49 protein-coding genes and 2 pseudogenes (2 of these 51 running past the window's edge) are annotated in these 57,671 nt (G+C 61.8%); 30 read left to right on the forward strand and 21 right to left on the reverse strand.

All coding sequences use genetic code 11. The features are described from left to right. Positions 1-666: the 5' end (the start) of an enterotoxin gene (locus tag HRF45_04065; protein MEP0765702.1), read on the reverse strand. Its footprint begins 1,224 nt before the window's first position; only the first 666 of its 1,890 coding nucleotides appear in the window; its start codon is at positions 664-666; its stop codon lies off the left edge, out of view. Between the two features lie 316 nt (positions 667-982). Between HRF45_04065 and HRF45_04070 the strand changes: the two genes are divergently transcribed. Together HRF45_04070 and HRF45_04075 are read left to right on the forward strand one after the other, a co-directional pair. After that, positions 983-2,986 carry a hypothetical protein gene (locus HRF45_04070; GenBank protein ID MEP0765703.1) on the forward strand — a complete coding sequence of 668 codons (2,004 nt, stop codon included), beginning with the start codon at positions 983-985 and terminating at the stop codon, positions 2,984-2,986. A gap of 127 nt (positions 2,987-3,113) precedes the next feature. After that, positions 3,114-3,551, forward strand: a complete 438-nt coding sequence (locus HRF45_04075) for a thioredoxin family protein (protein ID MEP0765704.1) — start codon at positions 3,114-3,116, stop codon at positions 3,549-3,551. A 1-nt stretch (position 3,552) separates the two neighbouring features. On the opposite strand, the gene HRF45_04080 is transcribed toward HRF45_04075, so the two are convergent. Beyond that, positions 3,553-4,692 (reverse strand): CBS domain-containing protein, encoded by a 1,140-nt coding sequence (locus tag HRF45_04080; GenBank protein ID MEP0765705.1) that lies wholly within the window; start codon positions 4,690-4,692, stop codon positions 3,553-3,555. Positions 4,693-4,830: 138 nt separating this feature from the next. On the opposite strand from HRF45_04080, the pseudogene HRF45_04085 reads away from it, so the two are divergent. Together HRF45_04085 and HRF45_04090 are read left to right on the forward strand one after the other, a co-directional pair. Beyond that, positions 4,831-4,980, forward strand: a pseudogene (locus tag HRF45_04085) (prepilin-type N-terminal cleavage/methylation domain-containing protein). 728 nt (positions 4,981-5,708) lie between these two features. Next, positions 5,709-6,884, forward strand: coding sequence for a PLP-dependent transferase (locus HRF45_04090; protein MEP0765706.1), 1,176 nt, complete (start codon positions 5,709-5,711; stop codon positions 6,882-6,884). Here the strand turns inward: HRF45_04090 and HRF45_04095 are convergent. The 4 genes from HRF45_04095 to HRF45_04110 form a co-directional block, all read right to left on the reverse strand. Next, positions 6,881-7,570, reverse strand: a complete 690-nt coding sequence (locus HRF45_04095) for a creatininase family protein (GenBank protein MEP0765707.1) — start codon at positions 7,568-7,570, stop codon at positions 6,881-6,883. The two genes, HRF45_04090 and HRF45_04095, sit on opposite strands and share 4 nt — an antisense overlap. Before the next feature lie 14 nt (positions 7,571-7,584). Next, entirely contained in the window at positions 7,585-8,091 is a 507-nt protein-coding gene (gene tpx / locus HRF45_04100) for a thiol peroxidase (GenBank protein ID MEP0765708.1), read from the reverse strand. A gap of 167 nt (positions 8,092-8,258) precedes the next feature. Then, a complete protein-coding gene (locus tag HRF45_04105) occupies positions 8,259-10,526 on the reverse strand; it encodes a hypothetical protein (GenBank protein MEP0765709.1) in 2,268 nt (755 codons plus the stop codon). A 1-nt stretch (position 10,527) separates the two neighbouring features. Continuing rightward, complete coding sequence (locus HRF45_04110) at positions 10,528-10,878, reverse strand: tetratricopeptide repeat protein (GenBank protein ID MEP0765710.1); 351 nt, start codon at positions 10,876-10,878, stop codon at positions 10,528-10,530. Between the two features lie 117 nt (positions 10,879-10,995). Between HRF45_04110 and HRF45_04115 the strand changes: the two genes are divergently transcribed. Genes HRF45_04115 through HRF45_04125 form a run of 3 tightly spaced genes read left to right on the forward strand, consistent with a single transcriptional unit; the run spans position 10,996 to position 14,310 of the window. Beyond that, positions 10,996-12,594: a PAS domain S-box protein gene (locus HRF45_04115; protein MEP0765711.1), complete on the forward strand. Its 1,599-nt coding sequence runs from the start codon at positions 10,996-10,998 to the stop codon at positions 12,592-12,594. 11 nt (positions 12,595-12,605) lie between these two features. Next, positions 12,606-13,790 (forward strand): sigma-54-dependent Fis family transcriptional regulator, encoded by a 1,185-nt coding sequence (locus HRF45_04120; GenBank protein ID MEP0765712.1) that lies wholly within the window; start codon positions 12,606-12,608, stop codon positions 13,788-13,790. 28 nt (positions 13,791-13,818) lie between these two features. Further along, complete coding sequence (locus HRF45_04125) at positions 13,819-14,310, forward strand: PaaI family thioesterase (protein ID MEP0765713.1); 492 nt, start codon at positions 13,819-13,821, stop codon at positions 14,308-14,310. Positions 14,311-14,420: 110 nt separating this feature from the next. Here the strand turns inward: HRF45_04125 and HRF45_04130 are convergent, their stop codons facing one another. Continuing rightward, positions 14,421-16,268, reverse strand: a complete 1,848-nt coding sequence (locus tag HRF45_04130) for a tetratricopeptide repeat protein (protein ID MEP0765714.1) — start codon at positions 16,266-16,268, stop codon at positions 14,421-14,423. Beyond that, positions 16,265-16,978, reverse strand: coding sequence for a gamma-glutamyl-gamma-aminobutyrate hydrolase family protein (locus HRF45_04135; GenBank protein MEP0765715.1), 714 nt, complete (start codon positions 16,976-16,978; stop codon positions 16,265-16,267). The genes HRF45_04130 and HRF45_04135 overlap by 4 nt, the downstream gene beginning before the upstream one ends. A 70-nt stretch (positions 16,979-17,048) precedes the next feature. Between HRF45_04135 and HRF45_04140 the strand changes: the two genes are divergently transcribed. Then, on the forward strand, positions 17,049-17,846 hold the full coding sequence (locus tag HRF45_04140) for a TIM barrel protein (protein ID MEP0765716.1): 798 nt from the start codon (positions 17,049-17,051) through the stop codon (positions 17,844-17,846). On the opposite strand, the gene HRF45_04145 is transcribed toward HRF45_04140, so the two are convergent. Beyond that, on the reverse strand, positions 17,843-18,871 hold the full coding sequence (locus HRF45_04145; GenBank protein MEP0765717.1) for an alpha/beta hydrolase: 1,029 nt from the start codon (positions 18,869-18,871) through the stop codon (positions 17,843-17,845). The genes HRF45_04140 and HRF45_04145 overlap by 4 nt on opposite strands. Before the next feature lie 105 nt (positions 18,872-18,976). Between HRF45_04145 and dusB the strand changes: the two genes are divergently transcribed. Then, positions 18,977-19,954, forward strand: coding sequence for a tRNA dihydrouridine synthase DusB (gene dusB, locus HRF45_04150; protein MEP0765718.1), 978 nt, complete (start codon positions 18,977-18,979; stop codon positions 19,952-19,954). 182 nt (positions 19,955-20,136) lie between these two features. Here the strand turns inward: dusB and HRF45_04155 are convergent, their stop codons facing one another. Both HRF45_04155 and HRF45_04160 read right to left on the reverse strand, forming a co-directional pair. Next, positions 20,137-21,039 carry a cation transporter gene (locus tag HRF45_04155; GenBank protein MEP0765719.1) on the reverse strand — a complete coding sequence of 301 codons (903 nt, stop codon included), beginning with the start codon at positions 21,037-21,039 and terminating at the stop codon, positions 20,137-20,139. 608 nt (positions 21,040-21,647) lie between these two features. Then, positions 21,648-23,438 (reverse strand): M3 family oligoendopeptidase, encoded by a 1,791-nt coding sequence (locus HRF45_04160; protein MEP0765720.1) that lies wholly within the window; start codon positions 23,436-23,438, stop codon positions 21,648-21,650. 142 nt (positions 23,439-23,580) lie between these two features. Between HRF45_04160 and HRF45_04165 the strand changes: the two are divergent. Next, a pseudogene (locus HRF45_04165) lies at positions 23,581-23,769 on the forward strand (prepilin-type N-terminal cleavage/methylation domain-containing protein). An 821-nt stretch (positions 23,770-24,590) separates the two neighbouring features. Further along, positions 24,591-27,896 (forward strand): hypothetical protein, encoded by a 3,306-nt coding sequence (locus HRF45_04170; protein MEP0765721.1) that lies wholly within the window; start codon positions 24,591-24,593, stop codon positions 27,894-27,896. 58 nt (positions 27,897-27,954) lie between these two features. On the opposite strand, the gene HRF45_04175 is transcribed toward HRF45_04170, so the two are convergent. From HRF45_04175 to HRF45_04195, 5 genes are all read right to left on the reverse strand, one after another. Then, complete coding sequence (locus HRF45_04175; GenBank protein ID MEP0765722.1) at positions 27,955-28,728, reverse strand: 6-phosphogluconolactonase; 774 nt, start codon at positions 28,726-28,728, stop codon at positions 27,955-27,957. A 4-nt stretch (positions 28,729-28,732) separates the two neighbouring features. Then, the gene (gene tkt, locus HRF45_04180; GenBank protein MEP0765723.1) at positions 28,733-30,760 is read right to left on the reverse strand and encodes a transketolase; all 2,028 of its coding nucleotides are present in this window, start codon (positions 30,758-30,760) and stop codon (positions 28,733-28,735) included. Between the two features lie 95 nt (positions 30,761-30,855). Next, positions 30,856-31,890, reverse strand: coding sequence for a hypothetical protein (locus HRF45_04185; protein MEP0765724.1), 1,035 nt, complete (start codon positions 31,888-31,890; stop codon positions 30,856-30,858). Further along, a complete protein-coding gene (locus HRF45_04190; GenBank protein MEP0765725.1) occupies positions 31,887-32,600 on the reverse strand; it encodes a hypothetical protein in 714 nt (237 codons plus the stop codon). The genes HRF45_04185 and HRF45_04190 overlap by 4 nt, the downstream gene beginning before the upstream one ends. Further along, positions 32,590-32,955 (reverse strand): hypothetical protein, encoded by a 366-nt coding sequence (locus tag HRF45_04195; protein MEP0765726.1) that lies wholly within the window; start codon positions 32,953-32,955, stop codon positions 32,590-32,592. The genes HRF45_04190 and HRF45_04195 overlap by 11 nt, the downstream gene beginning before the upstream one ends. A gap of 108 nt (positions 32,956-33,063) precedes the next feature. On the opposite strand from HRF45_04195, the gene HRF45_04200 reads away from it, so the two are divergent. The 10 genes from HRF45_04200 (at position 33,064) to HRF45_04245 (ending at position 43,231) form a co-directional block, all read left to right on the forward strand. Further along, positions 33,064-34,734 carry an HD domain-containing protein gene (locus HRF45_04200; GenBank protein MEP0765727.1) on the forward strand — a complete coding sequence of 557 codons (1,671 nt, stop codon included), beginning with the start codon at positions 33,064-33,066 and terminating at the stop codon, positions 34,732-34,734. A 50-nt stretch (positions 34,735-34,784) separates the two neighbouring features. After that, positions 34,785-35,918, forward strand: coding sequence for a pilus assembly protein PilM (gene pilM / locus HRF45_04205; protein MEP0765728.1), 1,134 nt, complete (start codon positions 34,785-34,787; stop codon positions 35,916-35,918). Further along, positions 35,881-36,489 carry a hypothetical protein gene (locus HRF45_04210; GenBank protein MEP0765729.1) on the forward strand — a complete coding sequence of 203 codons (609 nt, stop codon included), beginning with the start codon at positions 35,881-35,883 and terminating at the stop codon, positions 36,487-36,489. Before pilM ends, HRF45_04210 begins: the two co-directional genes overlap by 38 nt. Continuing rightward, entirely contained in the window at positions 36,486-37,094 is a 609-nt protein-coding gene (locus HRF45_04215) for a hypothetical protein (protein MEP0765730.1), read from the forward strand. The genes HRF45_04210 and HRF45_04215 overlap by 4 nt, the downstream gene beginning before the upstream one ends. Then, positions 37,091-37,780, forward strand: a complete 690-nt coding sequence (locus HRF45_04220) for a hypothetical protein (protein ID MEP0765731.1) — start codon at positions 37,091-37,093, stop codon at positions 37,778-37,780. The genes HRF45_04215 and HRF45_04220 overlap by 4 nt, the downstream gene beginning before the upstream one ends. Positions 37,781-37,970: 190 nt before the next feature. Further along, complete coding sequence (locus tag HRF45_04225; GenBank protein ID MEP0765732.1) at positions 37,971-39,332, forward strand: hypothetical protein; 1,362 nt, start codon at positions 37,971-37,973, stop codon at positions 39,330-39,332. Further along, positions 39,329-41,032 (forward strand): type II/IV secretion system protein, encoded by a 1,704-nt coding sequence (locus HRF45_04230; protein ID MEP0765733.1) that lies wholly within the window; start codon positions 39,329-39,331, stop codon positions 41,030-41,032. The genes HRF45_04225 and HRF45_04230 overlap by 4 nt, the downstream gene beginning before the upstream one ends. Positions 41,033-41,035: 3 nt before the next feature. Further along, on the forward strand, positions 41,036-42,274 hold the full coding sequence (locus HRF45_04235; protein MEP0765734.1) for a type II secretion system F family protein: 1,239 nt from the start codon (positions 41,036-41,038) through the stop codon (positions 42,272-42,274). Then, entirely contained in the window at positions 42,271-42,684 is a 414-nt protein-coding gene (locus HRF45_04240) for a prepilin-type N-terminal cleavage/methylation domain-containing protein (protein MEP0765735.1), read from the forward strand. Before HRF45_04235 ends, HRF45_04240 begins: the two co-directional genes overlap by 4 nt. A gap of 112 nt (positions 42,685-42,796) precedes the next feature. Next, complete coding sequence (locus HRF45_04245; protein ID MEP0765736.1) at positions 42,797-43,231, forward strand: prepilin-type N-terminal cleavage/methylation domain-containing protein; 435 nt, start codon at positions 42,797-42,799, stop codon at positions 43,229-43,231. 73 nt (positions 43,232-43,304) lie between these two features. Here the strand turns inward: HRF45_04245 and aroF are convergent, their stop codons facing one another. Next, complete coding sequence (gene aroF, locus HRF45_04250; GenBank protein MEP0765737.1) at positions 43,305-44,345, reverse strand: 3-deoxy-7-phosphoheptulonate synthase; 1,041 nt, start codon at positions 44,343-44,345, stop codon at positions 43,305-43,307. 209 nt (positions 44,346-44,554) lie between these two features. Then, positions 44,555-45,838 (reverse strand): phosphopyruvate hydratase, encoded by a 1,284-nt coding sequence (gene eno / locus HRF45_04255; GenBank protein MEP0765738.1) that lies wholly within the window; start codon positions 45,836-45,838, stop codon positions 44,555-44,557. Positions 45,839-45,938: 100 nt separating this feature from the next. Between eno and ruvA the strand changes: the two genes are divergently transcribed. The 4 genes from ruvA to HRF45_04275 are packed head-to-tail and all read left to right on the forward strand — an operon-like array spanning position 45,939 to position 50,327. Then, the gene (gene ruvA / locus HRF45_04260) at positions 45,939-46,529 is read left to right on the forward strand and encodes a Holliday junction branch migration protein RuvA (GenBank protein MEP0765739.1); all 591 of its coding nucleotides are present in this window, start codon (positions 45,939-45,941) and stop codon (positions 46,527-46,529) included. A 28-nt stretch (positions 46,530-46,557) separates the two neighbouring features. Then, positions 46,558-47,589 (forward strand): Holliday junction branch migration DNA helicase RuvB, encoded by a 1,032-nt coding sequence (gene ruvB / locus HRF45_04265; protein ID MEP0765740.1) that lies wholly within the window; start codon positions 46,558-46,560, stop codon positions 47,587-47,589. After that, positions 47,586-48,776 (forward strand): tetratricopeptide repeat protein, encoded by a 1,191-nt coding sequence (locus HRF45_04270; protein ID MEP0765741.1) that lies wholly within the window; start codon positions 47,586-47,588, stop codon positions 48,774-48,776. Before ruvB ends, HRF45_04270 begins: the two co-directional genes overlap by 4 nt. A 3-nt stretch (positions 48,777-48,779) precedes the next feature. Further along, entirely contained in the window at positions 48,780-50,327 is a 1,548-nt protein-coding gene (locus tag HRF45_04275) for a tetratricopeptide repeat protein (protein ID MEP0765742.1), read from the forward strand. A 99-nt stretch (positions 50,328-50,426) separates the two neighbouring features. Here HRF45_04275 and HRF45_04280 read toward each other — a convergent pair whose 3' ends face one another. Both HRF45_04280 and HRF45_04285 read right to left on the reverse strand, forming a co-directional pair. Beyond that, positions 50,427-51,344: a hypothetical protein gene (locus HRF45_04280; protein ID MEP0765743.1), complete on the reverse strand. Its 918-nt coding sequence runs from the start codon at positions 51,342-51,344 to the stop codon at positions 50,427-50,429. After that, positions 51,341-52,420: a glycosyltransferase gene (locus HRF45_04285; protein ID MEP0765744.1), complete on the reverse strand. Its 1,080-nt coding sequence runs from the start codon at positions 52,418-52,420 to the stop codon at positions 51,341-51,343. The genes HRF45_04280 and HRF45_04285 overlap by 4 nt, the downstream gene beginning before the upstream one ends. A 261-nt stretch (positions 52,421-52,681) precedes the next feature. Here HRF45_04285 and HRF45_04290 point away from each other — a divergent pair, with 261 nt between their 5' ends. The 5 genes from HRF45_04290 to truB all read left to right on the forward strand — a co-directional run bounded on the left by HRF45_04290 (position 52,682) and on the right by truB (position 57,518). Further along, on the forward strand, positions 52,682-54,682 hold the full coding sequence (locus tag HRF45_04290; GenBank protein ID MEP0765745.1) for a type IIA DNA topoisomerase subunit B: 2,001 nt from the start codon (positions 52,682-52,684) through the stop codon (positions 54,680-54,682). Between the two features lie 378 nt (positions 54,683-55,060). After that, positions 55,061-55,348, forward strand: coding sequence for a DUF503 domain-containing protein (locus tag HRF45_04295; GenBank protein ID MEP0765746.1), 288 nt, complete (start codon positions 55,061-55,063; stop codon positions 55,346-55,348). A 9-nt stretch (positions 55,349-55,357) separates the two neighbouring features. After that, positions 55,358-55,708, forward strand: coding sequence for a 30S ribosome-binding factor RbfA (gene rbfA / locus HRF45_04300; GenBank protein ID MEP0765747.1), 351 nt, complete (start codon positions 55,358-55,360; stop codon positions 55,706-55,708). Next, on the forward strand, positions 55,705-56,673 hold the full coding sequence (locus HRF45_04305; protein ID MEP0765748.1) for a bifunctional oligoribonuclease/PAP phosphatase NrnA: 969 nt from the start codon (positions 55,705-55,707) through the stop codon (positions 56,671-56,673). The genes rbfA and HRF45_04305 overlap by 4 nt, the downstream gene beginning before the upstream one ends. Continuing rightward, complete coding sequence (gene truB / locus HRF45_04310; GenBank protein MEP0765749.1) at positions 56,652-57,518, forward strand: tRNA pseudouridine(55) synthase TruB; 867 nt, start codon at positions 56,652-56,654, stop codon at positions 57,516-57,518. The genes HRF45_04305 and truB overlap by 22 nt, the downstream gene beginning before the upstream one ends. Before the next feature lie 2 nt (positions 57,519-57,520). On the opposite strand, the gene HRF45_04315 is transcribed toward truB, so the two are convergent. Beyond that, positions 57,521-57,671, reverse strand: the final stretch of a protein-coding gene (locus HRF45_04315) for an O-antigen ligase family protein (protein MEP0765750.1). 2,015 nt of this gene lie beyond the right edge of the window; 151 of the gene's 2,166 nt are visible here — the last part of the coding sequence; its start codon lies beyond the right edge, outside the window; it ends in the stop codon at positions 57,521-57,523.

Below are 57,671 nucleotides of genomic sequence, written 5' to 3' on the forward strand. Positions count from 1 at the left end.
CAGAGGCTTGTAGGGACGCGGCCGCTCGCGTTCGACGTACTCGGCAAAGTCGCGGCGGATCTGTCCCGGGCGCGCGAAGCCAGTCACAGCGGTGAGGGTAAGCGGAGCACCCGGCTGCAAGGACAAGCGGAGCGGGAACGAACTGGTCGCCCGTGCATCGAAACGGCTCTCCGCCATTGGGTGCTCCAGTGCTGCGTAGGTATGACCGATCACGAGCGGAGACCCGGGCACTGCCCCGGTTATCGCTGCATCTACCGGAAGGCCGATCAGGGTCACGCGAGTGACATCTACGGGACGGGCTATGGCCGAAAGTGTCACGGACTGTCTGAGGTAGCGGGCGTTCCGACCCAACGACGCGTGCCACTCTATTTCGAGCTCGAGGCCGCAGCGCTCGAGCGAAAAGCATGCGGTGAGCACATCCGTGTCCTCTCGGTCAGCGATGCGTCCCGCGCTGGGATCGCCTCGGCGCGCTGTCACCCCGGACGATTGGGTGAGGACCATGTCGGTTGATGTGATTGCCTCACCGCCGATGTCTAACTCGAAAGGCGCCGTAGCCGGTGGTAACGATGCCCCTGTCTCGCGACTCGTGACGGGCCCGGGAACCAGCCTACCATCGGCCATCCCCCATTCCGCGCGCAGTTTTCCATTATCGAGCACGAACTCCATCGGCTCATCTCCCTTGCAGTGGGCCACCCTGCCCGCGCCGCTTGCGGCGGAGGCATCGCTGCAGCTCTTCGTAGCTGGCCGGGTGTGTCCTGCTAAGGGTCGGAGTGAGTGTTTAGCATGGCTAAGTTTCTGCACAAAAGTTCGGTTTCTTCCTCGGATTCGCGCGCCTCAATGTGACATTTGGAGCAAATCATGATATAATGCTAAACGAAATACGGGGAGGCTCACTCCTGCCCCGAGAGCGCCCGGGGGCGGCGCTGGGAGTGAGTAGCCTCTAACCGAGGCACGCGTGCACTCGATCTCGGGGAGGCTCACAATGAGAAAGGCATCTTGCAACAGAAAGGGCAGCCTAGTCCTGATGACTGGGGCTGCTCTCGCGTTACTTGGCGTAGCTTATGCGGCACTCGTGGTGCCGACGGACATTCAGCAGCCGGGCACACAGCCCGGCCAGGTCAATAACCTGGAGTCGCCGGACAAGTGCGACAACTGCCATGGGGGATACGACAGCGCCGTCGAGCCGGAGTTCAACTGGCGCGGCGGAATGATGGCAATGGCGGGCAGGGACCCCATCTTCTGGGCCACGATGGCCATTGCCGAGCAGGACTTCGACGGTGCAGGAGATCTCTGCCTGCGCTGTCACTCGGCTGACGGGTGGATCGCAGGTCGCTCGACCCCGACCGACGGATCAGGGTTGCAGTCGTCCAAGGATGCCGATGGTGTTTCCTGCGACACCTGCCACAAGTTCACGAACCCCGACAACAGCGAACACGTCGGCGTGCAGACAGCGCCCTTTATCGCGAACGATGGTCAGTCGCCCGCCACGGCCTTCTTAGGCAGCGGAATGTACGTGCTGTGGGGCGGGGCGCACAAGCTAGGACCCTATTCCGATGCGAACGCACGCCACCAGTGGTTGCAGTCTCGGTTCCACCGATCCTCGGACCTCTGTGGAACCTGCCATGACGTTTCTAATCCGGCTGTAGGCGACCTCGCCCACAACAACGGCGCCCAGCAGCCGCTCGAGCCAGGCAAGTTCAGTGGAGTGCCGGGTTCTCCAGTGCAGGGCAAGGCTGCGTTCAACAACTTCCCGTTCATGTACGGCATCGTCGAGCGCACCTTTAGCGAGCACAAGTCGAGTGCCCTCTCCAACACGCGTATGAACCAGTATGCCTCGCTGCCTGCCGAGCTGAAAGCCGGGGCGATCAAGCGGGCCTACGACAGCGCCGTCGTTGCACGCCCGAATGGGGACTATGTTGACGGAACGCCTCGCTACTTCACATGCCAATCCTGCCACATGAGGCCGGTGCAAGGGATGGGCTGTAACAAGTCGGCGCCGTTCCGCAACGACCTTCCGCTCCACGATCAGACCGGCGGTAACTACTGGATGCCGGATGCCATCGAGTACCTGGATAGCCTCGGCAAGCTGCGCATCGGTGGCGGCTTGACCGCAAGACAGAAGAGCGCGCTGGACGCAGGCAAGCTGAGGGCTTTGGACCAGCTCGGCCTGGCGGCGAGTCTCAAGGTTCAGGGCAACACGCTCCGAGTGGTGAACCTCACCGGCCACAAGCTTATCAGTGGCTACCCCGAGGGGCGCCGTATGTGGCTGAACATCGAGTGGTACTCGGCCAACGGCACGCTGCTGAGGGAGGATGGGGCTTACGGACCCATCGCGGTGACGCTGAATGGCGTGCCGATGGTGGTAGAGAGTCTCATCGACCCCTATGACCCGAACACGAAGGTGTACGAGGCGCACTATGCCATGACCAAGGAGTGGGCCGCGCAATTGCTGTCGCTCGGCTACCCTGCGTCGTTGCCTCTCAGCTTCGATAGGTACAGCGGTCTGCCCGACATGACCCTCGGGCAACTCGCCGCGGGCCACGCAGGCTCCTACCACGAGACGTTCCACTTCGTCCTCAACAACTTTGTTGCAAAGGACAACCGCATCCCGCCGTACGGCTTCAGCTACGACGAGGCGAAGAGGCGCAACGCGCTGCCAGTGCCGGCGGACCAATACGGCAACCCCGGTGTCGGTGGCACCTACCGCTATTGGGACGAGGTAACGTTGAAGCCGCCGACCGGAGCAGTTCGGGGGGTCATCCGCCTGATGTACCAGCCGACGTCGTGGGAGTACATCCAGTTCCTGTACCTTGCCAATACTCGACAGATCCCGTTCCTCGCGAACGTGGGCACAGACATGCTGAACGCTTGGCTGAACACGGGGATGGCGGCACCCGTTACGATGGCAACGACGGAATGGACCAACGCCGCGACTGCGATACCCGCCAACAAGAACCTGTCTACTCGAGAGGCGATACGCCGCTAGGGGCGTCTCTGCCTGGTTTACGCTACGGCCGCTGCCGCGCCTCAGTGCTCTGGGGCGCGGCAGCCTGTTGAGACTCCCTTGTCTTCCCCGACGTATGAATAGAAAGTATGCCATCGGAGGTGTCCCTTTGCGCGTTCTCGTAGTTCTTGCGCTCAGCCTCGCTTTGCTCGGTGTGACCGTTTCACAGAGCACGAATCCTGCCGCTCAACCGACCGGAGTCAAGTGGATTAACAATCTGGACGAAGGCCTGAAACTGGCCAAGTCTCAGAAAAAGCCAGTGCTGGTGGACTTCGCCGCGGAGTGGTGCGGCCCGTGCCAGCGAATGCTCAACGGCACCTACAAGGACCCGTCCATCGTCAAGAAGTCGGCATCGTTCATCATGGTACTGATCGACATCGACCAGCAGCAGAGCCTCGCGAGAAAGCACAACGTGGAAGCTGTGCCGACGATGCTCTTCCTTCGTCCTGACGGCACACAGATCAGCCGGGCGGTCGGTTACAAGGACGCGAAGCAGCTCGCGGAAATGATGGACTCGGCGCTTCGCGCGGCAGCGAAAAGCAAGTAGGTCAAGGTCGGCTTTGCTCCGGATTCCTGGGCGAGTGCCTCTTCACAGCGAGGTACTCGCCCACATTCTCAGGCGTGATGATCCCCACCACGTGCTCCCCGTCTAACACCGGCAACACGTCCGCACCGTGGTCCTCGAACAGGTCGATCAGATCGCTCAGGTCCATGGAAGGTGTGGTGTGCGGGAACTCGCGCCTCATCGCCCCAGCAACATAGCCCAATCTGCCCTCACGGCCCAGCCCACGTAACAGGTCGTCCCTCGAAAGCATCCCGAGCAGGCGTCCTTCGTGCATGACCGGGAAGTCTTGTTGTGAGCCGCGAACGAGCATCTCGCAAGCGTGGCCCAGCGTGTCGGCTGGCGACAGAGTGGTGAAGTTAGTGATCATCGCCTCCTCGACAGCCGCCCCCTCTACCAACTCCCTGTGGTGAGTGAGGCTCAACTCGGCGCCGGCACCGAGGATCATGAACACGGTGAAAAAGAGAAGGTACGGATGGCCGAGGGCGGCGTACAGTCCCGCCATCATACCTGCCCCGTGGCCGAGCGCGGCAGCTATCATCGCCGACCTTCCCTGCCCTAGCCGAGACGATAGTACCGCCCGAAGCAGTCGCCCCCCGTCGGCGGGATACCCGGGATACAGATTCAACAGGGCCAGCGTGAAGTTGAAGAATATCAGCTTCTCTAGCCAGTGGCCGGGCGTCTCGATCAGCCTATCGAAGGGAAGAACCGGTCCGGTCAGCTCGCAAATCCAGAACAGCAGTGCGGCGACCACCGCGTTCGCCAGTGGCCCCATCAAGAACACGAGCGCATCGTCGCCTGGCGGCACTTTGCGATCAAAGCTGGGCAATCCACCCAGCGGATAGACCACGACATCCCGGACCGCATAGCCACGCCCGAGGGCCATGGCCGCATGGGCTAGATCATGGACGAGGAATGAGGCGAGTACCCCGAGGAGAAACAGCGCGCCGTGCGCGTGATCGGGCCCCTGAAGCGAGTGGTAGCCGAGCCATGCGAAGAGCAGAAGCAAAGTGAAGTGAAGCCGGATGGTGACTCTTCTGCCGTCCCACACTGTCACCGACCAAGCAGCGTCTTCCCTCTGCCTCTTGGTGGGCTCGACTAAGCTGCCGGGCAACCGGTAGCGCATGTGGCCATTATGACCCCGATTGATTGCATGCCGACATCAAGGAGGCTCCGCCCTACGCATGCAGTCCGAAGGCGAAAGTCCTACACATGACGAAAGTCATATGGGCTAGGATGGAACTAAGGTACCGTGTGACCCAGCATGAATACTAGATGTGGACGAGGATTCACGTTAATCGAGCTTCTCGTGGTAATCGCTATAATCGCAATTCTCGCTGCAGTTCTGTTTCCGGTCTTCGCGCGAGCGCGAGTGTCGGCGCGGGTAGCGGCGAATCTTAGCAATCTGCGGCAGATCTCAATGGGAGTGTCCATGTACCACGCCGACTGGGCGGGCTACCCGATGCACTCCAGCCAACCCTGGGTTCAGCCGCGCACCCGATGGCCAGACTACATTTACCCGTATTGCCGAGATACCGCTCTATTCGTCGGTCCCCTTGCCCCTCGTGAGATGTTCAGGAATCGGTGGGCTCACCGCCAAGATGTTTTCTATGGTGGTTACGGTTACAACTACCAGTACCTTGGCAACTCGCGTACAGGCCCGGAGGGCAGCGGTCTTCCGTTCACGGCTAAGTCCTCTACCATTCCCAACATGGCGCAGACGTTGGCCGTTGCCGATGCGCGCGGCGTCAGGAATGATCTCGGTGAGGTGACTGCGGGAGTGTATGTCGTAGATCCGCCTTTGCCGAGTGCGCGGGGAAGCGGCAGGGAAACGGGTTTCTACGCGCAGCCCTCGGAGTGTGGTTCGGGGGTCCCCGATACTCCGGGCCAGTGGGGTTGTCGAGCCACTCCTGCCGAGTGGAACGTGGGCCGAGTCACCATTGCCTGGTGTGACGGACATTCCAGCTCCATGCCGTTAGCCCACCTCGATGACTTGGATCGCGATGGAAACCTCGACAACGGATTCTTCAACGGCTGGGGCGATCCGGTGAGACGGTAGGCTTGGCGAGCGTGCGACTACCGGTGTCAAAAGGGCGAATCTGCCAGTAGACAGCGCGCCACGCCGGCAGCCACAATGCGCCGATGGACTCCACTGACATTGAGCCGCCGATCGCCCTGCGCGAACCCGGCTTCGATACTCTGCTTGCTCACGCTTGCGAGGAACCGGCACGGTTCCTAGGGGCGGTAAGCCCTCCGCTCTTTCAGGCCTCGCTTTTCGCCTTCGAGTCGCTTGAAGACTGGGGAGACAAGCCGGGGGCGTACCGATACACCCGAGTCGGCAATCCCACAACGGAGATCCTAGAGCGCAAGCTGGCCTTGCTGGAGCGTGGGGAGAGCGCGCGGATGTTCGGCAGCGGGATGGGTGCCATCACCGCCGCGATTATGTCATGCACGCGCGCGGGCGATCACATTGTGGCAGTGGAAGGCTGCTATGGCAGGGGCTTGCTGGACGGCATACTTGCACGGTTCGGCGTGGAGACCACCTACGTAAATGGCGCTGATCCATCCGCATTCGATACCGCGACGCGACCCAACACCACACTGTACTACATCGAGTCGCCTTTGACCATCGTCTTCGATCTGCAGGATATAGCTGCCGTGTGCTCAATCGCACGAAGCCACGGCGTTACCACCCTGATAGACAACAGCCACTGCACGCCTTACTTGCAAAACCCCATTGAGATGGGCGTGGACATCGTAGTGCACTCGGCTTCGAAGTATCTGGGAGGTCATAGCGATCTGATAGGCGGCGCACTGATCACCTCGGAGTCGAGGCTCCGCGAGGCCCTAAGCCATGAGTCCAGTCTGCTTGGCGCGGTGATGGACCCCTTCGTGTCCTGGCTGATCCTTCGCGGTATGAGAACGCTATCTGTTCGCTTGGACCGCCACCAACGCAACGCGATGGCAGTCGCATCCTGGCTCGAGGAGCATCCAGTCGTGGCAAGGGTACTCTACACGGGCCTTCCCTCGCACCCTCAATACGCCCTGGCGCAGAAACAACAGCGTGGCTCCACTGGCCTTCTCACCTTCATCCCGAAGGAGACCAACGACGACAGGGTCCGCGCATTTGCGAACCGGCTGAAGCTGTTTCGCCTCGCCGTGAGCTGGGGCGGGTACGAGAGTCTGGCCGCTCCGATCCCGTCGCCCCTCGATGGCAAGACCGGCCACAGCACGTGGCGAATCCGCCTGCACGTCGGCCTCGAAGATCCCGAAGACCTGATCGCCGATCTGGACCAGGCGCTGAAAGTTCTCGGCTAGGACGGCCAGCCTTCGCGGATCAACCGAGCTACCTCGGCGACGATGTCGTCGAGCATCGCGTCCATCGTTGCGTCCGGCTGCTGGTAGTGGCCTCCGAAGGACCCGTCGCTCAGCACGCCGCGCAGCCACCCTCCTGGCACGAACCGTGGAAGCGCCGCTGGCGGTTTTTCGCCCTGCGGCTGGTCTATGCGCGTGAATGAAAAGCACTCCGCCCAATTGGCGTGCAGAGCCTCCGAGCCGACGCGTTCGGCGTATTCGGCGACCACCGGCAGCCGCCACCATTCCACTAGTTGAAGCTGCAGGTCGTGGTGTGCCTCCGCGCTTTCTTGCAGGATCGATGCGAGTGGTGTGTTCGCACCGTGCCCGTTGAGCACCATGATCCGCTTGAAGCCCTGCTCGTACAGGCTGAGTAGGATCTCGCGGGCGGCTGCACAGAAGGCCTCGGGACCCAGGCTGATCGTGCCGGGATAGGCTCGGAATGCCGCCGACAGGCCGAAGTTGAGTGGCGGCGCGACGAGTACCCGTTCCCGCTCGGCCACTCGACCGGCAATCTCCAAGGGGATGCGGATGTCCGTGAGCAGGCTCAGGCCGCAGTGCTGCTCGCACGCGCCGAAGATCGCGATTACACGATCATCCGTTTCGAGATATGCCTCGACCTGTCGCCAGGTCATATCGCCGAAATGCATCAAGAACCTCTCGTCTACGAGATGAGGGACCGAACTACGGAGAGCGCGGCGTCGTAGTTCGGCTCGTTGGTCAACTCCGGCACATACTCGGCGTAGCGGATGATCCCGGAGGCATCCACCACGAAGAGCGCCCTGCACTCGATACGTAGCGCGGGGATCAGCGTCCCATACGCCTTGCCGAAGCTGACATCACGGTGGTCGGACGCGGTAGGGATAGCGATGCCGTTGGCTCCACAGAACCGCGCTTGGGCAAAAGGCAAATCGCAGCTAACCGTTAGGATGCACACGCTATCTGGAAGCTTGGACGCTTCCTCGTTGAATCGCTTTGTCTGCATCGCGCAAACGCCCGTGTCCAGCGACGGTACCACGCTGAGTAGCAACACCTTGCCCTCGAAATCCTTGAGAGTGACGTCGCTCAAGTCCTTCGCGTGCAGTCGGAAGTCGGGCGTGCGGTCCCCTGCTCGCAGCTCCGGGCCCTCCAGTTCCAGAGGGTTCCCTTTCATCGTTACCATTCTAGCCATCGCAATCCTCTTTGATGCATTTGTCCAACGCGTAACGGCACGCGCCAGCGGGAGCAAGAGTACCACGATGAACGCACCCCTATCTCTGCTTATAGGCCCGCCGCAAGTTCAGCGGCTCGCGTGCCCTGGCGACGTCATGTGGCAGGAGATTCTCGTTTCGATCAACTTTATGGTCTATTCTTGATCATCACTCGGCCCTTGCCAGTTGCGATGCCACTGACCATCGCCACACCAAGCAGAGTAAGAAACAGCCCGACGCGATAGGTGCTGGGCTCGTACCGCCAGTGCGATACGGTCAAAGCCTCCGGCAGATCCACTGCAAGCCAGGAAGGCTCTGCCCTGCCGACCGGGACTCGCTGCATGCCATTGTGGACCACCCATCCCGGAGCAGCAGCAACACGCACCATGGCGGGGCCGGCTACGCCGGAGCGGATGAGGAATCCATTCGGGCTTGTCCACTGGAGATCTGCCGCAACGCCAGAGACCTCAGCCATAGGAGCAGGCTGCAGTTCCACGAGCAGCGGCTCGCCATCCGCTGTGCCTGCGTCGAGAGAGCACACGAGCGCGTAGCGAACGCCAGTGTCCGCTAGGTCATCTGTCCGCTCCATAACTCCCGGCTTGACGAATAGCATATTGCCGTTGGCCATCACAGCACTGTCCTCGCCGTTGAGCGCGTCCAGCAGACGCTCTTTGGTGCTCTTGAGGATCAGCGAGTCGTAGCCCCCCACCTCGTCGAAGCCCAGTGCCATTGCGGAGTTTGGGGGTAGCAGCGCCGGGGGTTGGATGTACCGATTCCATCGGTCACCATTCACAATGGCGACTCGATAGGGCGCAGCCTCCTGTAATCTCTCTAGTCCAGCGAACGAGGGGTAGATGTCGGGTGACTTGGATGTCGAGTTGTAGTCCGCGGCGAAGGGGGCGAGCAATGCGATCTGCACGACGATGCCGGCAGCGATTGCTCCCTTTCCTCCCCAGGGTCTCTGCGCCCAAGCTAGCACAAGGAGTACCATCGCAAGCAGGGGTAGCATTAGCCCCCGTGACACAGATGCCGTCTCGATAGAGGGCGAAGCCAAGGGTCGTGCGGTCGTCACCCACCACAGCAGGCCACCCGATAACAACCCCGTAGCAACGACCAACGACACTCCCAGGGCCCGTCTGCGATCCGCCGGCAGTTCCCTACCATCTCGCACCATCTGCTCCAGGCCCAAGCCTGCTAACACAGCTCCGGCAAGCGCAGCCAGGCACAGTACTCGCGCGGGGCTGCCCGTCGCCGCCCAGCCAGGGATGCCGAAGTACAGCAGTCGGTTCAAGTCGGTCCCCAGAGCGAGCAACCACGCCCCGATGCCTATGGTGAGCAAAGCCCACCCGCACGATCCCAGGGTGCAGATGCGCAGCACCGAGTAACCGGCAAGTACCAGTGCAGTCAGCCCGACGTACGCCGAGTACTCCGGGAGAGGTTCTGGGCCCCAATATGCGCCCCCGATCTCGGGATTCGGCATCGCAGTACCCATCCGCGGGTTACCGGCCGTGTATGGGTCCACCGCCAATCCTACCAACGCTGTAGGCATGGCAAGTCGAACATAGGCCTGATATCCCTCGCTGCTCGGCGACGTGGAACGGTGTGACAGCCTGCCCATTTCCAGAACTGGAAGCAACTGCACGGCAGCCAGGGCGACCCCTAGCGCCATACCCCCCGACCAGGCGCCAACCACTCGACGCCGAGGTTGCTGGCAGGTCCCAGAGGACACGAGGAACAGCGCGAAGACGAGCGCTGCACCGATGCCGTAAGACGCTATCTGTAAGTGGCCTGCAAGCAACAGCATTGCCGAGCAGCATGCGAGCCTCACGGCCGCTGTAGCGTTCGGCAGGGACCACACCCGATGCACCGCCGCTAGCAGCCACGGAATCCAAGCTACTGTCGTCGGGACGCTGGCTAGTTGCAACCACGCGATCACCCATTGCGACAGCTCGAAGGTCACCCCAGCCAAAGTTGCGGGACCCCACCCACACCCCAAGCGCCTGCACAGCACGTAACAGCCGAGCCCAGCCCACATCAGGTGCAGAAACGCTGCTACCGTGATCCCCCACCCGGCACCCAGAGGGGCCAGGACCCAGTGCAACGGATAGAACACGCCGCTCTGCGAGTTCGCAAGGAAGGGCGTGCCGAGTAACTCGTTTCGGTTCCACAGCGGCACGTGGCCCGAAGCCAGGTGGAAAAACAAAAACTTTCGCCAAGGGTAGAACTGCGCTACCGAGTCCCAACGCAGGATGTCCCACGCCTCGCCCGTCTCCTCTTTCCAAGGCTCGAAGCCCAGACTCATCGCGCCTGGCACGAACACCTCGCCATAGAGGACGCATCGCCACATCGGGACGACTGCGACGATGGCGAACAGCAGCGCAGCGAGCGTCCACTGCTTGGCGGCGTCGGGGGTCACCTTAGGTGAAGTAGACGAGTTGGCGCGTTGCGACCTCGTTGCCGGGGTCGTCGGCCAAGACCGTCAAGAAGATGCTCTTTGCCTCCTCGTAGTTGCCCAACATCATATGGGTCATCGCGAGGTCGTTTCTCGCACGGATGTGGCCCGAATCCAGATCCACAGCCTTCTGCAACTCGGCCAGCGAACCGTCGAAGTCGCCCATAAAGCACAACACGAGGCCCATCTGCCAATGGGCATCCGGGTTCGTAGGGTCTTCTACTAGGAGAGCCTCCAATTCGGTGACGGCTTCCGAGTATCGCCCCTCTTCCTTGGCGCGCACGGCCCGATCGTAACTCTCGGATGTGATACTCACACCGTCAATCTCCGAACATTCAAGTGGGGCATTCGACTGAAGCCACGTCTCGTAGATGAGGACAACTCAAGAGTATATCACGGCCACTTGCTAGCGTCAAGGGAGGAGTTCCTGGAGATGGCCACCACCGCACCGGTCCTAGACCGCGAACGCGCTCCGGACGGGCTGCTGCCCGCTTCAGGAGCCGGCGTCCTTGCCCACGCGCTCTGCAGGCTCGTGGATGCCACAGAGCGTGGTGTCGAGGCGCTGCAGGCGGCCTTACTCACCGAGGTGGAGACGGTCACCGGTGCGTCCCGATCGGTCAATCTCGTACTCACCGATGGGCCAGCGGGCACGTCGTTGATGCCCGTCGCCCTTCGTGGCTACCCCAGCAGGGTCTTCCCGAAACGTGGCTTCCGACCAGATAGCGCGCCATGGGCAAACTTGTTGAGGTTGGAGGCCGCCATGTGGCTAGCCGACGGAAGCGAGTACGCCGGGCTGCGCCGAATGCTGGGTTGCCCCGGCCTCATCGCGGCAGTGATTCCAGGGCCCCAGCAGGGCTTGTTGCTCGCTGACTTCGGCCGGAGGTCGCTGATACCCGACAGCACCACGACGGCAGCGGTTGCAGAATTGGTGGCCGCCACGGGTAGGTTGCTGCGACTGCTGTCCTCGCAACGATCCGAGGCCGACAATTTAGCATCTCACGCCGTTCGTGCCCTTTCGAGCGGGCTCGCTGCAACAAGCCAAACAGGCACCGTGGTCCTGTGGAACCCGCGTATGGAGACCATTCTCGGTATCGCGTCGGAGGACGCCTGCGGACGTCCGCTCGAGCGCGTGGTGCTGCTCGCGCTCGAGACTGCCTCGGCGGAGCCAGTGCTGGATGCGATCGAGGCCGCGCGGGACAGCGGGGTGCCGATGCACCTTTGGCAACAGGGACTCACGCGAACCGATGGCTGCGCGATGACGGCGAACCTGGTTGCGGCGCCCATGAGTTCGAGTGGGATGCTGCTTAGTATCGAGGACGTTACGGATCGGGCCGCGCTGGAAGGCGACATGGAGCGCATGCGGCACCTGGCGCACCTCGGCCAGATGACCGCCCAGATTGCCCACGAGCTACGCAATCCACTGACGAGCATCCGCGGCGCCGCCCAACTCCTGCAGCAGACGGAACCCGACGCCCCCGCCTCCGAGTTCGCTCGCATCATCCTGAACGAGGTAGACAGCCTCAACCGGATTGCGGAGGACTTTCTGGACTTCGCGCGCCCCCTGCAGCTTCGTCTTCAGCCGGTGCCTCTCCGCGATCTGCTCCAAGACTTCGTGCGGGTGTGGAGACCCGTGTGCCGGGAACGCGGCGTGACGCTCCGCCTGAACGCGAGCCGGGACCTGCCGATACTGTGGATAGACGTACTGAGGCTCAACCAGGTGCTTCGGAACCTTACGCTGAACGCATGTCAGGCGATGCCGAACGGCGGGACTCTGACTGTAAGCGGCACGCACGATCGGGTACGTGAGGTGGCGGTCATCAGTGTGCGAGACACAGGACTGGGAATGACCCAGGAAGAAGCGGCTCACGTGTTCGAGCCGTTCTTCACGACGAAGGCGAAAGGGACGGGCCTGGGTCTTGCGGTCGTGCGGAAGCTGGTGGATGCCCACGGCGGAACGATCGAACTGACCTCCAGGCCGGGCAAGGGATCTACGTTCACGCTACGCTTGCCCGCGCGCGGAGACGAGCCATAGATGATGGGAACATGACGGAAAAAAGGACCACGATTCTGATCGTCGACGATGAGCAGAACATCCGTCGAATACTCCAGGCGGCCTTGGAGCGCGACGGCTATCGAGTGCTGACCGCCGAGTCGGGGCTGGCTGCGCTAGATTTGATAAAGTCTGAGGCTATAGACTTGATCATTACGGACGTGATGATGCCGGACATGGACGGAGTCGAGCTGCTGAGCCATGTGAGCGAGACCCTGCCCGACGCCGCAACGATTCTCATCACCGCCTATGGCACCATTCCCCAGGCCGTCTCGGCTATTCGCATGGGAGCGCAGGACTACATCACCAAGCCCTTCGACCTGGAAGTACTTCGCGCCGTCGTGACGAACGCTCTCGCTGACCGAGCCGAGTCCAAGAAGAGTCCGAAACGGCGCGGGCGAAAGACCGTGACTTCCACGGATTTCGTCGCCGAGAGCCCCGCGATGCGCCAGGTGCTCGAGATCGTAGAGCAAGTTGCATCATCCCGGGCCACTGTATTGCTCACTGGTGAGAGTGGTACAGGCAAGGAAGTCGTTGCGAGGATGATTCACGAGCAGAGCCCTCGCTCCGGCAAGCCCTTCATTGCGGTGAGCTGCGCCGCCCTTCCGGAGACTCTCCTGGAAGCCGAGCTGTTCGGCCACGAAAAAGGGGCATACACCGGCGCCGTCGGCAGGCGCGAGGGCCGATTCGAACTCGCGGACGGTGGAACGTTGTTCCTGGACGAGATTGGAGAGGTGCCTCTTAGCGTACAGGTGAAGCTGCTCAGGGTTATCCAGGAACGGGAGCTGGAGCGTCTGGGCGCGACCAAGCCGGTCCGCGTGGACGTGAGACTGCTCGCTGCAACCAATCGCGACCTTCATCAGGCCGTGGACGAGGGGTCCTTCCGTGCCGATCTGTTCTACCGGCTTCAGGTCGTTCACATCGAACTGCCGCCACTGCGCGACAGGCCGGAAGACATTCGTCCGCTCGCGCAGCGGTTCGTGCAGAAGTACTGCTCGGAGAACGGCCGCGAACCGCTGGTCTTGAGAGACGAGGCCATCGAGGCACTGCTTAACTACCGTTGGCCCGGAAACGTACGCGAACTGGAAAACGTGATCGAGCGCGCGGTGGTGCTCGCTCGACCAGACGCGCAGGAAATCGGCCCCGAGTTGTTGCCGCAGAGCCTACGAGCCGCGTAACTCCGATCGCCAATGCCACAATCCTGGCATGACCTCTTTGCCCCAAAGCTCCGGCTGCTTCGTGTGCGGCGCGGACAACCCGTACGGCCTTCAGCTTGTGTTCATCCGTGACGAGACGGGGGTGTTCACCGAGTTCGTGCCCGAAGCGCGACACTGTGGGTATCCAGGCATGCTTCACGGCGGCATCATGGCTTCGCTGCTAGATGAAACGTTGGGCTGGGCCGCCTCCGTGATCAAGCGCCGCTACTTCCTCACGGCGGATCTGCGCATCCGCTATCGACGCCCTGTGCCGGCTGGAAGACACGTGCGCGTAAACGGGCGATACCTGGGTGACAAAGCAGGGTTCTGGCGTGCCGAGGGCGAGATCGTGGATGCCGATGGCGTAGTGTACGCATCTGCTACCGGGCTGTTCACCTCGGCTCCCGACGAGGCACACGAGAGGTTCCTTCGCGAGACTCGATCTCGATATGCACCCAATCGCGTGGACCCGTTCGGTGACCTTCCCGAATGTAACCGCTAGCCCATCTGCGGCTGGGGTCTTCTCGCTGGCACGACACCGACGTGCTTCAGACTATCACGCGGAGAGTCCAAGGAATCGCCAAGATCGCAGAATGTGGGGTGACGGCTGTGCTATTCAATCGTAGGCCGGGGAAAGTCTGGACGGCGAGCCGCGCGTACGCGGGAGCTGAGTTCTTCCTGGCCCATCGCGTCCAGGCTACGAGCCGCTCGCTCGGCATCCTCGTCGCGACCGAGCATCTTCGCCGCGATGCCGTAGTTGGCCAATACGAGCGGGTCGTAGGGCAGCTTCCGTAAAGCTTGTCGAAACGTTCGGAACGCCTCATCGGCTTTACCTTGTGCGAAGAGCGCAGCAGCAAGCTCACCGTAGGCGGTAGGGTACTGCGGCAGCAACGCCAACAGCCGTCTCGACGCTGCTTCCGCCTTCTCGGCCTTCTCCATACGGTTGAAACCGCGCGCTAATACCTCCCACACCGGCCAGTAATCTCCGAGCCACCGAGCAACCTGCTCCAGTTCGAACAACGCTGCCTCGTCGCGGCCCTCCATCAGCCGCTTAGTCAGTTGTCGGAAACGCTCCAGCTTCTCTGGTTCCTCCATTTCCATCCTTCGAGCTTCGAGGGCTGCACGAATCGGCGGCCCAGGGTCCTGGGCCAGTGCGTCTCTCAGCACTCGAATCGCATCGGAGACCCTGCCGCAGAAGTAAAGGCAGTCAGCCAGCTCGACGGCCAGCCCCGGTTGGTTAGGTAGTGCCTCAGCGGCAGCTTCGTAGTGTGCTAGCGCCTTCGCGTGGCTCTCACGGTGCATGTAAGTACGTGCCAAGTGCACGTGCACCTGCTCCGGACTATCGACTGCTTGGAGTGCCTCCTCCAGCACCTGGAGCGCTGCGTCGCTCTCTCCGCGGCTCTCATGGCTCATAGCGAGGTTGATCCAGTGGATGGCCACAGTACGATCTCGGTCCAGGATGCGCTGCCATAGTGCATGGGCCTCGTCCGGCCTACCTTCCTTGGTCAAAAGCGATGCGTAGGCCGGTGCTGTCGGGCTCGGCTCGAGGGGTGATTCTCTGGAGATGGCTTCTTCGAAAGACTTCATCGCTTCGGCATTGAGTCCCAACGACGATTGCGTGAAACCTAACCGCGTCCACAACGCGGGTTCGGCGGGATTCAGTTTCAGCGACTTCTCGAAGCACTCCAGTGCAAGAGAGTCTTGGTTCATGCGGTGATACAGGTCTCCCAGCGAATACCACCCACGCCAGTCGTCTTCGCACAGCTCGTTCACCGTTTTGAGGCTTCGCTCGATCACGTCGGCGTGTATGGGACCCAGATGCACACACTGGCGTGTTAGTTCGATCAGTGCCTCGTAGGGTGCCAAGTAGTCGGGGTCTAGCCGCACGGCACGCACTAGGGCGTCGAACGCCGGCTCGAAATCGGCATCTTCAGGCAGGTAGTCACCCACATGCCGCAGATAGGCGAGTGCGTCCCATCCTTGTAGCAAAGCAAGCACCGCCTCGCCGGTCGACTCCCGAAGTGATGCACCTAACGCACGCGCCACGTCTGCAGACTCGTGCCCGAGCATCCTTGCGCTCTCAAGAAGCATCTGCTCGATAAGGTCTGCCACCTCCGTCCTGTCGGCGGACAGCGTGCGCTCGATGGGCTCCTCGGACTCGGCCATGGTCACTCGCAGGGTCAACTCCAGCCGGTCTCCCATCTCGAGAAGCCCATCTAGCACGGCGTCAGCCTGCAGGTGCTCGAGCAGCTTGCGCGACCACTCTGCATCGTGGGGCCCGCCAGCCACCATGACTCGCTCTTCTCTGTCCTCACGCTGCAGCCGCGCCATGAAAGACACTTCCATCACCTGCAGGCCGGGGATGGCCTTCAGGCTCTCGCCAACGAGATGTGCGAACTGGCGACCATGTGCCGCGGACGCCGACGACGAGGTGGCGAAGGGTGTAACCGCGATCTTCATCGTGCGCCCGCCTGCGAGGCTGCACGCACGAATGCACGCATCAACCCGACGGTCGCCGGACTATCAGGTGTGCGCTCAGGGTGCCACTGCACGCCCATTAGCCACCTGCCGTCCAGCGACTCCACGCCTTCGATCACGCCATCGTCGGCTAGGGCGGTGACCCGAAGGTTGGGAGCCACGCGGTGAATGGCTTGGTGGTGGGAGCTAGAGCACTCGAACTGAAACAGCCCACATGCCTCGGCCAGACGTGAGTCGGCTTCGACAGCGACGGGGTGAACCAGCGGCTGCCCCGGCCCCCCAGTGTGAGGGTGCGCATTGGGTAGCGCGCCGGGGATGTGTTGGTACAGACTGCCACCCAGCCGTACGTTGGCGAACTGGCACCCATAGCAGATACCCAGGATAGGCTTGCCGGTGGGCAAGAAGCACTCCCAGAGCCGCTTCTCGAAGGCATGTCGCGCCTCCGAGATTGGCTCGGTCTCCGGCTGCGGCGTTTCCCCATACTCCTCGGGAGGCAGGTCCCTGCCACCCGCAATCAGCCATCCGTCGAGCCTTTCTGCATAAGGCGCCGGATCGTCCACGAACGGCAACACCAAAGGCACCCCGCCTCCGATGACGACAGCTTGGCAATAGGAGAGAAGTGCGCGTTCCGGCGGGCCCGAAGCGTTCTCGACGAGATCCGCGGTGATACCAATGAGAGGATGGGAAGCCATGCGAACAGTATAATCGGTACAGCGAAGCATGGGCAATGCAGGCGTCCCCTGCTCGCAAGGAAGGGACGAAGTGAGCAGCAGCCTCCCGATCGCGATCCAACCCATCACGTGGGGCAACACCCCGCTCGAACAAGTGTGTCAAGAAGTCGCGACCCTCGGCTACGAAGGCATCGAGCCGCCAGTCGCCAACTATCTGGAGGACATCCCGCGATTGCATGGCATGCTGGAGGAGGCAGGGCTACGATGCAGCGCCACCTACACCGGGGTCTCATTGCTCGATCCTGCGACGCGCGAGGAGGAACTGCGACAAGAACTCGCCATCGCCCGGGCTCTTCGAGAGCTCGATGCGGAGATCATCGTGCTGTCGGCGCCGGAGCGGCAGGTGGAGCGTTCCGTGTCTCACCCGCCGTCCGTCATTCGCGAGTATGCAGGCCATGTCAACGACTTGTGCAGACGGCTGCGTGAGGAAACGGGTGTCATTCCCGCGTTCCACAACCACATCCACACGCTGATCGAGCGGCCCGAGGAGATTGATCTGTTCCTCGAGTACACGGACCCTGACCTGCTGTTCTGCGGCTTCGACAGTGCACAGCTCTCGGCCGGGGGAGCGTGTCCCGTCGAGTACTTCATCCGTTACGCTGCCCGCACCAGGTACGTCCATCTAAAGGACCGACAGCTTGGGCGACCGACTTACGGCAACTTCTGCGAGCTCGGCCTCGGCTTCATTGACATCCAAGCCATCGTGCAGGTGCTGACCGACGCGGGATACTCCGGCTGGCTTACCGTCGAGGTGGACCAGAGCCTCACCACACCACGCGACAGCGCAGCCGTGTGCAGAGAGTTCTTGTGCAACCGATGCGGGCTCTAGTCGCCTTCGGGCCGCCGCCAATCCGCGCGAGGAAGGAAGCGTAAAATGGCGAGCATCAGTCTCTGCGGCTGCTCATAGAACGCGAAGTGCCCGCAATCATCGAGGATCTCGAACTGCGCCCCCTTGACGAAGCGGCGCGCAATCTCCAATTGCCGTACTGTCACCACACCGTCCGAACGACCTCCGATCAGCAGAGTAGGCACCGACACTTTCTTCAGTAGCGGCGTCGCGTCCATAGTGTGAAAGCTCTCGTTCTGCACGAGCGCTGTGCTGACCGCGGCCGATAAGTCTAATTTTTCGATTGGTATCTTATACTTATCGGCTTCCGCTTTCAGTCTACGAAGCTCCGCTTGCACTGTTGCCGAGTTCGGGTCGTGGAAGTAGAGTTGCGCATCCCCAAGGGCGAGCACGTAAGCACCGGCCAGCCGGCGGGGGTCCGATTGGGACATCTTGCGCAGGGAGTCCACTTGTTCCTGGATCACCTTCGCGCGGGCCTTTTCACCCTCGCTACCCTCCTTTAGCCACTGCTTGGCTTTGAAAGCGGCGTTGTCAAGCACATCGTCGGTCATGATGGGCACGGACACAAGCCCGCTGATGTTGATGAAGCACGAGACTCGTTCAGGGTGCTGAGTGACGTAGTGCAATCCAAGGAGCCCGCCCCACGCGTGTCCGATCACTGCCCACTTCTCAATGCCCAACTGTTCCCGCACCACCTCGATATCGCGGACCAGACGTTCTATGGAGTACGCCTTGGCTTCCGCGGCAGTTAGGGGCGAAGACAAGCCGCACCCACGCTGATCGAGGTACACGACGGTCAGTGAGCGCTCCAGCTCCGGTCCGGCCGTTGCCATAAAGGGTAAGGCTGAATACCCTGGGCCACCGTGCAGGTACAAAGCATACGGGTTCTCACTGTCCGCGCCACGGATGTGTACGTGCAGAGTTGCGCCGCCGACCTCGAGGTCGCGCTGCTCGTCCACGGCAAGCGCAGCGGTCATCATCAAAATACAGGCTGCGAACAAGCCCATCTGTCCCTCCTTGGCCCATTACTGAGGATCCCTATCTATTGTGCCGGATTCTCACTACTCACTCTAGCTTTTCGTCGGGCCGTGCGGGTGCGGCATAATCCGACTGTGCGCCCATTCCGCATCGGCCCAGTGCTTGTAGACCCGCCAATCGTGCTCGCGCCGATGGAGGACGTGACCAACGCCGCCTTCCGCGCCATCGCCAAGCGTATCGGCGGCCCAGGCCTCATGGTAACCGAGTTCGTCAGCGCAATGGCGGTGCGCTACGCGCCATCTCGCTCAATCCCCAAGATGAGGGTGCAGGACGAGGAGCGGCCGCTGGCAGTCCAGATATTCGGCTCCGAGCCCGAGGTCATGGCCGACACCGCCCGCATCGCGAGGGACATGGGCGCCGACATCGTGGACATAAATATGGGCTGTTGGGTGCCCAAGGTGTGCCGGCAGGGTAGCGGCGCTGCGCTCCTCAAGGAGCCCGGGCAGGCGCTTGCCGTGGTGGAAGCGGTGGTTGCCGCCGTGGACGTGCCGGTGACCGTGAAGGTCCGAGCAGGATGGGATTACGCACACCTGGCTTCTATATCCCTCGCCCCTCGGTTCGAGCGAGCCGGGGCACAGGCCATCACCCTGCACGCGCGTACGGCAAAGCAGGGGTTCACTGGCAGAGCCGACTGGTCACTCATCGGAGAGATGAAGAGAGCGGTGCGTATTCCGGTCATCGGCAACGGCGACATTCACACACCCCAGGACGCTGAGCGTATGTTCAGAGAAACCGGATGCGACGGCGTGATGATCGGGCGAGCGGCTATTGCGAACCCGTGGTTCCTCGCACAGGTGAGGGACCACCTCGAAGGTCGCCTACCGCGCCCGGAACCTTCGTTCGAAGAGCGCTGCCGGGTAGCTCTGGAGCATCTCAACCGGCACATCGCGGAGCTCGGTAGCGAGGACCGAGCAGTCCGGAGCCTGCGTGGTCAGTTGCCCGGGTACTTCCGGGGCTTCGAGGGCGCAGCTCGCCTCAGGGAACGCATCTCGCATGCATGCTCGGTGGCCGACGTTCAGGCGGCACTGACGGAGTTGGGACCCAAGTCCTAATCGGACTACAACCCGCCGCCCTAGTGAACGAAACGGGGGTCCTCGGTCGTCAAAGCCGTTGAGAAGAACGAACAAGCAGTAACCAACCCACACCCGAGTAGAAAACTCCTACACCGAGACGGTTATGGAGTGACGCGTAGCGGGCGGCCGGACCCAGACCGGCCGCCCGTTGTGCTAGCGGGCTACGCGTGGTGAGTCTGTTGGTGGAGTAGCTCGGCCTCATGGGGCTCGAAGTGGATGCTTACCTCGACTTTCGGAAACGCTTGTCGAACCTTGTCTTCCAGCTCTTCGGCGATGTGGTGCGCGTCCACCAAGGAGAGGTCGTCGTCCAGAAGAACGTGCACGTCCACCATCCTCGAACGTCCGGACCGGCGTGTACGCAGCTTATGGAAGTCCCGAACGTGACTGTCCGAGAGTAAGATGGCGCGGATTTTCTCTTCCTCCCACTGCGGCAGAGCTGCGTCCATCAGAGGGTGAACAGCTTCCAGGGTCAAGTGCCACGAGAGCCGCATAATCATCAGTGACACCCCGATGGCGACTAGGGGATCCACGATGTGCCAATGGGTCAGCTTCACCAGCACTAGCCCAGCCAAGACGCCGACCGATGTCCACACGTCCGTCAGCAGGTGATAACCATCCGCCTTGAGAGCGGGCGACTCGGTCTGCCGAGCTACCCGGAGGAGATAGGCGGAAACAAGAGTGTTGGCTACGGCAGAGAGCAACATTACACCGATCGCCAGGTCCACCTGTATCTCCGCAGGGTGGACGATGCGCCGCAGCGCTTCCACCACCACAACGCAGCCACCCGCAAAGATGAGGAGGGCCTGAACGAACGCCGAGAGGCTTTCTGCCTTGCCATGGCCGTAGGGATGCCCTTCATCGGCAGGAGCAGCGGCGGCTCGGATGCCGAAGAACGCGAGAAGGCTGGCCACGAGGTCAGAAGCAGAGTGCACGGCTTCCGAGATGACACTCACCGACAGCGTCATCACGCCGACCACCAGCTTCAGAACGACCAGCAGCGTGTTGGAGACGATGGATAGTGCAGCCGCCCTGAGCTTGACGCGCCGCAGAGCATCCTCGAGCATAGGGCCATTATACCGACGCACAGATTCCTGCCCAATCTGGGCATTGCCCCGCAATCTTGCGGGGCCAATGGCAAGATCTTCAAATCGGCTATGGCAAAGAGCCGAAAGTTGCGGTAATATAATGAAGCAGACGGCTCATGAGGCCGGATGAGGCAGCATTGCGTTGCCTGTTTTGGATTCTCTCAAGGGAGAGATTGTTTTGGATACTGGATGGTGGTCCCCCGGCAGCCTTGTCGGGTTAGAAGCGACTGTTTCTCCTATCGCGCGAGTGTTCACGTGTCGGTTTCGCGGCACGCGGCATCTCACTACCTCCCCATCCCGACTATCCGCTTTTGTTCATGGGCCTCGTTGGGTGAATGCCCGTCCCTACGGCGCGTCAGCCTGGCAGCCGGCTCATGCTCTGGCAAGCGTTTCCAGCGCGCGATGCAAAGTGCGCGGTTCCTCCGGTAGCCGCATCGCGACCGACGAGAGCAGCACGATGACGTGGCGACCGACCAACCCGTCGGCCGGTCGGCTTGGTGCGCTTTTCGCTTGGTCAGAGTGAAACATGGGGCGGGAGCCCCTGGCTCCCGCCCAACTTTTTTCCTGCGCTCTCCCCACGGCCAGGCCTATGTGTTGAACTCTGCCCAGAGCCTCTCGAATCGCTGAATCCTGTCTTCCAGCACTCGAAAGCCCCCCAACCAGAAGTCCCGGGAACGTAGGTCGATCCCTACGCTGGACATCAGCTCATGCGGGCTCTTGCTGCCGCCTGCCCGAAGCAGAGCGACGTACTTCGGCTCGAAAGCCGGCCCCTGCTCCAGCGCCATCCGGTAAAGCGACATCACCAACAGCTCCCCGAACGAATACGCGTAGACGTAGAACGGCGAGTGAACGAAGTGGGGCACGTAGGACCACCAGCGACGGTGGTCGTCGCCCAGGACCACGCTATCGCCGAACATGGCCTGCTGGCGGGATTGCCAGTAGGCTCCCAGTTCCTCGGCGGTCATCTCGCCTTTCTCCCTTCGGTGCGAATGGATGTCCTGCTCGAACCGGTACATCGCGGCCTGTCGGAAGATGGTGGCGAAAGCGCCCTCGATGCTCTCGGCGTACATCGCCAGACGGTCTTTCGGCGTAGCGGTCTCCTGCAGCGCATCGAACACGAGCATCTCCCCGAAGGTGCTGGCGAGCTCGGCAAGCGGCAGGGTCCCGCTGTAGTTGAGATAGGTCTGTTCCGCAGAGAGTGACGCGTGGACGCCGTGCCCCAACTCGTGGGCCAAGGTCAGCACGTCGTCCATCTTCCCGTGGTAGTTGAGGAAGACGTAGGGGTGGACGTCCGGCGTAACGTAGGAACAGAAAGCTCCGCCCATCTTTCCCGGTGCGGGGGCGGCGTCAATCCATCCCTTTCGGAAGAACTGCTCCGCGTGTTCGCGAATCGTGGAGGAGAACCTGCCGAAGCTGGTGAGCACGATCTCCTCTGCTTGGCCCCACTCTACCCGTGACTCGGTTTCGAACAGCGGTGCGTAGCGGTCGTAGTGCGTGAGCTCGTCCAGGCCCAGAATCTGCTTCTTCAGCCGGTAGTATCGAGCGCAGAGTGGGTACTCCTGCTCGCAGACCTGCATCACTAACTCGACCGTGTCGTTGTCCAACTCGTTACTGATGTGCCGGGACTCCATCGGCGAGGGCAAACCGCGCAGTCGATCGTTGATTGACTTGTCCAGTAACAGCGTGTTGAAAGTGTGCACGAGAACACGCTCGAGATCGGCCAGGCCCTTAGTCAGGGACTCGGCTGCAGCGCGGCGTTCTTCCCTGTCAGGCGAGCGTAGCTTATCGAGCAGCTCGGACTCCGTCTGCTCGGAGACTTCCCCACGAAGCTCGAACCGGAAGCGGTGGTTGGAGAGAACCTCCGTGAACAGTCGGCCGAAAGCGCGGGCTCCAGAGTTCTTACACTCCTCGAGAATCCGCTCCTCGGGCTCGGAAAGCGTGTAGTCGCGGAAAGCTCGGGACGCACGGACGAAGTGGACATAGTTCTCGAGCACCGGATCGTCGAGCAGCTTCTCTATGTGCTCCTCTTCCGCTGCAAGTAGCTCGAGTGTAAAGAACATAGTCTCCAGCGAGATTTGTGTAGCTTTCTCCTGCATTAGTTGCATGAATCTTGCGTTCTCAGGGTCCCCGGTGTTCGCGGCATAGAGGAGCCCAGCGAACTCCATCGGCTTACTGTTTTCCTGCAGCAAGCGTTCGTACTCCCGAAGGGCTGCTAGTAACTCAGCGGCTTCGAGGTCCTTAGACCCAATGCGTCCGCGGTACCGGGTGGCAAACTGCTGCGCACGTGCCAGTCCCTTCTCGAGCGCGGCCTCGATTCTCGGGTCAGCGGGCGATTCGAATAGGTCGGATAGGTCCCATTTCGGTGCGATAGCGGTCATCGGTTGCTCCTTGCTTCGGTTGCGGGTCGCGTATGTATACCCTCCACGCTTTCGGCGAAAAGTTCACCGACTCCTAACACAGCCCAAATCTGCCGGTGTGGTACAACAAGTTCGATCCGGCAACTTTAGCAAGGAGGTGCGGATGAAGCCAATCAGGCCCTGCGGGGGATTCACCCTGATCGAGCTCTTGGTGGTCATCGCGATCATCGCGATCTTGGCGGCGATTCTGTTCCCTGTCTTCGCCCGAGCACGTGAGCAGGCGCACAAGGCCACGTGCGCGAGCAATCTTAAGCAGTTCGGAATCGCATTCACGCTCTATGGTAACGACTACAGTCAGAAGTGGCCGCTGCCGGGCACTCGCGACCAGTACGACACTGCGCAGAACGACGAGCCGGGGCTCAATGTCCAGGGGGCCTTCTGGGATATGGCAGACACCAATCCGAACGGTGGCCTCAACGCATATATGAGGAATCGTAGCTCGGACGAGAAGAAGGGTATCTCGGTGTGGTCATGCCCGAAGTTGTTCCCTCTCTACCACGAGACGGACATCCCGCAGTCAGGGGGGAGTATCACGTTCAAGCAACTCACCATCCGGAGCTACGGTATGAACTGGTACTTGCGCAGTCCGCATCCGGAGATCGGGTCAGTGGAGCAGAACTTCGGATACTACGAGGGCACCATCGGCAAGAACACCTTCTCTAGTATCGCGCAGATCCCATTCCAGATTCCTCTTCGCTACTCGTACCTTCGCGCTCCCGGTGATACCGTTCTCTTGTTCGAGGGTGTGCCGGTAGAAGGGATGAGCAGTCGCGGACCATACCTCGGTTCACCTCGCCGAAGCGGGGGCTATACCTTCGTCAAAGGTTTCATGGGGCATCCGAAGAAGAGCGCTTCGGAGCCCAACGGAGTCTATGAGTTCGAGGAGATCCGCACCGGCAGCTACCGAGGCGGCGAGCCTTGGCACACCGAAGTGAACAACTTTCTTATGTGTGACGGTCACGTGAAAGCACAACGTCCGAAGCGCTATCCGTGGGTGCCGACGCGTGACGATAATCACTGGTACGTTTCGCTCTTGAGAGATTAGGTTGGTGTGCCGCCGAGACGCGGCTGCCACCCCTCTCCGAATTCTGTCCTTACTTGCTTTGAGATGCTATGAACGAGAGAGAGAATAAGCGCACCTATGTGTCCATGGCGTCCACTCGCCTCTGTACGCAGACTCAACGCCCCTTCGTCGTCATATCTAACCACATCAACTTCTGCTCAAAGGAGATGCACATGTCCACAGCTCTCGTACGCGGTGTGGCGCGGCTCGGGATAACCCTGGCTGCCCTCACCGCTGTCGTCGCAAGCTACGCGCTGGAGACTACGGCACAGGCTAACTATCTAGCCTATGACGCGTATAACAACAACTCGGCACCGCAGATTGTCGAAGTCGAAGGTATCGTGGTGTCACCGCCCAAGTTCTACCGCACCACAGAAACACCGCCTCTGGCACAGGAGGGTGTGTCTTTCGGTGCGATGGTCATCCAGGATCCCTCAGCCAACCGCAACATCGGTGGCACCGTCTACAGCAACGCCATCAAGGTCGTTTTCGGCAGCAACTACGGAAGTATTCCGAACGGCGCGTTCCCGCTGTCGTTCGCAGACCGACAGCTCTACGGGTTTCCGCGAGAGGGAGACAGGGTTCGTGTCAAGGGCTATGCAACGATCAGCTACGGCACGATCTCGGCAATCTTCTCGCTGACTATCGGCAATGAGCCTATCATCGATATGCGGGACGACGTGCAGTTTCCGTACATACAGGTGCTCTCGGAGAACAACTACGTCGCGCCTACGGTTATCACGCCGGGCACGCTCGCTGCCTTCCCATACACCAAGTTCGCGTCCTCTGCGACCGCAGGCCTGGTGGATCAGCACTCCCGAAAGGGTGTTGTCGGCTTCGGTCAGGGCAACCTGATCGTCAACCCGCTTCTAGGCATGTTAGTAGAGCTTCATGGCTTCAAGTACGACATGCTGAATCCGAACAACATCCAGCAGTCGTACAACAATAGCAAAGTCGGGTTCGTCATTGCGGACAGCAGCGGGAATAGCACACTCAACGCTGCCGCGGTCTTCGTCAACACCAGGCCTTCGCTCGGCACCGGAGAAACGCCCGTGCCGATTGACTGCAGCGTTCTTCCTCCTGGAAACAGCGACCCCGTCTACGGTGTGGTTAACAGCCACCTATTGCTTCAGGGTACCGACATCTGGAACTGCACAGGCGTTCAAGCACGTTACCAGTCGGACATCGCGGCGAGCGGTGGTCCTCCCAACCGTGTCACCTACTCGACCGTGGCTCTGCAGACCAACCAGCCTCCGTTGCCCGGCTCCAACGTGGACGTGACCGTCAACGCACTGGAGTTCAATCCGGGTGGTGCAACAGTCACGCTAGACTTGGGTGTGCTCGGGCCTGGTGGAGCACTCGACCCCGTTACCAGCGCACCAATCACCAGCCTCGTGCTGCCCCCGACGTCGCCCGGATCAAGTATCTACAAGGGCACCTTCAAGATCGGTGGACCCGCTCGAAAGGGCATCCTCTCGCCTATCATTCGGTACCAGAATACCGGGGTGGACTTCTTCCTCAACACCTCGCACGTGTTCTCACCCGTCATCAACGCGGTGCCATTCAAGTCGGTGGCTGCTCTCAAGGCAGTCATCAACAACCTGCCCGACGGCTACCCCGTCGCAATCGATGCCTCGATCCCTGGTACGATCAACCCGATCGTCACGTGTGCGGAGAACGACGCAGGAGGGTGGCTAAGCTCCACTAGCCAACTGTGGGTCCAGGACCCCTTCGTTCCAGCGGGCCAGAACATCTACCTGCCGGACGGCAACAAGGCCTTCCCGATTGCGGCTCGGGGTGATGCTCTCAACGTGGCCGGCACCCTGCTGAACTTCCGCGGCAACCGTGAGATCAACTCGCGCACCAGCTTCGTCAGTGTGGTGTCCTCTGGCAATCCGGTTCCAGCTCCCGTGCTGATGAACACCAACAACGTTAGCCCGGAGTGCCACGACGCCACTCTTGGACAGACACTGCCTGCGTCCGCCGTCCCGAACCAAGGGGTCCTCGCTACCGTGGTCGGTCGCGTTGTCGCCTCTCCGTCCGCTCTGCAGGGCTCGCCCTTCCAGAGTTGGGTCGACATCGACGACGGAACTGGACGCATCGCCATCAAGCTAGATGACCGCTACACGACTGAGCCCGATCTAGTGGACTGGCTGACCGTCGGTGACACGGTCATTGCCACGGGCGTACTCGCGGGCAACTACTACTCCACGAGTGACCCGCGCATAGCACGGACGCTGTGGATCCGCAGCAAGTCCGAGATTCTCAAGAACCCGCCGACCACCGTCATCAATGTACCGGTGGCTGCTGGCCAACAGTTGGTGACGCTGCCGGCACCGGCTACCACCTACTCGCCCAACATCATCCCGCCTTCGCTGAATGCCCGCCGCCTCTTCAACGGCACCCTCTACACCGGACTGCCCGCTCCGGGCGAACCGTGGTACAAGGGTCTCGAGTTCCTACAGCTCGGCGAGGCTTACCAGATCAACCCACCCGGGGCAGCCACCAACTTCACCTATAACGGCCTTGCAAGCGGCACGGCCCTCGACATCGACGGTAACCAGCAGACGTTCGATCTCGACAACCTACCGCGCTGGTACGGAATGTTGCCGTCGCCGGGAAGCCAGCAGCTCGTCGGGATTTCGTACACAGGCAAGACCGTACTGTGGGACGACGACGGTCCGGCGAACCAGCTGTGGGCCACGGACACTGGCACCATGCAGAGCGTGTTCGGCGCACCCAGCACGTTGATCTCGGGTCTGGCGAACGAGGCGGGCATTCCGATCACTTCGCCCAAGACCTTCGCCGCCGGAGAGAGCTACCGCGCTACCACCAAGGTGGCCAACGTCTCGATGGTATACACGCCAACGGCAATCCCGCAGACCTGCAACTTGACCGTCGAGGTCAAGCTGGATCCGCAGTTTATCGGTTCCGTCAACGGTCTACCGATTGAAGTGCAGCTGCGCTACCCCGGCACCACCACACCGGTCCGAACGGTGACTGGAACGCTGAACGCGCTGGGCCGCATCACCATCAGCAACGTGCTATTCGGCGTGTATGATGTGTGGGTCAAGCCCTGCGGCTTCCTCGCCGCGAAGTCGGATAGCGTGGCTGTCACGGGTTGCCCAACCAGCATCGCGCTGGTGGATGGTCCTCTGGGAGCCGGCATCCGCGCCGGTGACGCCAATCCCGCGGGCCTCAGCTACAACACCGTCACGCTCGACGACATCAACGTCGTGCTGTTGAACTTCGGTCAGGCCAAGCCCTGCCCGATCGATCTCAACGGCTCGGGGTTCGTCGACCTACCCGATCTGAACATCTGTCTGGTCTACTTCGGCCAGTCAGGAACACCGTAAGCTCCGGACGCTCGCCAAATGCGCGGCCCTCATCGCACGATGAGGGCCGCGCGACCATTTACAATGGGCGGGCGTCCTTGGCTAGGATGCCCAATCGCTGTGCTGCGGCGGTATCCAGGTACCACACCATCTCTCCGCCGCGAGGTCGGAGCGCTTGAAGGGGATGCTTCGTCGGCTCGATGTCGCCCTCGAGAGTGTCGTGCACCACCCCCGCTACCTGGGACCCGCTCACAACTATCCAGATGCTCTCCGAGCGGTTGAGCGCACGCGGGGTGAGACTGAAGCCCCTGCTACCAGTGGGTGAGAGAGGGCACGCGGCGACGTGGCGGTTGGATGTCAGTACCGCCTCGGCATCCGGTCGCAGCCCTGCAGTACCGCCATCCGCTTCGACACCCAGTACTACCAGGTCGAAGAGATCTCCAGCGACCTCGCCACGAACCCGGCCTAGCAGTTGTTCCTCGTACCGACGCACCTCGGAGCCAGCGTCCGATGCGTCACCTCGAAAACGATGGACGTTGTCGGGGGGCACTCCCACACGTGACAGGAGCTCTGCCCACAGCCGCTCGTAAAGTGCCTCCCGATGATCACCTACCCACATTCTCTCACACACCTGGTAGATAATCACCTGCTGCCAGGGTACGTCACTGGCGTGCTTCTCGCCGAGGCGCATGCGCACAGGAGCAGTGACGTCCTCGGCTCCGAGTGCCAGCACCGCCACACCTTTCTCCGCTACAGTGTCCCCGACACGGCGGGAAATCTGACCGGCAATGATTCCCGCAAAGTCCTCTTCTTCCCGTACGATACGTAGAATGGGAATCCGTGTGCCTCTCATCGGATCAGATGACCCTCTTTGCAGCTTTTACTACGGCCTCCGCAGTAAAACCGAACTCACGCGCTAGGTCTGCCGCAGGTGCGGACGCTCCGAAGGAGCGCATCGCGAGAATCGTGCCGTGTGGACCCACGTAGCGCTCCCATCCCAGCGGCGAGCCCGCCTCGATTGCGATCCGTGCCTGCACACTAGGTGGTAACACCTGCTTTCGGTATTCCTCCTCCTGCGCATCGAATAGCTCCCAGCTTGCCATATTTACAACGCGGCACACGATACCCTGCGACTCGAGTGCCCTGCCTGCCTCTAGCGCCACGTGCACCTCCGATCCCGAGGCCATTACGATTAGCGTAGGAGCCCCTTCGCCGAAGTCGGCAAGTACGTAACCCCCGCGCCTGACACCTGAAGCAGGTGCCACCTCGGCTCGGTCCAGAATGGGCAGGTTCTGTCTACTCAGGATAAGCGCGACGGGTCTGTCTTGGATCGTGACTGCCATTCGCCAAGCCTCTACCACCTCGTTGGCATCGGCCGGTCGGATTACCGTGACGTTGGGAATCGCGCGCAGCGCAACAAGGTGTTCGACTGGCTGATGAGTCGGACCGTCCTCACCCAACGCGATGCTATCGTGGGTGAACACGAGAATGATACGCTTACCCGACATGGCGGCCAGCCGTATAGGCGGTCGCATATAGTCGCTGAAGACCAAGAACGTAGCGCCATAGGGTATCACACCACCAGACAGCGCCATGCCGTGTAACGCCGCGCCCATGGCATGTTCCCTCACCCCGAAGCGCAGATTCCGTCCCGATGGGCAATCCTTGCTGAAGTCCGAATCGCCCTTGATAAGCGTGTTGGTGGACGGGGCGAGGTCGGCTGAGCCACCTAGCAGGTTAGGTAGCACGGGTGCGAGCGCGTTGATCACCTTGCCAGATGCCACGCGCGTTGCGATCGGCCCGTCTTCAATGTTGAAGCGAGGCAAAGCCTGCTCCCACCCTTCCGGCAAGTGTCCAGCCAACCCGTCTGCGAACTCCCTCGCCTCGGACGGATACGCCTGCGAATATCGTCCGAAGGCTTCCACCCACTCCGTATACGCGCGGCGTCCCGCATCGGCAGCACGCGATGCTTCCTCACGCGCCTCTGCAGGCACGAAGAACGGATCCTGCACCGGCCAGCCGAGGCGTTCCTTCGTCAGTGCAATCTCATCGTCTCCGAGCGGCGAGCCGTGCGCCTCAGCCGTGTCCTGTTTGTTCGGACTGCCATAGGCGATGTGGGAGCGCACCCTGATCAAGGACGGTGCCGCAGTCTCCTTCCGAGCACCTTCGACAGCATCCGCCAACGCACTCAGGTCGTTGGCATCTGCCACACTCTGCACATGCCATCCGTACGCAGCGAACCGTGCGCAGACGTCTTCGGAAAACGCAAGGTCGGTGCTCCCTTCGATGGTGATACGGTTATCGTCGTAGATCGCTACCAGCTTGCCGAGCCCCAGGTGACCTGCGAGAGATGCGGCTTCGGAACTAACACCCTCCATCAAGTCCCCGTCGGAGCACAGCACGTACACACCATAATCGAACAAGTCGTTGAAGCCGGGTCGCGAGAATCGGTCGGCCAACCACGCCTGGGCGATCGCCATGCCCACAGCAGCTCCGAATCCCTGGCCGAGCGGGCCTGTCGTCACCTCCACGCCCGGCGTATGCCCGTACTCTGGGTGCCCCGGCGTCATGCTGCCCCACTGCCGGAAACGCTTTATCTCGTCCAAGCTTAGGTCGTAGCCGAATAGGTGCAGCAGGGCATACAGCAACATGGAGGCGTGGCCGCAGGAGAGTACGAAGCGATCGCGCGCTGGCCACTGCGGCTCATCTGGATTGAAGCGGAGCACGTGGCGATATAGGTAGTACCCAACCGGCGCGAGGCCCATCGGAGCACCAGGGTGCCCAGATCTGGCTTTCTGGACCGCGTCCATTGCCAGGGTCCGAAGGGTGTTGATGCACAGTGTGTCGATGTCGCTCATTTGCTGCTGCTGCCCTCGCTCGGCCATAGATTGAAGTGGCCGGCAGAGCCCCCGCGATCAGGTCGCATGGCTCCGCACAGCCCGAACGGTCTTGTTCGGCAGGGTGGCGCGCTCTCCTTCGCCTACGGCCAGTAGCTCGGGACCTTCATGGTCCAGCCGAGATCGGGATCGTTCACGAATGCCGGATCGTGATCGATGCGCAAGCTTCCTCCCGTGACTAGCTCCCGGCACGCAATGCTCCCTACGACGTTGAGCGTACCCTTGGTCTCGAAGACACCCGGAGTGTAGAAGAAGCCGTCGAGGTCGCGCACAGGATCGTCCACCATCACTTTGGAAGCAAGATACACCCATCGGGAGCCTGTCCCGAAGCGGTTGGCTGAGTTTCTGAAGCGCAGCGTGCCGCCCACGACGATGATGCCGGAGCCACTGGTGGTACCGCCGTTCAGAGTCAGGTTGCCGGTCACTACAATGACCAGATTGTTCCCCACAAACCAGGCTACTGGTAGCGTTAGGTTGCCTGTGTAGACGATGCCGATGGCCTGGTAGTCTGCGATGGAATAGGCAGGGAACCATAGCGAAGGAGCGTTCTCGACGGTTGTGCCGGTGACGGGTGGACGGTATCCCAGAATCCGTCCGGAGAGAAGAAGGTTACCGTTCACCGAGCTGCCAAGCACCCACGTCAAATCACCGTTGAGCCTAACCGAAGACGTGGTGCCGCTTTGTCCGGTCCGAATCGCCTGATCATCCCAGTCAAAGCCGTTGACTGCTAGGGCATAGTCGAATGGACGCGGAATTCGGAACCCGGGACCAATGACACGCGTGATCGTCAGGGCCTTCTCCCTCAGTGTCGCAGTAGAGGTCACCTTGACCGATCCCGATGGCCTCGACTCCATCACTGTGCTCGCGGCGTAGGTTCCGCCGGCGCAGCTCCCCGAGACGCTTACCGAGGTCGCCTGCTGAGCCGCCATCTCGTAGCGGGCGTGCTCGATGCCGGCCTCGGCGATGTTGCGTAGGCATTGCAGGTGCGAGTCCCGCACTGACCTAGCATATGCCGACGAGGCGAACTCCAAGACCGCCACGCCGACCGTGGCGCCGATGACTACCGTGATCAGGGCGATCAGTAGCGCGGAGCCTCGCTCGCGGCGACCAGACGTCATTGCTGCCAGTTCCTGTAGTAGAACTGCCGAATGATGCGCCTCTGCTCGCTGCGCTCGGTTCTCGGGCTCAGCACCGATGTCCGGACCGGCTCCTGGCTCTCGATTGCCACACGCACCCTGGGCTCTGTGGGCGACGCCCATGCCCAAGAGCCGGCAGGCACACACACGAATCGTGGTCTGCCGGTTCCGTAGTACATAGACCACTGGGTGTCCACCGTAAAACTCGTGGACCCGGCAGGTGCCCTTGCTCGCCAGAGCACGTTGCCCGTCGCCTCTACCGACCCCGTCTCATCCGAGAAGTAGAAGGCGTACACCTCTCCGCCCCGATACAGGGCCGCGCCTGCGGTGTTCACGCGATAGGGCGCGGGCTCGCCGTATGCGGACGCATCCGGCATCTCACACAACAGGGCGCGCGTTCCGCTAGGTAGCATGACGGTTCGACAAGAGAACGCCCCTTCGATGGTTGGTCGCATCGCCTCCAGCGCAGCGGCGGTGGTCACCGTCGCTGCAGCTTGGGCTCCTACCCTCGCCGTCTGCGTAACTACGAACGAGTGTGCTCCCACAACGGCAGCGAGGGCTACCGCCGTGAGACCTGTAGCCACCACGACTTCGACAAGAGTGAATCCCCCTTGCACTCCCCCGGCTCTCCTGATGCTGGCTGTGGTGCCTCTGCCGCTCGAGGTGGTGGCATCCCGTTCCCTACGGCGCATAGATCAATGTCTCCTCGCTGATTCGCCCAGACAGGGACCCGCGGGCTCCGCCCGCCGTCCAGGTGACCTCGACCTGTACCGACCACAGGCCCGTTAGCCCCGGCACTGCCGAAACCGTTACCGTGGCAGAGGACTGGTCGGGTAGGCCGGTGACCGGCGAGGTCACGGTCGAACCGGGAGCCAACAGGTTCGTGTTGGCACGCCGCTCCTCGAAGGCGTTCTGGGCGAATACGCACGCAGACTGGATGTAGGCTGCCTTCAGATTCGCTCCGTGGGCAAAGCGGATGGCCTCGATGGTGGCGGCCCCCCCGATTCCGATGACCACGAGTGCCACCAGCAGTTCCACCAAGCTCATGCCCCTCCGGGCTCTGCTTCCGGCCGCGAACTTGCCCGGGTTCTGCCGAGGTTCCTGCACGCTATTCCACCGCCTACCGATTATTAGGTCGGGTACTCCGAACCATCTATGGAGAACAAGCGTCGGGCTGAACTGATATCCGTCCGCGTGCGCTGGGCGATTCTTGCCGCAGCGGTACTGATGCTGGAAGGGCGCGCACCACTTCTCGCAATCATCTTTGTAGGTTTAGTTGCCAGCTTATACAACATTGCTGTGTGGCGAGCATGCCGAGACACGGTCAACTATCAGCGAACTGGCAGGCGGCTCGCAGAAGTAGCCAGGGCGCTCGATATCGTCGTGATAACGTCCACGATCCTTGTCCCAGGCGGCGTACACAGCAACACGTACCTTTTGTACACGCTCGTGCTGCTGCAGGCGGGTTTTGCGACGGCGAGGCGGCGTACCATCGTCGCTCTCACCTGCCTTGCCAGTGCCTCTTATCTAACTGCGGCTGCCGTGGCTGCCAGCGGCCTGCCCGATCTGCCCTTACTTGCGCGAGGGGGGCTCGTCGCCCTTGGTGGCTTCCTGGGTCTCTATCTGGGGGAGTACCGGATGCAGGAGGAGGGCAAAGCAGCACAGCAGATGCGGTTGGCAACCATCTATGACTGCTGCATGAGCCTGACCAGCGGCCAGCGCCTTAGCCCGCTGTTGTCGCGAGTCCTTCGCTCCGCTGTACAGGAAATTGACGCGACTTTGGGCTACGTAATGCTGTCCGCGAAGGACAACCGGGACATACTGCTTACCGAGGTGGCCTACAGCAAGCATGGCAACGTGGACTTCCCGAAAGAGTGCCTGGTCGGAGAAGGGCTTGCCGGGTACGTGGGGGCTACAGGTCAGCCGCTACTCGTGAATGCCGGCGAGGAGGATGGCCTGGACGCTTCGTTCACGGATCACCAGCCTGGCGCCGGCTGTGCTATCGCCGCTCCCCTGCTCTATCGTCTCGGCTCCGTAGACCCGTCTGCGGAAAAGCAGCAAGAAGTCGTGGGTGTACTGGTGTTCCACTCTGCCGAGCCCGGGCGTAGATTTACGGAGGCCGACCTGGACTTCGTGCGCACGTTGGCATCTATGATCTCGGTGGCAGCGGTGAACGAACGGATGTACGAGGCGCTGCGCGACACGTTCCTCCGGACCCTGGAGGCTCTGGCCAACTCCCTGGAAGCCCGCGATGAATACACCAGGGGCCACTCCCAGCGTGTTTGTGACCTCTCTATGATGCTTGCCCGTCACATGGGGGTGTGCGAGGAGGCGTTGGCGGAGATACGAGTAGGCACTCTGCTCCACGACATCGGCAAGATCGGCATCCCGGACGCGGTCCTGAACAAGCCAGGTCGGCTGACCGAGGAGGAGTTCGCTCTCATGCGGCTGCACACGGTCATCGGCTACGACATCTGCAAGCCCCTGGGGCTGAACGAGGGCGCGCTCATGCTTATCCGCAACCACCACGAGCGGCTGGACGGCACAGGATATCCCGACGGCCTGAAGGGTGGTGAGTTGCCTCTGTCCGTGCGCATCGTCTGCGTGGCGGACGCGTTCGACGCCATGTCCTCTCGGCGTCCGTACCGCGACGTGATGGACGAAAAGCTGAGGCTAGAGCAGTTCAACCGATTTGCCGGCACGCAGTTCGACCCGGTGGTAGTGCAGGTGCTGAAGACCCTCCTGCGCGAGGGCAAACTGGACGAGATGTACCAAGACCACTGGAACGACGTAGCAACCTCTCGCGATCACCTGAGGGCGGCATAGCCATGCCCGGACGAGTGAGGAGTGCAGCGAGAAGGAGGCAAGGGTTCGGAGTGGACTTCGGCCGTCGCTTTCTGAAGGCAGTGCACGTGGAGGAAGGGATGGAGGGACTGACGATTCGCGCTGCCGCGGCGCTCCCGGTCGCCCCAGGAACCTACGAGAACGACCGAATCGTTGGCCGCCGCCGTCTCGCCTCCATGCTAAGAAAGTTGTGCAAGGAGCAGGGCATCTCTCCGCCGCGCGGACGATTCTCTATCCCGACTTCATCTCTGTCCCTGAAATGGCTCGATCTGCCGCGGATGGACCCCGAAGACTTGCCTGCCGCGGCCCGCATGCAAGCGCAGCGCTACTTTGGCACTGACCCATCCCGCTCATACCAGACCCTGCTGCCATTGGAGGCCGGGGCCAACTCCGGCGAGGTGCACTATCTGCTCGTTGCCGCCCCGCGGGATGTCGTAGACGCTCGCGCCGAGGTGATGGAGACCGCGAATATCGAGCCGGTGGCGGCCAACATCGAGCCCATGTGCGTGCTTAGAGCGCTGTACAGCCTCTTCAGCCGGGGCGGGGTGTTCTGGAGAAACCAGTCGCTCACCTTCGTCGAAATGGGCTCCTCGGCAACCGAGATGTATGTAGTGCGCGATATGCGCCTTCGCTTCGTGCGGTCCATAGCTTTCGGTGCGAGGAACCTGGCGTTGACCATCGCCGAACAGGTGGGTTGCACCGAGGCGGACGGGGCACAGATGCTGGAAGCGCCGACAACGAGCCTCGACACGTCGGGAAAGCTCAGAATGCAGATGGATCATGGTCGAGAGGACCTGGACGTGGCATCTACTCTTGCCCCGTTGGTACGGGAAATAGGTCGCCTGCTCGTGTACTATCGCTCGCTATTCCCTGAGCGCAGCTACGCAGGCATTCTGGACAGGATGTACCTGTGCGGCGGCACAGCATCGTTGCGCGGGATGGATGCCTATCTCGGCGCCGCGCTCGGCATCACCGTGCACGTGGTGAACCCGTTCTCCCAGGTTCTGGCGAAATTCAACGTGAGGGCATTCGAGTCGGTCTCGCACCGCGAGCAGGCATTCACTGCTGCGATTGGTCTCGCCATGGCGGATGTGGCAAAGGCGCCAGAAGCGGAAGGAGGTGGGGCGGATGATGCAAGTGAGTTCATCTGGAGTCGAGCTTCTTGATGCCGCGCCAATCTTCGACGGCCCGAACCTGCTTGAGGAGCGGATCGGCCAGCGCGCTGCAACCTACACCGCTTCGGTGCACACCCTCAAGCATCTGGCGGTGCTGGCACTGATCTCTGCTACCCTGCTGCCCTATCTGTGGATCGCTGCAGGCAAGCTCCGCGCAGAGGCTCGGGCTGCGGGCATGGCTGCAGCTGAGGCATCGCGGCGCTACGAAGCCGTCAAGCGGCAAGCCGCGGACCAGCAGCCGGCAATCCAGTACGCCGAGCGTTTGCAAGTTACAAGACAGCACCGCGAGCGCTGGCTTTCCGTACTTCACTCGCTAGAAGAGGGAGTCGGGCCGAGCGGCTTTGTGTCCGGAGTATCCATCCGCTCGTTGCCCGGCGCGTTCGAGACGACGGTCAACGGCGAGGCCTCTTCGCTGACCGAAGCCAACCGATGGCTCGCATCGCTGCGATTGCGGCCGGAATACCGCGACGTAGCGATAGCTCGCGTGCAGCCTGCCGAGAAGCTTCGTAGTTCTACGGTCGCGGTCCGCTATGAGCTGAGAGGCAAGGTGAGGGTGCAGTGAATTGGCGGCTGCTGTTGTCGAAACGGTCGGTTCTGGAAGCGCTGCGAGCCGCACACCGTATCGGCCTCGTCCTCGTGCTGGTGACGGGGGGTTACGCGGGCTACACGCTGTGGCAGCAACACAGAAAGCTGCAAGAAAGCCATGAGGCAACTCGCGTGACGGAGGGTGCCCGCTTGCAGGCAATCGCGGACCTGCGACGTGTCAGTGCCAACGCGGCGGCAGTCTCTCCCGAACAGTTACAAGCTGATGCTCCCGCTCAGTTCACCTCGATGTTCGAACAGCTTTGCAGAACGCAGGGAGTGGTCATCAGCTCATTGGAGGCCGACACGACGCCCCGAGCCGCCCTTGACCAGATGGCTGGTGGGGCGGGCATCGAGGGCTGGGTCGTTCTCGGCCACGCGATCCAAGCGGTGGGACCATACTCTGCGATTCGGACGGTGCTTCACGAACTCCAGTCGTTTCCAATGCCGCTGGAGTTCCTGGCCATCGAGACGTCGCGGACGGGCACTGATGCAAGCGGGACGCCGCTCGTGCAGATCAAACTGAACGTAGAGGTGTACCAGCCAGGAAGCCCATCAGCCGAGGGAGCGGAGGACACGACATGATGGAGCGCATCAATCGCTTCCGCCGGGACCCGCGTATGGTTGCGCCTCTCTCCCTGATCGCAGTACTCGTCGTTGGGTACGCCGTGATGCAAGCTCTCGCGGGGCCGAGCCCTGTGCGTGTACGGGTCCAGGAAGTGACCCCGCAGGTGCAGACTTCGGTCAGCATCCCGATGGGAACCGACTCGCGGCAGATCGAGACGCGCAACCCCTACTTCCATCCTGCCCTGCTGCAGGCGGAGAACCCCAAGGGCGGGACGACGGACGAAGTGCCGCCTGGTGGACTAGGGGGCCTGCTACCGGTACAACCCGCGCCTTCGGAAGTCATTGACAGAGGCATGCCTCCGCCGCTCACGGCGGAGGCATCGGTAGGACCCGGGGGGCACCAGCAGCCCAAGCCGCAGGTGGTGGAAGGTTCGGAACCGACGGGCGTTCAGGGGAAGCCTACACCGCAAGCGGCGGAGGCGTCGGAGCAGTTGCAATTGTTGCCTCAATACCAGCTAGTGGCCGTGGTGCTCGGGGCGCAACCAGCCGCCCTCTTGGTAACCGAGACCGGTGACAACCTGCAGGTGATGTTGTCGGACAAGCTACCCGGCGGCGAACGGGTGGTCCGGATCACATCAACGTATGTGGCGCTCGAAGGGAGTGGCTGGGCACGGATACTGTTCCTTTCGGGGTCGTGGCCGTGATGACGAGCGGACAGCCAGATGTCGCCTCCACTGCAAGCGGCGGAGGCATCAACGGTATCACACCTCGGCCGGGTGCCATGAGCGACTTGCTGCCCGCGATGAACCCCGAGTCGTCCGCCGGCAGATACCGAAAAGGGGGTTTCCACGGCACCCAAAACCGACTGCTCGTGGATGTTTCTGGAGGATGGCAATGAAGCTACATCGGTTCGTATCGAGAGGCCATCGGTGGTTTAGTAGATGGACCATCTTTGCCACTTTGCTCCTAGCCGTCATGGCGATCGCTGCGCCCCCCGACCCTGCCGAGCCATGCAACCTCGAGATGCAGAACGCGGACGTTGCGGCGGTGCTTCAACTCCTGGCCCGACAGCGCGGCATAAACTTGGTGTTCGCTTCCGAGGTGAAGGCGAAACGGAGCTTCAGCCTGCAAAACACGTCTTTCGAGGAGGCGCTCACACGCCTCACTAAGTACGACGGCATGAGTTGGCATCTGGATGGCGACGTGTACGTAGTGGGAACGCCCGAGAAGCTGCAGGAGCTGTTCCCCGAACTGAGGCCCGCTCCGCCTCCCCCGCCTCCCGCCGAACGGTTGGTGGTCAAGAGCTACCTGTGCAGCCACATCAAGGCCTCGGAGGCGGTCAGCCTGTTGGACAAGCTGTTTCCCGCTGAGGCTAGCGGAGGTCTCGTCGCGTCACTGGCTCCCGGTCCCCTTACCCCTGGGCTCTCGGGCACGTATTCTGCGCAGTCCGGGATGGGCGCACAACCGATGGGAACGGGAAGTGCGGAGCAATCCGCGTCGCGCAGGGTGCTGGTCCGTGGACCCGAGGTGCTGGTCGAGTCTGCCCTGGAGGCACTGCGGAGTATGGACGTGCCGAGGCGACAGGTCAATATCGCCGTGACCATCCGCGACGTGACACAGGACGCGCTCAAGGAGCTCGGCATTTCGTGGAGCTGGTCGAACATCGGTCTGCGCGAGCGGAGTGGCGACGGCATCCAGTTCGGCGCCTACTCCCGGCAACCGTTCAACATAGACGCGGTGCTCTCGGCAATGGAGAAGGAGGGCAAAGCCCAGCTCCTGGCCGCACCCAATGTTAGCGTGCTCGACGGTGAGAAGGCTTTTGTCCTGATCGGCCAGAGGCTGCTCTACCCGGTCCTCATCGGCTACTCGCAGGCAAACACTCCCATCTTCGACAAGCAGGAAGAGCGGGTTGGTATCTACCTGCAGGTCTCGGCGCTGATCACCGAGGACGATGAGATCGCGTTGACCCTGTATCCCCAAGTCTCCGTGGTGACGGGTTACCTCGAGCAGAACGGCGGCAGCTATCCGCAGATTGCCACACGAGAGGCTCAGACCAGCCTGAGAGTAAAGCACGGCCAGCCCATCGTCATCGGTGGTCTCATCCGCCAAGAGGAGATCAAGACGCTGGAGAGGGTGCCAGGTCTATCGCAGATCCCACTTTTCGGCGAGCTGTTCAAGCGGAGGAAGACCACGAAGCTGAACTCCCAGGTGATCATCATCATCACGCCCACCATTCTGGAGGACTCTCAGGAATGATCGCCGAGCGCCCGCTCGCCGACCTGGTGGTGGACGAAGGGTTCATCGGCCGCGACGAGCTCGATCGCATTTTGGGCCGCCGCGAGGACGCCACCGAACCTGTCGGCGACCTGCTCGTACGTCTCGGCCTGCTCACGGAGAAGCAGAAGACCTATTGCATCGGCAAGCAGCTAGGCGTGCCTTTCATAGACCTCTCTGCCGTGGACTTGGACACCAGCATCGCTCGGGCACTTCCGCACGCTGTCGCGATAAGGCTGATGGCGGTGGCGTTCGACAAGAGCGCCGACGGTTACAGTGTCGCAATGGCAAACCCGCTCGACATCGCCGCACTCGATGACCTGCAGGCTCGCCTCGGTGCACCGGTTGAACCCTATATCGCCTCCGAGGAGGACATCCGCGACGCCATCTTCCGAACCTTTGGTGCCTACGATGACCTCGGCGAGATCGTAGGCGAGGCAGTCAAAGGCCTCGACACGGCGGAGATCGAGATAGCCGACGAAGAGACCGAAGATGGTCATGTCAATGTCGTCGAACTGAAGGAAGTCGCCGAGGGCGCACCGGTAGTCAAGCTGGTGAACGCTATCTTCGCCAGGGCGATCGCAGTTCGGGCTAGTGACATTCACATTGAGCCACACCCGCGCCGCGTCCGGGTGCGCTACCGCATAGACGGCATTCTTCAGGAAGCGATGGTTCTGCCAAAAGACCTCCAGCAACCGCTCGCTTCCCGCATCAAAGTGATGGGGGCAATGGACATCGCCGAGCGTCGGGCTCCACAGGACGGACGGTGCACGCTGGTTACGCCGCAGGGCGAGTTCGATTTCCGCATCTCCACCTATCCGAGCGTGAACGGGGAGAACATCGTGCTGCGCATCTTGGACAAGAAGGCGGCGATGATCGGAATGGATCGCCTTGGCCTGAACCCAGAAGTGCACGCAAAGGTCGAGCGCCATATCGCGGCTCCCAGCGGCATGATTCTAGCCACCGGCCCGACCGGCTCCGGCAAGACGACCACGCTATACGCCGCGCTCAACGCGCTCAACACCGTCGAGCGAAACGTCATGACCATCGAAGACCCGGTCGAGTATCAGCTCACTGGCGTAGTCCAGGGCAACGTCAACCCGCGCGCGGGCATCACATTCGCGAACGGGCTCCGCGCCATTCTGCGCCAAGACCCCGACGTGCTGCTCGTCGGCGAGATACGCGACACCGAGACCGCAGAGATCGCCATCGAGGCGGCACTAACCGGACACCTCGTGCTCTCCAGCCTGCATGCCAACGACGCGGCAGGTGCGGTAAGCCGGCTAGTGGACATGGGGATCGAGCCGTTCCTTGTCGCGTCGGCCGTCAACCTCGTACTTGCGCAGCGGCTCCTGCGAGTCACTTGCCAGAGGTGCAAGATGCCGCATCGGCCGAGCGACTTGCTCCTCCACCAGCTCGGCCTCCCGCTCGAGCATGCCTACGAACAGGGCTTGGGCTGCGACTACTGCGCCCGGACGGGCTATATGGGAAGATGTGGGGCCTATGAGGCGCTGGAGGTGACACCGCCAATCCAGAACCTGATCATGCAGAAATGCGCGCCGGGGCAGATCCGCGACGCGGCTATAGCCTCGGGCATGACGACACTGAGGGAGGATGCGCTGGCCAAGGTGCTGTCCGGGATCACGACTCCTGACGAAGTGGCGAGGGCGACTCTGGAGTAGGCCATGCCGATCTACCGTTACAAAGCGTACGAGACCAGTGGAGCGCGGGTTCAGGACACCATCGAAGCGTCGGACGAGAAGGACGCTCTTCGGAAGCTTGCATATCGCGGCTTGACTGTAGCATCTATCCAAGTCGAGGCGCAAACGCATGCCGCCAGAGGCCGGCGACCCGTGACGGAGTCTTCCGGTATTGGCGTATTTGGCCCAAAGCTGAAACCCGAAGACACCGCGGTGCTGTGTCGCGAGCTCGCCATCATGATTGACGCGGGCGTGCCCATCTCCGAAGCACTCACTTCGCTTGCCGAAGCCGCACGGCACCCGGCGATTCTCCGCGGGTTGAACGACGTCCTCGCCCAGATCCGAAATGGCGCAAGCCTTTCGGAAGCTATCCGCGTTGCGCCTCGCGTCTTCCCCGGGCTTTTGGCCGACATCGTCAGCGTGGCCGAGGAGGGAGGCAGTCTACCCACGGCGCTGGACACCGCAGCTTCGCACATCGAGCAGTCGCTGGACTTCCGCCGCAAGGTCCGATCCGCGCTCATTTACCCAGTGCTACTTCTAAGCATTGCCGTCATCACCGCCGCTGTGCTCATCACCTTCGTACTCCCGAGGTTCACCAAGATCTTCGAGAACATGGGAGTGGAGACGCCGACAAGCACCCAGGCACTGCTCGCAGTAAGCGGTTTCTTGCACGGTGCGTGGCCCTATATCTTTGGGACTTGCGTCGCTCTTTGGGTGGTCTGGCGACGGCTGATGAAGGAGCGGCCGTTTTGCACGAACTGGACGCGGGGGCTGATGCGCCTCCCGATCGCAGGCGATCTCATGCGTAAAGTGGCGTTGGCCCGCGCCCTCGCCGTTCTCAGTTCCCTGCTTTCGTGCAATGTGCCGCTGCTCCGAGCGCTGACTCACGCCGGCAAGGTCACCGGAAACCCGGTATACGAGGACAGCTTTACGTCGGTCGCCTCCCGTGTAGAGGGTGGTCGAAGCCTCGCGGAGGCTCTGGGGGAGGCTGACGCTATTCCTCACCTCATCATCCAGATGACCGCCGTAGGGGAGCGCACTGGCTCTCTGGCCGCTGTACTCGGAAAGACCGCGGCGTTCATCGAGGCCGACGTGGACAACAAGCTCCGGTCACTCACATCCATCATCGAGCCCCTGATGATCGTCGGGCTCGGCGTGTTCATCGGGTTCATCACCATCTCGGTCATAGCGCCGATCTACTCTCTCGTAGGGCAGGTCCGATGAGACGCCGACGCGGATTCACCCTGGTGGACGTGCTGATCACGGTGATTATCGTGGGAGTGCTTGCATCCGTGGTGATCCCGAAATTCCAGGACGCACAGGTGAGGGCGAGGTACGCGGCCCGCGCGGCACTGATTGACATCTATAACCGTGCCACCGCCCGATACCAAACGGACACTGACCTTTTCCCCACCTCACTCGACGACTTGGCCGCGACCAGCGCTCCGCCGAACGGACTGCTACCCTCCGGGGTGCGAGTGCCGCTGCGCGCGGTGCTGTGGCACGGCCCCTACGTCTCGGCGGTGCAGAGCGACCCCGTTACTGGGCAGCCTTTCGTCTACATGACATCGGGATCGGCGATTGGCACAACGCAGCCTCCTCCGGAGACGGCGATTGAGATGGCGGTCCAGTAGATTGACGAACAAACCACGCAGGAATGCTGTGGTACCAACATGTTCATGGACCGACCGAACGTGGAATAGAACCGATGTGCTCGATGGAGCGAATAGGAACGAGGTGCTTGCGATGGTGTTGAAGAGGTTTCGGAGTGGGTTCACCCTGGTCGAAGTGCTGGTGGTTGTAGTTGTTATCGCCATCCTAGCCGCGGTGGTTCTCCCGAAATTCGTCAACTCCGGACTCCGCGGCAGGGAGGCGGCGCTCCGAGCCGAGTTGAAACTGATGCGGAATGCGGTAGAGATGTTCAAGAATGATACGGGAGCGTGGCCCGCCAGTCTGTCGGCTCTGACGGCGACTAGCGCACCAGCGACTGGGCTCGATGACTCCGGTACGAGCAAGAGCATCGTGGCCTCGCACTGGAAAGGCCCCTACCTGGCCACGATCAACAACGACCCGGTCAGCGGCGCAGCGTATAACTACGGCACCACGTCACCGGACGTTGGAAAGATATCATCCAGCGCAACGGGGAACGACAGCGAGGGCAACCCCTATAGCGGGTACTAGCGGAAAGCGGCCTGGAAAGTTCCGCAGCCGGCCACCTGAAGCGGGACAGGTGGCCGGCGTCCTTCTCCTTCTGTCATTCGGCAAGCCTAGCTTCTCGCCCGACCGCCTCTGCCACCCGTGAAACCTGCCTAAAGAGATCGATGAGCACAGGCGGCTCCAACGCCTGCGCTGCGTCGGAACGAGCCTCTCGCGGGTTCGGGTGCATCTCAACGATCAGCCCGTCTGCTCCGCACGCAACGGCGGCTAAGGCCATGGGCGGCACCAGCCGAGCGAACCCTGTACCATGGCTCGGGTCCACGATCACCGGCAGATGTGATATCTCCTTTAGCACCGGCACGGCGTTCAGGTCCAGAGTGTTTCTCACGTAGGTCTTGTCAAGGGGATGGACGCCTCGCTCACACAGCACGACGTCACGTGCTCCGCGCGATAGCAGGTACTCGGCCGCCAGCAGGAATTCGTCAATCGAAGCGCTGGGCCCGCGCTTGAGCAAGACAGGGTGGCCAGACGCGCCCGCCTCGACCAGCAGCGGATAGTTCTGCATGCTTCGGGCGCCGATCTGAAGCATGTCCACGTGCTCTGCCACCATCGCCACGTCGCCGGGCGACATGACCTCGCTGACGGTGGAGAGGCCGTGCGCCTTCGCGGCGTCTCGCATGATCTTCAGCCCTTCCCTGCCCAGTCCTTGAAAGGCATACGGGGAGGTTCTCGGCTTGAACGCGCCTCCTCTCAGCATCGTGCCACCGGCCGCCTTTACCGTCTGAGCCGCGGCCATCATCTGGTCTTCGGTCTCGACGGAGCAAGGGCCTGCGATGAGGGCCAGACGCCGACCGCCAAACTCGGTCTGCCCTATGCTGATCACCGTGTCTACTGCGTGGAACTCGCGGCTGGCCAGCTTGTAGGGACGGCTGACGTGGGTGACGTGGTCCACGCCATCCATGACCTGCAAGGTCTCGGCGAGGGTCTCGCGCGTCTCTGTGGGGATAGCGCTGACGATGCCGATGGCCACGCGCTCGCCGCCAGGCAATCGAATCGGCACGAGGCCGTAACTGCGTATTCGTTCCTCAACCGCGCTGACGAGAGTATCGTCAGCACCGCGCGTCATGGCAACAATCATCGTCTAGTCGTCCTCGCGCATACCTGTGTCATTTCTCATTGGCGGCACTCGCGTAACTCGCCACGATCTCTGCTGATTCCCGCCTTAGCCCGAATAACAACGAATGACGTAGGAATATTACTGCCCGTGATCCCCACGAAGGCGCGCGATCAGGGCACGACTTCTCGATGCGTGCGTCGTCCACAGACGCACGTCGCCACGCGGAATCACTACCGCCGGAACTTGCGGAAAGCCTCCTTGCCTGCATACACCGCACTCTCGCCCAGGTTCTCCTCGATCCGCAGCAGCTGGTTGTACTTGGCTACGCGCTCGGAGCGGCAGGGGGCTCCAGTTTTGATCTGACCCGCGTTAACCGCCACGGCGAGGTCGGCGATCGTCGCATCTTCCGTCTCACCACTCCGGTGGCTGATCACGGTGGTCATGCCCGCGCGAACCGCCATGTCAATCACTTCCAGCGTCTCGGTCAATGTGCCGATCTGGTTGAGTTTGATGAGGATGGAGTTGGCGGTTCGCTGCTCGATGCCTTTAGCGAGTCGCTCCGCGTTGGTCACGAAGATGTCGTCACCAACGATCTGGTACCGATCTCCGTAGGCCGCGGTCAGCTTCGACCAGTTGTCCCAATCGTCCTCAGCGAGCCCGTCTTCGATGGACACGATTGGGTAGTCGCGCAGGAACGCCCCATACCACTCGACCATCTCCTCGCCGGTCTTCGCGCTCTCTGTCTTGAAGACGTACCTACCCTCTTTGTAGAACTCGCTCGCGGCAGGATCAATCGCAATGACTGCGTCCTCACCGGGTCGGTACCCAGCCTGCTCGATGGCGCGGACCAACAGGTCGAAGGCAGCACGCTGATCCGACAGGTTGGGGGCAAAGCCTCCCTCGTCGCCGACGGAGGTGCTCAAGTTCTCAGACTTCAGTACCTTTTTCAAGGAGTGATACACCTCGGCTCCCATGCGAAGGGCATCTGCGAAGCTGCTCGCGCCGATCGGCGCCACCATGAACTCCTGAATATCCACATTGCTGTCCGCGTGCTTGCCACCGTTGAGAATGTTCATCATGGGCACGGGCAGCACGTGGGCATTCACACCGCCCAGGTACTGAAACAGCGGAAGACCGGCTGCCTCGGCCGCTGCTTTCGCACACGCCATCGAGGTGCCGAGAATTGCGTTCGCACCGAGCTTGCTCTTGTTCGTAGTGCCATCAAGCTCTAGTAGCAGTCTGTCAATCTCGCGCTGATCGAAAGGGTCCTCGCCAACCAGCTCGCTAGCTATGACGTCATTGACGTTCTCAACCGCAGTGAGCACGCCCTTGCCGCCATACCTAGCCTCTGCCTCGTCGCGCAGCTCCAACGCCTCGTGCGTTCCGGTAGAAGCTCCGCTGGGCACGGCGAACCTGCCTACCTCGCCGGTCTCCAGCAGGACTTCTACTTCGACGGTAGGGTTGCCGCGGGAGTCGAGGATCTCTCGACCCTGGACACCGATAATGGCTGACATCGCATGACCTCCTGGGGGTTCTCTCGGGCAGCCGGAGTATACCTTTGGCCTCGGGTGCTACAATCGGAGGTCCCTGCCCCATCCAGGCAGGTTGAATACCATGATCACCAGGCTACGTGGCACCGTTCTCGAGCGCAGTAAAGGACGACTGGTAGTGGACGTCAACGGCGTCGGCTACGAAGTGGCGGTCAGCGATTCGGTGGAGCGCGTTGCCCCCGAGTCAGTGGATCTGTTTATCCGACTGGTCTGCCATGACGGCGAATGGGACCTGTACGGGTTCTTGGGACCAGTGGAACGAGACGTGTTCGACCTCTTGAGGTCCGTCAGCGGCGTGGGACCGCGCACGGCGCTCGGGCTCATCGGATCCATGGGGGCGGGGGAACTCGCGAAGGCGGTGGCACACCGCGAGGCCAAAGCCTTGACAACAGCCCCGGGCGTCGGCCCGAAGCTAGCACAACGCATCGTCCTCGAACTTGCGGACAAGATGGGTGAGATGGCGTTGCTCGACAGGGCGGTGTCCCAAGTATCAGTCTCCTCACAGATCGACGATGTAGAGGCTGCGCTGGTCGCGCTCGGGTATCCGAAGGCCGAGGCCCGCCGAGCCGCCCTTTCCGCGGCGGACGGTGGCTCCCACCACGCAAGCGTCGAGGACCTGGTGCGGAAAGCGTTGAGCCTAGTTGCGCGGAGATAGTGGGGGGATGGGCGATATGAGCTCCAGTCTGGAGCAGAGGATCGTGGCACCGGAACCGCAACCCGACGACGTGGGCGAGGGCTCGCTCCGCCCACAGTGGCTGCGGGAGTTCATCGGGCAGGCGGAGATGAAGGAGCGGCTGTCCATCTTCGTGGAGGCTGCACGCTCGCGCGGTGAGCCGCTAGACCACACGCTCCTCTACGGACCGCCCGGCCTCGGCAAGACGACCCTCGGCAACATCATCGCGCACGAGATGGGAGTGCCCGTCCGAGTCACCTCTGGCCCTGCCATCGAGCGACCCGGCGACCTGGCTTCCATCCTCACGAACCTGGAGCCAGACCAGGTGTTGTTCATTGACGAGGTCCACCGTTTGCCTCGCACCGTAGAGGAAGTGCTCTACCCAGCGATGGAGGACTTCAAACTGGACATCGTCATCGGCAAGGGTCCCAGCGCAAACGCCATCCGCCTGAACTTGCCGCCCTTCACGATCGTCGGCTCCACGACACGAATCGGCTTGCTCTCGGCACCGCTCCGCGACCGGTTCGGCGTGGTGTTCCATTTCGGCTTCTACGAGCCCGAGGACCTGAAGCGGATTGTCGAGCGCTCCGCAGCATTGCTGGACGTGAAGTGCACGCCGGACGGCTCCGAGGAGATCGCCGGCCGGTCGCGCGGAACACCGCGCATAGCCAATCGTCTACTAAAGAGGGTGCGCGACTATGCCCAGGTGCGCGCCGACGGCGTGATCACGCGCGATGTCGCGAAAGCTGCGTTGGCAATGCTGGAGGTGGACGCAATCGGATTGGACCGCGTGGACAGAACGTTGCTATCCACTATCATCCGCAAATTCGGCGGTGGGCCGGTTGGTCTCGACACCCTCGCGGCCGCCATCAGCGAAGATGCCGGCACAATCGAAGACGTGTATGAGCCGTTTCTTATTCAGCTCGGTTTCCTGAATCGAACGCCGCGGGGACGTTGTGCAACCCCGCACGCGTACCGACACCTGGGAGTGCAGATTCCTGCCGAAGCCGAGTCGTTGTTCGATACCGGAGGTGGATCGTGAGATGCACCCACTGTGGGGCGGATAATCCGGACGACAGCGCTTTCTGTAGAAAGTGCGGTCGGCGTCTCCTGTCGCCTCGCCCTACTCAGGTCATTGACTTCGAGAAACTGCTGAACGACGGTTACGCATCGCTGGACGCCGGACACACAGGAGAGGCGCTGCTTGCCGCGGAGGGCATTCTCCGCTCGGACCCCGCCAACACCTCCGCACTCGCACTCAAATCGCTGGTGCACGAGCGAACCGGCGACCTTGACCAGGCGATTGACGCTCTCGAGCAGCTCGTGACTCTCAACCCGGACAGCACGCCGGACCGGCGGCGCTTATTGGAGCTGCGGGCTCGACGCGGCTACCCGACCTACCGGGTGCAGCGCCCGGTCACTCCAACAGGCTCGCCTTTGCTCGCGGCAAGTCTCACCGCCATCGTGTTCCTAGTGTGCGCACTGGCGTTCACCCTGATCGTCTTCCGCGACAGACCCGAGCAGACCCAGGCAGGCGAGATGAACGGCCGGCCTGCAGCCACTGAGACCTCCCGCGAGTACGCTCAAGTACCGACGACGGGCCAAACGCCTGGTGTTCCGCCCATCAACCATTATCGTCCCGAGGCCGCACAGCAACCCGCAACCTCGCAACCTGTCACCGTCGCACCCGGTGCGTCCGCCCCCACCGGCGCGCTGCTACCGCCGATCGTGCCGATAATCGGCGGCGAAGGCTCGGCGAACAACGACACGAACATCGCTGGGACCACAACACAGCCGGCCGAGCCAGGCGGCGCGGTCATGCCCTCTCCGCCGTCCACCGACACCCGTCCACCAGCACCAAGGTCCATTATCGAGGTCTCCGTGACACCTCCCAGCGGCTCGGGAAGCGCACCGACTGGCCCGAGCGAGGACCAGGAGTCGCTGAACTACCTTAGGATCGCGCAAGCACAGCAGCAGCAGGCGGACTACGCGAAGGCGATCCAGACCTACCGGAAGGCTCTGCCCGGTGCGCGTTTTCCCGGCAGGATTTACCAGGCGATCGCCCTCTGCCACTACCGGCTGGGCCAGATGAACGATGCGGCGGCGGCCTATGAAAAGGCTATCCAAGCCTACGACGCACAGGCCCGCTCAGGGTACGACGTCAACGGTGCGCAGGCTGGCATCGCTGCATGTCGGGCTGGCCTCCGTGCGGTTCGGGCGGGAGGATAGGACTTGCGGCAAACGGTCGTCCTGGCATGGCTGCTCTGGGCAACCGCCGTCCTGGGGCAGCAACCACGCCTGCTTATCCACCAAGAACGTTCGGCAGCCTCTCCAGAAACCGACCCGAACATCGTCATCGTGCGCGTGCTGGAGCAGGAGTTGGATCAAACAGGCAAGGTGCTGCCCATCATCTACTCACCGCAATCCCGCCTCGTGCAGCTTGCCATCGCACAGGGGAAGCTGAAGGAGGCGTTCGCAGCACCTTCTCGGCAACAGATCTCCGACATCGCAAAAGCGCTGGAGTGCAAATACGTGCTCATCGTGGCGGCACAGGTCGTCGGCGATGCGGTTCAAGTTTCCGGCGAGTTGCACCGACATGGTGCGCGCGAACCAGTGTGGGGGCCGGTCCAACAGAGTTTCAGTGCAGCAACCCCCGCCAAGTTGGACCTCGACATGGCCGCCGCCTCTGCAGCGCGAACCATAGCCCTGCAGCTCGTCAACGGCCCTCTCGCTGCCGAGGAGAGCCAGCCACCACTACCGCCTGTGGACCCTGGTTCGGGATCCGGCATCACCACTCCGCCCGCTGATCGAGAGAACAAGCCTCTGCGCGACGCAAAGGCCGCTCTCGAGCGAGGCGACCATGCCGAGGCCGCTTCCCTTCTACGCACCGCTGTGGACCGCGACCCCTTGAACCCCGAGATTCGTGCCACGTTGACCTCGGTGTACAGCTCACTCGGACTTCATGATTTGGCGGTCGCCGAAGCGGTTCGTGCTCGATCGTTGATGCCAGAGGAGCGTTCCACGCAACTTGCCTATGCCCGCACTCTCATGCAGGCCGGACGGCTACGAGAAAGCGAAGTGGCCTATCGAGAGATGCTCGACAAGGACAAGGATTGGATCGAGGCGATGGTCGGACTAGCCGAGGTGCAGATTGCCCGCCTGCTTCCTCAGGAGGCCGAACGCCTCTATCGCCGTGCCCGCGAACTTGCCCCTAAGGACCCAGACATCGCCTGGGGCCTGTCCGAGGTGCTGGCTATGGAAGGTGACTTCGCCGGCAGTTTGCGTGAGCACGACGCAGCCGTGGCGCTCGGCATGTCCGCCGACCCTTCGGCCGCGGCCAAGCGATATGACCGACTCGCAGCCCTTATCACTGGTCTCGCGGCACAGCTCGCAGCGGAAACCGAGGAACTACACGCAGAGGCTCTCAGGACTCGTGAGACCGATAGCTTCGACCTGAGCGCTCGAATCGCCACACTACTCGGTCGAACCAACAACCTATGCAGCTATCTCGACCAGCTTCCGCCGCCTGCTGTACATCGTGCTAGCCACTCTCGTAGGGTACTCGGCATGAATCTTATGAGCCAAGCGATCCTCGCGATCAAGCGAGCGGTCGAGCAAAATGAGAAGGACCCGCTGGACGAAGCCGTTGTAAGCCGCGCCGAGGCGGTACGGGAGATGCTCGAAGCGGTGAAGGTCTTCGAGCAGGAGCAGGCCGAAGAGCGGGCACAAAAAACAGCCACCCCGGGCACAAATGAAAAGTCGCCCTACCCGGAGCGATAGGGCGACTGCTTAGATACCTTTCGGTACCTCGCATGGGAAAAGGAGGACATGCGTACCTATTGAACGCTCGTTGCCTCGCCTGGGTTCCCAACCGCCCGCTTATGGTCCGATAATCTCGCGCACCGCCTCGTCCGCATAGGGTGGCCCGCCTTCCGGCGCTGCGCTAGGCCTCAGCTCCAGCACCTCGCAGCTTCGCAGAGCATGCGGTACGGATGTTGCTGCATGCGCACGCAGGAGCGGCTTCTCGTCACCCCCGACAGTCTGCCCGGGCAGGATTGTTTGACCTTCAATCACGTAGGACGCCATACCCAGCAAGAAGCTTACAGCCGCCGTCTTACTGCTCTCATCGCGAAGTAGCACTGCCAGCTCCGGCTTTCCGAACCGATACAGCCCGAAGGTGGCCGCCCAGTACCCCGGCCAAGACTCGCTGGGCAGAATCGGCACCGTGCAGAAGAGCAACGCTGGGTGCTCGCGGCTTCTCTCCTCGAGTTGCGTCCACTCCCCGGCATCCCACCAGCGATTCACACCCACGTCTCGCATCACCCCCGCACTCTGAACCGCAATGCGATCGCCCAGACGATACATGAGGCCGCACGCTGCGTCCGGGTTCGGGCCGGGCTCTGAGATGCGAAGCGCTGCGATGACGGGCTCTTGCTCCAGGATCGAGGCCACTCTCCTGCCCACTGGCCTGCTCGAGTCCGGGGAGTTGTCGCGCGTCTCCTGGGCTGCACCCGCCACGGCGTCTAGTGGCGCGACCCGGATGGAGAGCGCAGTCTTGCGATCCGTCGTTACCACCCCAAAGTCGCCATGCTCCAGTCTCGCGTGCATCAGGTCAATCTGCTCCGGCGTCTTGTCGAGAGGGACGATGTAGCCCGGGATCGCTCCATTGGAGCCTGCCTTGTTCGCAATGGAGAGCAGTGGAGGAGCCTCCGCCTCGGGGTAGATGACCGCGATGCCCCACTGCTCCTTGCGGAACTTCTCCTTCCCTTTCCGACCTTTGGAGAACGGCCACATCAACCTTTCCCCTCCAATCGCTTGGAAGTGCACGCCTCTTCGAACACCTGACCGTACCCGGCTATCATGATCTCCCGAGTGTATCGTTGTTCGACGACCCGGCGTCCAGCGGCGCCCATTTGGACCCGAAGGTTCTGGTCTCCCAGCAGTCTCGCCACATTCGCGGCCATCGCTTCCACATCGCCTGGCGGCGAAACGAATCCGTTGAGCCCGTCCTCCACTATGTCACGCACGCAACCCACGTCTGTGGCGCACACGGGTACGGCACACGCCATTCCCTCGAGCAGAACCTGGGGAAACGCCTCTAGGTGGCTCGTGAGCAGCAGAACGTCGAAGGCAGCCACCATCGGTGCGACATCCCGCACCGCCCCGTGAAAGGTAACACTGCCGCCAAGTCCCAAATCCGTGGAGAGTCTCCGAAGATGTTCCATCCGTGTGCCATCCCCTGCGACATGGAAGTGTGCCTGCGGATGCAGGGCAAGCACCGACTCGGCAACTCGAAGGAACATCTCGTGGTTCTTCTCCGGCCGGAGGGCGCCCACGATGCCGACATGGAGGGCGTCCGGAACGAATCCCATGGCGGCCCGAGCCGCATCCTTCGCTTCAGGAGGAGCGAAGCGCGAGACATCCACTCCCACCGGCACGATCCGAACGGCTTCCCGCCGTGCCCCATCGTTACGAATCACGTAGTCTCTGTGGGCCTCCGAGAGACAAACGACGGCGCTCGCCACCGGAAGCGCCATCTTCTTTGACAGCCAGGAACGGCGGCTTCCCTCATAGTGACCCATCGAGTGAACGGCGATCACCAGCGGCGGTGCATGCCCCGCTCGTCGCAGCGCACCAGCCCAGAAGAGGGGCAGCGTGGAATCCGTAACGTGCAACAAGTCCGGTTTCTGCTCTCGCAGGAGTCTCCTGAGCCGGAGGTAGATCAAGGGGTCCATTCGCACCTTCGCCAAGCGGGCCGTAACGGAGTAGCCCGCCTCACGCAGCAGAGCTCCGACCGGCCCCTCATCGTAAAGCGTGGAGAATGAGAAGCCGAATCGCTCGCCGGACAGGCCGCGAGCGACGGTTTCAATCACCCGTTCCGCTCCGCCGAAGGGCATCCGAGCATGGAGCGACAGCACACGAATCACGCCTGCATTATAGACGCCTGCTCGGTGGCCCGGCGTACTTCGGGATACCCAGACATGGCTCCCGAATCGGGCCAAAACGGCTGCTTTCGTGGCCTCGCACAGGGTAAAATCGGTATACGAACTTCAACAGGAGTGAACAGCTTGACGGCTCTTCCCGACGACGCCGAGAATGCCCAGAACGAGCAGATCGGCGAGCAGTCCGCAGGCATGGATGCCGGAGCGGACAGCCAGCTAGACACCCACGCGGACGCCAGCTACACGGCCCAAGACCTCGAGGTACTTCAGGGGCTCGAAGGCGTTCGCCTGCGACCCTCGATGTACATCGGCGACCCCAATATCCGAGGGCTGCACCAGCTCTTCAATGAAGTGGTGGACAACGCGGTGGACGAGGCTCTCGCGGGCTTCTGTGACCGCATCGAGATCACCCTGATCGACGAGCGTACGTGCTCTGTCCGAGACAACGGCCGCGGCTTCCCGATTGATATTCACGAGGAGACCGGCCTTTCCGGGCTCGAGACCGTCATGACCATGCTGCACGCTGGCGGCAAGTTTGGCGGCCGCGGTTACAAGGTCTCGAGCGGGCTGCACGGCGTGGGCGTCAGCGTCGTGAACGCGCTATCCAGGTGGCTCGAAGTCGAGGTCTGCCGTGACGGAACCTTATACAAGCAACGATACGAACGCGGCGTAACCGTAACGCCACTGCAGAAGCTGGGTAAGTGCAAGGAGCGCGGCTCGCGGGTGACATGGTGTGCCGACGAGACCATCTTCAAGGAGCACCGCTACGACCCCAAGCTGATGCTCGCACGCATTCGGGACCTCGCGTACCTGAACCCCAAGCTGACCTTCGTCTGGCACGACAAGCTACACGGCGAAGAGCCGATCACCATCCGGCACAAGCGCGGCATCAGCGAGCTGGTAGAGCACCTGAACGAAGGCAAGGACGTTCTCCACAAGGTCGTCCACTTCTCGCGCACGCGGGACGATGTGGAGATCGAGGTCGCCCTGCAGTATCACGACAGCTACTCGGAGCTGATCCTCACCTTCGCCAACAACATCAACACCACGGAGGGCGGCACGCACTTGAGCGGCTTCAAGACGGCGCTCACCAGGGTGATCAACGCCTACGCCCGCAAGACGGGCATATTGAAGGACAAGGACCTCAACCTCACCGGTGACGACGTCCGAGACGGCATTACCGCCGTGCTCTCAGTCAAGCTCGAGCATCCTCAATTCGAGGCGCAGACGAAGATCAAACTCACCAACTTCGAGGTCGAGGGCCTGGTCAATTCCACGGTCGGCGAGGCGTTCGGCGAATTCCTCGACGAGAACCCGTCCATAGCGCGCAAAATCGTGGAGAAGGGTCTCGTGGCACGTAGAGCTAGAGAAGCGGCGCGCCACTCCGCCGAACTGGTTCGCCGACAAAGTGGTCTCGAACACCTCTCCATGCCTGGCAAGCTCGTGGACTGTATCGAGCGCGATCCTAGCCTGTGCGAGCTGTTCCTAGTCGAGGGCAAATCGGCTGGCGGCTCTGCCAAAGAGGGCCGTGACCGACGCACACAGGCGCTGCTACCGCTGCGAGGCAAGATTCTCAATGTGGAGCGGGCGCGAATAGACAAGGCGCTCGCCAACGAGGAGATCCGCTGTCTGATCACCGTCCTCGGGACCGGCATCGCCAACTCGCACACATCTTCGAACGGAGTGGAGGAGGAGTCTCAGAACGGCAGCTTCGACTTAAAGAAGCTTCGCTACCACAAAATCATTATCATGACGGATGCGGACGTGGACGGGGAGCACATCCGTACCCTGCTGCTGACCTTCTTCTATCGTTACATGCGACCACTCCTAGAGGAGGGCCACGTCTACATCGCGCAACCGCCCCTCTTCTGTATTCGTGCCGGCAAGGACGAGCGGTATTACGCCGCGAGCGAAGAGGACCGGGACGCCATCGTGAAGTCCTTGCGGGCCAAGAACAAGACCTGCACCGTTTCGCGCTTCAAGGGTCTGGGCGAAATGAACGGGCAGGAGCTGTTCGAGACGACCATGGACCCCGAGAGCCGCACCATTCTTCAAGTCCAGTACGATCCGGAGGTGGACAGCGAGAGCGCCGAGGAGATATTCAGCAAGCTAATGGGCGACAAGGTGGAGCCGCGGCGCGCATTCATAGAGCGCCATGCTAAGGAGATTACCGACATAGACTGGGACTACTGACGGCTAGGTTCGCTGCGGGATTCCGTGGTACCCGGCATTTCTTCTCTGTACCTTTCAGCGCAAGGATGGCACAAACCCTCGTCAGAGAAGGAACATCGGGGAAGCTTCTAGCGTAAGACGCTTTGGAGATCGAACAAACTCCATCAAGAACGTTACCGGCAGATTGCCGAGTAGGCTCCCCGGTTTCTTCAACTAGTCCGGCACCCGTTCGGACCGAGCGGGGACGTCTTGTGTTCCGGTCGTGTACACAGCCAAAGCCGGCAGAGGCAGATGAATAACAGAAGGGTAGACAGATCTGCCCCCCAAGGTAAGGAAGGTTGATCGCGAGCATCCGGCCCACACGGGCCGGATGCTTCGTTTCTGGGGTAGAACATCAGCATGGCCGCTCACCTCGGGCTAGCATTCGTCGGCTTAGCCCTCCCCGCGACAAGCTCGCTCAAGGAAAAACGCGCCATCATCCGGAGTGGCGTGGCTCACGTACGGCACAAGTTCAACGTATCCATCTCAGAGGTCGGGGCGCTGAACACCTATCGTCGGGCTGAGCTGGCGATTGCCGCGGTGACCAACTGCAAACCCGTCACCGAAGCGGTACTGCAAGACGCGATTCGGCTCTTAGAGGGCGACCCGCGAGTGACGCTCGAGGACCTCCATGTCGAGTTTCTGTAGGATGCAAAGATGAAACAACGCCTGCCAGGAGTGGAAGCCGAGTTGGCGCATCAGGTGGCAATCATCATCTCGCGAGAGATGTCTGATTCTCGCCTGGGCCTGGCCACAGTGACGCACGCTAAGGTCACTCCCGACCTGCTGACGGCGCGTGTCTTCGTATCGGTGTTCGCAGAGCAGCAGAAGCAACAGGAGGCCATCGCCTGTTTGCAGCACGCAAGCGGATTTATTCAGCATCACCTGGCAAAGGCGATGCGGATGAAGCGGACGCCCCACCTCGTGTTCGTCCTCGACGACAGCACCGAGCGCGCCGTCGGCCTGACGAAACTCATCCAAGACGCTGTTCGGAGCGATACGGAGTGAACACACCCACAGATGCCGCCGAGGTGTTGCGAGGAGCGCAACGTATTGCGATCGGCTGTCACGTCAACCCTGACGGCGACACGATGGGCTCCGCGCTCGCTCTGTCGTTTGCCCTGGATGCTCTTGGCAAAACGACCATTCTGCTATGCCACGATGCCGTACCCGACAACCTGCGGTTCCTGCCCGCATCGGAGCGCTTTGGCAACGACCCCGAGGGCTTCGAGGCAGATCTCGGCTTGCTGGTGGACTTGGAAGGAATGGGGCGGCTCGGCCAACTTGCCGGCTACTTCTCATCACTGCCACGATTGGTGACCATAGACCACCACCAGCCGCAAGATGCAGTCGGCGATGTTCGCGTGATAGATACCTCTGCCGCCTCGACCTCCGAGATCGCATACCGCGTGATTCTCGAGATGGACGTGCCGTTCACTGTTGACATGGCAACTGCCCTTCTCACAGGTCTCATCACCGACACGGGAGGATTCCGCTTTCCAAACACGCGTCCGGATCACCTCGAGCTTGCCGCAAAGTGGGTTCGCACCGGAGCCAGCCTCACGTCCATCTTCGAGCACGCCTATGAAAACCGCAGCTTCTCGGCCCAGCAGCTCATGGGGCGAGCGCTTGCGGGCCTTCAGCGCTCCGCTGACGGGCAGACCGTTTGGTCGGCGCTCGCACTCCGCGATTTCGAGGAGACTGGTTGCACTGATGCCGACACCGATGGCATCGTCAATCACCTGCGGGCGATACAGGATGCCGAGGTGGCCGTGCTGTTTCGCGAGGCCCGTCCTGGGAAGGTCCGCGTAAGCCTTCGCTCCAAAGGACAGATGGACGTTGCCGCCATCGCACACAAGTTGGGTGGTGGTGGTCACCGGAACGCCGCGGGCTGCTCCTTCGACGGGTCGCTCGACAACGCGGTGAAGACTACGCTGGCCGAGGTTGCGAAGTGGACGGGTTCCTTGTCGTAGACAAGCCTTCCGGAATCAGTTCGCACGATGCGGTCGCAGCCATTCGGCGCTCGCTACGCACGAAGCGCGTCGGGCATGGCGGCACGCTCGACCCTCTGGCTACCGGGGTGCTGGTCATCGCCGTCGGCAAGGCCACTCGATTACTCCCCTACTTGGTTATGGAGCCCAAGCGATATGCGTTTCGCCTGGCACTCGGCGTTGCGACGGACACCCAGGACGCCGAGGGAGCTGTGACCAAGGAAAGCGACGCGTCCGCCCTGAAGCACCAGAACGTCGAGCGCGTGCTATCCACATTCCGCGGCGAGATCCAGCAGGTTCCACCCATGTATTCTGCGATCCATCACGGCGGCAAGCGACTCTACGAGATGGCCAGGCGCGGGGTGGAGGTCGAGCGGGCGGCTCGCACCGTGATTATCCACTCCCTTACGCTCCATGCCTTCGAACCAGGGCGGACCGCAAGCGCAGAGTTAACGTGCGAGTGCTCCTCGGGGACGTATGTGCGTACCCTGTGCCACGACATTGGGGTAGCTCTCGGGGTGGGCGGGCACCTCGCCTCGCTGACGCGAACTGCGTGCGGCAGATTCGACATTGCCGACGCAGTGCCGCTTAGCGAGATATCAGAAAGCACTCCGCTGCTACCGTGCCGTGACGCCCTCTCTCACCTCGATGCGTTCACTCCGGCTCCAGCAGGTCTCGTTTCGCTTCTTCATGGCAATCCGGTGCGACCGAGTAGGCCGCCGCAATCCAAGCACGTTTGCATCCTGAACGAGCAGCACAAGATGGTCGCCCTTGCAGAGTTTCGAACCTCGAAGTTGCACCCGGTGGTAGTGCTCGCCCAGGAGTGAGTCTAGGACCCAAGCACAGCCTCGGTCCGCTCTCGGAAGCGATCCCAATCTTCGACACGCTTCGTGCGCTCGAACACGTCCCGCAAGCTTTCGACCACGTCTAGTGCAGTCCTGCGGAGTCCCGCACGTTCCTTCTCAGAGGGTGTCAGCCGC

It is taken from the genome of Fimbriimonadia bacterium, from assembly GCA_039961735.1.
Classification (GTDB): Bacteria; Armatimonadota; Fimbriimonadia; order Fimbriimonadales; family JABRVX01; genus JABRVX01.

Excerpts from the sequence above, each read along its gene's own strand:
- HRF45_04070 (MEP0765703.1), top strand. The coding sequence starts at position 983 with ATGAGAAAGGCATCTTGCAACAGAAAGGGCAGCCTAGTCCTGATGACT.
- HRF45_04080 (MEP0765705.1), bottom strand. The coding sequence starts at position 4,692 with ATGCGCTACCGGTTGCCCGGCAGCTTAGTCGAGCCCACCAAGAGGCAG.
- HRF45_04090 (MEP0765706.1), top strand. The coding sequence starts at position 5,709 with ATGGACTCCACTGACATTGAGCCGCCGATCGCCCTGCGCGAACCCGGC.
- HRF45_04095 (MEP0765707.1), bottom strand. The coding sequence starts at position 7,570 with ATGCATTTCGGCGATATGACCTGGCGACAGGTCGAGGCATATCTCGAA.
- tpx (MEP0765708.1), bottom strand. The coding sequence starts at position 8,091 with ATGGCTAGAATGGTAACGATGAAAGGGAACCCTCTGGAACTGGAGGGC.
- HRF45_04115 (MEP0765711.1), top strand. The coding sequence starts at position 10,996 with ATGGCCACCACCGCACCGGTCCTAGACCGCGAACGCGCTCCGGACGGG.
- HRF45_04120 (MEP0765712.1), top strand. The coding sequence starts at position 12,606 with ATGACGGAAAAAAGGACCACGATTCTGATCGTCGACGATGAGCAGAAC.
- HRF45_04125 (MEP0765713.1), top strand. The coding sequence starts at position 13,819 with ATGACCTCTTTGCCCCAAAGCTCCGGCTGCTTCGTGTGCGGCGCGGAC.
- HRF45_04130 (MEP0765714.1), bottom strand. The coding sequence starts at position 16,268 with ATGAAGATCGCGGTTACACCCTTCGCCACCTCGTCGTCGGCGTCCGCG.
- HRF45_04135 (MEP0765715.1), bottom strand. The coding sequence starts at position 16,978 with ATGGCTTCCCATCCTCTCATTGGTATCACCGCGGATCTCGTCGAGAAC.
- HRF45_04145 (MEP0765717.1), bottom strand. The coding sequence starts at position 18,871 with ATGGGCTTGTTCGCAGCCTGTATTTTGATGATGACCGCTGCGCTTGCC.
- HRF45_04155 (MEP0765719.1), bottom strand. The coding sequence starts at position 21,039 with ATGCTCGAGGATGCTCTGCGGCGCGTCAAGCTCAGGGCGGCTGCACTA.
- HRF45_04160 (MEP0765720.1), bottom strand. The coding sequence starts at position 23,438 with ATGACCGCTATCGCACCGAAATGGGACCTATCCGACCTATTCGAATCG.
- HRF45_04170 (MEP0765721.1), top strand. The coding sequence starts at position 24,591 with ATGAACGAGAGAGAGAATAAGCGCACCTATGTGTCCATGGCGTCCACT.
- HRF45_04175 (MEP0765722.1), bottom strand. The coding sequence starts at position 28,728 with ATGAGAGGCACACGGATTCCCATTCTACGTATCGTACGGGAAGAAGAG.
- tkt (MEP0765723.1), bottom strand. The coding sequence starts at position 30,760 with ATGGCCGAGCGAGGGCAGCAGCAGCAAATGAGCGACATCGACACACTG.
- HRF45_04185 (MEP0765724.1), bottom strand. The coding sequence starts at position 31,890 with ATGACGTCTGGTCGCCGCGAGCGAGGCTCCGCGCTACTGATCGCCCTG.
- HRF45_04190 (MEP0765725.1), bottom strand. The coding sequence starts at position 32,600 with ATGCGCCGTAGGGAACGGGATGCCACCACCTCGAGCGGCAGAGGCACC.
- HRF45_04195 (MEP0765726.1), bottom strand. The coding sequence starts at position 32,955 with ATGAGCTTGGTGGAACTGCTGGTGGCACTCGTGGTCATCGGAATCGGG.
- HRF45_04200 (MEP0765727.1), top strand. The coding sequence starts at position 33,064 with ATGGAGAACAAGCGTCGGGCTGAACTGATATCCGTCCGCGTGCGCTGG.
- HRF45_04210 (MEP0765729.1), top strand. The coding sequence starts at position 35,881 with ATGATGCAAGTGAGTTCATCTGGAGTCGAGCTTCTTGATGCCGCGCCA.
- HRF45_04220 (MEP0765731.1), top strand. The coding sequence starts at position 37,091 with ATGATGGAGCGCATCAATCGCTTCCGCCGGGACCCGCGTATGGTTGCG.
- HRF45_04225 (MEP0765732.1), top strand. The coding sequence starts at position 37,971 with ATGAAGCTACATCGGTTCGTATCGAGAGGCCATCGGTGGTTTAGTAGA.
- HRF45_04230 (MEP0765733.1), top strand. The coding sequence starts at position 39,329 with ATGATCGCCGAGCGCCCGCTCGCCGACCTGGTGGTGGACGAAGGGTTC.
- HRF45_04235 (MEP0765734.1), top strand. The coding sequence starts at position 41,036 with ATGCCGATCTACCGTTACAAAGCGTACGAGACCAGTGGAGCGCGGGTT.
- HRF45_04240 (MEP0765735.1), top strand. The coding sequence starts at position 42,271 with ATGAGACGCCGACGCGGATTCACCCTGGTGGACGTGCTGATCACGGTG.
- HRF45_04245 (MEP0765736.1), top strand. The coding sequence starts at position 42,797 with ATGGTGTTGAAGAGGTTTCGGAGTGGGTTCACCCTGGTCGAAGTGCTG.
- aroF (MEP0765737.1), bottom strand. The coding sequence starts at position 44,345 with ATGATTGTTGCCATGACGCGCGGTGCTGACGATACTCTCGTCAGCGCG.
- eno (MEP0765738.1), bottom strand. The coding sequence starts at position 45,838 with ATGTCAGCCATTATCGGTGTCCAGGGTCGAGAGATCCTCGACTCCCGC.
- ruvA (MEP0765739.1), top strand. The coding sequence starts at position 45,939 with ATGATCACCAGGCTACGTGGCACCGTTCTCGAGCGCAGTAAAGGACGA.
- HRF45_04290 (MEP0765745.1), top strand. The coding sequence starts at position 52,682 with ATGGATGCCGGAGCGGACAGCCAGCTAGACACCCACGCGGACGCCAGC.
- HRF45_04295 (MEP0765746.1), top strand. The coding sequence starts at position 55,061 with ATGGCCGCTCACCTCGGGCTAGCATTCGTCGGCTTAGCCCTCCCCGCG.
- rbfA (MEP0765747.1), top strand. The coding sequence starts at position 55,358 with ATGAAACAACGCCTGCCAGGAGTGGAAGCCGAGTTGGCGCATCAGGTG.